The organism is Bradyrhizobium sp. CFUWI, from assembly GCF_056429085.1.
The window spans coordinates 1-54,822 of record NZ_JBWJZE010000013.1 but is presented as its reverse complement, the minus strand read 5'-3'; the positions used below and the strand labels follow the sequence as shown (position 1 = coordinate 54,822).

Sequence of the window (54,822 nt, the reverse complement as noted above, 5' to 3'; positions counted from 1 at the left end):
GCCAAGATTATCGAGCTGCGCCGCAAGGGCGCGCTCGCGCTGCAGCGGACGCGCGCGCTCGAAGGCAATCTGACCCTGGCCGAGGCATCCGCACGTGCCGGTGACGCGAACGACGCCGTCGTCCAGCTGATCCAGTCCTGCGCCAGGGAGGCCGAGCTCTCCGGCGGCGTGCTCGACGACGGCCTTCAGGAACGTGTCGCGCTGCGGCTCGAACGGGTCGAGGCGGCGATGTCACGGCAGATCGCGCGCGGCACCGGCGTGCTCGCAACCATCGGTGCCGTCGCGCCCTTCGTCGGCCTGTTCGGCACGGTCTGGGGTATCATGAACTCCTTCATCGGCATTTCCGAGAGCCACACCACCAGCCTCGCAGTGGTCGCGCCTGGCATCGCGGAGGCGCTGCTCGCCACCGCGCTCGGCCTCGTCGCGGCGATCCCGGCGGTCGTGATCTACAATCATCTCGTCCGCGGCGTCGCCAATTACCGGGCCCTGCTCGGCGACGCCTCGGCTCAGCTCATGCTGCTGGTCAGCCGCCAACGCGACCAAAGGGAATTCCGGTTGACGCGGGCGGCGGAGTAGAGCCATGGCCGCGAAGCTCGGTACGCACTCCGGATCGCCGCGCAAGCGCGGCGACCTTGACGATCTCGACGTTACCCATGAAATCAACGTCACGCCGTTCATCGACGTGATGCTGGTGCTCCTCATCATCTTCATGGTGGCCGCTCCGCTTGCCACCGTCGACATCGGGGTCGATCTGCCGGCCACCGCGGCCGAGCCGGCGCCGCGGCCGGACAAGCCGGTCTTCGTCACCGTCAAGCCGGACCTGTCCGTTGCGGTCGGCGAAGATGTCGTCGCCCGCGAGGCGCTCAGCACCTCGCTCGATGCCGCCACCAAAGGCCGCAAGGACGAGCGCATCTATCTGCGCGCCGACAAGGCCGTCTCCTATGGCGACCTGATGGAGGTGATGAACGCCTTGCGCAATGCCGGCTATCTCAAGGTCGCGCTGGTCGGCCTCGACGGACGCAGCTGATGGCCGCCAACGCCTTTGCCCTGCACGAGCCGCTCGGCGAGCATGAAACGGCGCGCTGGAGCCTCTCGGCGGCAGCGATCGTGATGTTGCATGTGGCTGCCGCGCTGCTTGCGATGAATTGGCAGAGGTCGCAACCGGAGCAGGGCGTCAGCCTGCCGGCGATCATGGTCGATATGGCGCCGCTGACCTCGGCGCCGCAATCGACGCAGGATGACGTCGCACCGGGGCCGGTGATGCAGGAAGCCGACGCCTCGCCGCCGGAGCCAGTGCAGCAGCAGGCCGTCGAGGAGACCATCGCGCCGACGCCGCCGCAGGACAAGCCTGATGTCGTGGCCCCTCCGGAGCAGAAGTTGGAGCCGACGCCGGCCAGGCCGGAGCCTGTGAAGATCGTACCGCACGAAAAACCCGCACCCGCAAAGCCCAAGGTGGTTCGCCGCGAAGCCAGGAAGCCGTCGGAGGCGACGCCCGCGCCGCGCACCAGCGCAGCCCCGCGCGCCGAGCGCGAGGCGCCGATGGCGTCGGTCCAGAGCGCCGGCGCGCTGGCCTCCGTGATCGCATCCTACAATCAACGAGTCCGCGCCCATCTGATGCGCTTTCACTCCTATCCTGCCGGCGGCGGAGGCCAGCGCGGCGTCGCCAGGCTGAGCTTCACCGTCAGCCGCAGCGGGCAGGTCACGTCCAGCCGCCTTGCCGGCTCATCCGGCGTCGCTGCCTTCGACACCCAGGCCACGGCGATGGTCCGCCAGGCCTCGCCGTTTCCGCCGGTGCCGGACGAGATCAAGTCCGGCTCGATGAGCTTTACGATTCCGGTGGAGTTTACGGTGAGGTGAGGATGCTCGCTCACACCCATTCACGGTCTGACGTGTAAAGGGTGCGAGGGGTTGTCTCCGCGACCTCATTGAGAGTGTAGGACTGAAGTTCTGTCCCCGTCATTGCGAGCGCAGCGAAGCAATCCAGACTGTCTCCGCGGAAAGATCCTGGATTGCTTCGCTGCGCTCGCAATGACGGGGATGAGGCCCAACCCTCTCCCCGCAGGTGGGGAGAGGGAGAGGAGAGAACTCGTCCTACTTCGCCTTCAGGAAATCCGCGACTTCGAGCAGCATGAACTCGTTGTCGTCGGCTTTGTTGGGATCGCGGCTGGAGGAGAACGGCAGGTTGTTGTCGTTGCCGACGATGATGTGGCTGTCGTCGACGCGATCGACGTTCTCGATGGTGAAGAACGGGAAGGTGTAAACGCCGTCGTTGAGCGGCTTCCGCGCCTTCTTGTCGGGATCCTTGATCTTCATCAGGTCGATATAGCCGATCTTGCGCACGGGCTTGCCGACATTGGCGTCGGAGAGCTCGATCTTGTAGACGCGCTTGAACTTGGCGAGGTCGGGGAAGCAGTTCTCGCCGCGGGTGCCTTGCGGGCAGGCCTTGTCGGCGGTGCCTTCGCCGTTGTCGCGCTCGATGATGAGGCCGGAGGCCTGATCGATCATGTTGAAGTCGCCGATGGCGTTGCCGTTCTGCTCGAACACATACTGCCAGGAGCGGCCGGTGAACTTCTCCGCGGCGACGTCGAATTCGAGAATGCGGGCGGCTTCCTTGCCGTCGATCTTCTCCCAGTCCTTCTTCTCGGCATCCCACAGCGGTCCTTCGAGCAGGCCATAGAGGAACTTGCCGTCTTTCGACGAGGCGAAGCCCTCATAGCCCTTGGAGCGGCGGAGATTGACGTTGGTGTAGGTCGCGCCCGGCGCACCCGGCGTCGCGACGGCCCAATTGTCCGGCGAGCGCACCGGCTTGCCGTCGGCAACCGTGTCGAACACGCCGAGGATCTTGCCCGACTTGTCAGCCTTCAGGATATAGGGGCCGAACTCGTCGCCGATCCAGAAGGTGTCGCCGACGATCTGGAAGCCTTCGGTGTCGAAATCGGACCCGGTGAGATAGCGCTTCTGGGTATCCTCATGCACGATTCGGAAGGGCACCTTCTTGTCGGGATCGTGCAGGAAGATGGTTTCCTGTCGCTCGATCTTGCCGCTGGCCCAATCCATCTTGTAACGATTCAGATACAGCATCGAGTCCGGCGAGTTGGCGCGCGCGCCCATGCCGTTGTCGGTGATGACCCAGAAGCTGCCGTCGGCCATGGTCTTGATGCCCGAATGCCCCTGGAGCGGCTGGCCCTTGAACGGCAGCGACACGCCGGTGGGACGCTCGTAGGACTTGCCCATCACGGTACCAAGCGCGTCGACCCGCTTGCCGGTGGTATATTTGCCAGGGGTCTTGAGATCGGCGGGGGCGTCAGCCGGCGCGTCGATGAACGACTCGGCCGGCATCACCACGTGGCCGGCGAGCTTGGCCGGGAATTCACCTTCGCTCTGCGCGAGCGCTGTGCTCGCGGTGAGAACGATCGTTGCGACGGTGCTGAGAAAAGTCGCGCGCATGTGCGTCTCCTGTTGGCGGACGCACGCCTTATGCGGACGGCACGTTGCAGTTTTGTGAAGCCGGGCCAAACGCCGCAGGCGCGATCTACTCCTTCACCGCGCCGGTCAGCGACGAGACGTAGTAATCCACGAACAGCGAGTAGAATACCGCAACCGGCAGCGAGCCGAGCAGCGATCCCGCCATCAGTGCGCCCCACTGATAGACGTCGCCGGTGACGAGCTCGGTCAGGATCGCGACGGGCACGGTCTTGTTGGCGCCGCTCTGGATGAAGGCGAGCGCATAGATGAACTCGTTCCAGGACAGCGTGAAGGAGAAGATGCCGGCCGAGATAAGCCCGGGCACCGCGAGCGGCAGCGTGATCCGGCGCAGGATCTGTAGCCGCGTCGCGCCATCGACCAGCGCGCATTCCTCGAGCTCGTAGGGGATCGATTTGAAATAGCCGATCAGGAGCCAGGTGCAGAACGGCACCAGGAAGGTCGGATAGACCAGGATCAGCGCAAGAGGACTGTCGAACAGGCCGAATTGCACCACGACGGTGGCGAGCGGAATGAACAGGATCGACGGCGGCACCAGATAAGCGAGATAGATCCCGAGCCCGACATAGGGGCTGCCGCGGAAGCGCAGTCGTTCGATGGCATAGGCGGCGAGCGTCGATGCGATCAAGGACAGCGTGGTCGAGCCGATCGCGACCAGCATCGTCGTCGTCAACCAGCGCGGATAGGCGGTGTCGAACAAAAGATGCTTGATGTGGGCGAGCGTCGGCGAGGAGATCCAGAACGGATTGTGCGCCTTGTAGTTCATCAGCTCCGCGTTCGGCTTGAACGAGGTGATCGCCATCCAGTAGAACGGGAACAGCAGGATCAGCACGAAGCAGCCGAGCGGCAAATAGATCATCATCAGCCGCCGCAGGCCGGAATCCCACGCCATGGTGTCGGGCGCGGCTTTGGCGTCAGCGACGCCGGTTTGCGCGACGGTATCAATCATTGTCCTCTCCCTGCTGCCATTTGCGGCGCGCCAGGCCGAAATAGGAGAACAGCGTCGCGAACACCAGGAACGGGATCATCGACACCGCGATCGCCGCACCTTCGCCGAGCTCGCCGCCGGCGATGCCGCGCTGGAAGGCCAGCGTCGCCAGCAGATGCGTCGAGTTGCCGGGCCCGCCGCGGGTGATGGCGTAGACCAGCTGGAAGTCGGTGAAGGTGAAGATGATGGAGAAGGTCATGACGATGGCGAGGATCGGCATCATCATCGGGAAGGTGATATAGCGGAAGCGCTGCCAGGCGCTGGCCCCGTCGAGCATCGCGGCCTCGTAGAGCGAAGGCGAGATGGTCTGCAGCCCCGCCAGCAGCGAGATCGCGACGAAGGGAATGCCGCGCCAGATGTTGGCGGCGATCAGCGAGAAGCGGGCCGGCCAGGGCGAGCCGAGGAAGTCGATATTGCTCGACCGCCAGTGCAGCACGTCGACGAGCAGGTAGGAGATGATCGAGAATTGCGGATCGTAGATCCACCAGAACGCCAGCGCCGACAGCACCGTCGGCACGATCCATGGCAGCAGGATGATCGCGCGCAAGAGGCTCTTGAACGGAAAATGGTTGTTGAGCAGCAGCGCGAGCCAGAAGCCGAGTGCGAACTTCCCGAAGGTCGCGATCCCCGTATAGACCACGCTGTAGAACACGGCATTCCACCACAGCGGATCGGTGAGCAGATACTGGAAGTTTTCGAGGCCGACATAGTCACCGCGTCGGCCGATCGTGGTGTCGGTGAAGGCGAGCCAGATGCCGAGGCCGAGCGGATAGGTCAGGAACACCGTGAGCAGCCCGATCGCGGGGGCAAGGCACATCACGATCAGGAACGGCTTGTAGTCGAACAGCCGGACCAGCCAGTTCGGCTGCCGCTGCGCCAGGGCGGAGGAGGAAAGCGTCGTCACGGACATCAGGTCGTTGTCCCGTCTGTGTAAGTTACGCTACCGTCATTGCGAGGAGCTCGCGACGAAATTGCGTAGCAATTTTTGCGCTGTAGCGACGAAGCAATCCAGGCTGTAGCCGCGGGGACGGACTGGATTGCTTCGCTTCGCGCGCAATGGCGGCCGCTACTTCTGCCGCCGAAAGTACCGCTTGCAGCGCTGTTCGGCTTCCGCGGCCGCGACCTCCGGGGTGGCCGCGCCGGTCGCAACCGCCGAGAACATCTGAATCAGCACGTAGTCGGCACTGACTGCACCCGTCGCCGTGGAGATCGGGCCCTTGTAGCCGTCATAATATGTGCTCTTCATCGTGTCCTTGAAGATCGAGACCTTGGGGTCGCCTTTCCAGACGGCTGCGTCGGCATAGGCGGCGAGCGGCTGCGACCAATAGCCGGAATTGGCATTGAGCCAGGGCTCGTACTGATCGTTCTCCAGCATGAATTGCAGGAAGGCCTTCGCCGCGTTGGGGTACTGGCTGTGCTTGAATACCATCGCGTTCAGCGTCAGGCCCGCCATCGGGGAGACCTTGGCCACGCCCTTCGGCAGCAGCTGATGCTCGCTGTCGTCGGCGATCGCCTTGGTCGCCGGATCGTTCTTCAGCGAGAAGTACAGCGAAACGCCATTGGCCGTCAGCGAGATCTCCTGCGAGGAATAGGCCCGATTGTTGCTGACGTCGTTCCATGACGTCGTGCCGGCGATGAAGGTCGGGTAGAGCTGCTTGACCCAGTTCAGCGCCGCAATGGTCTCCTTGCTGTTGATGACGACGTTGCCTTCCTCGTCGAGCAGGGCGCCGTTGTGTGACCATAGCGCCCAGTTTGCGAAGCCGTTGCCGTCGCCCTTGGCGTTGCCGAGCGCGAAGCCGGCCGGCTTGCCGGCCTTGTGCAGCTTCTGGCAAAGATCGACGATTCCAGCATGGTCCTCCGGTACCTTGTCGAAGCCGACCGACTGCAGGATCGACTTGCGGTAGATCAGGGGCCCCGCGGTGGCGCCGAACGGCAAGCCAATCCAGGCGTCGCTCTTGTTCTTCTTGCCGTAGCGCTGCGCCAGCGGCAGCCAGCCGCCATAGCGCTTGCCGAGATAGTCGGCGACGTCGGTCAGCTCGATCAGCTTGTCGATGTAGATGTGGGGGGCATCGGAGAAGCCGATGATGATGTCGGGGCCGGCGCCGGAATTCGACGTCACCGCGGTCTGCTGGTTGATGTCCTCCCAGCCGACGAAGTCGACCTTGACCTCGACGCCGGTCTCCTTGGTGAACTTCGCCGCATTGGCGCGGAACACATCCTCGTCGGCCTGGACGAAACGCACCGGGCGCAGCATGCGCAAGGATGCGCCCTTCTCGATCTCGCGCTTGGGTGCCGGAACGTCGGCAGCCTTGATAGTGGATGTTTGCGCTGCAGCACCAGTGGCGGCGAAGGTTGCAGCGGATAGGCCCAGCGCCAAGGCATCACGACGGGTGATGTCGTTCCTCATCAGTACCTCCCTATATGTTTTCCCTTCCCGGCGTTGACCGCCGGTGAAGGGTCGTTTCGGCCTCGGCGCGTTCTACGCCGCCCGCCTAGCTGTTCGGTCCCCGGTCCATGCTGACGGGCTGCCAGCGACGGAGCGTGGTGTTCTGCAGCACCGACGGATTGACACAGCTTACCGGCCACATGCCCTGCAGCACCAGTGACAATTCGTAGCCCACCCGGCGCTTGCGCGCCTCGTCAAACCGTGCCGAGGCCGAGGCGACGTGGGCGGTCAGGGTCACGTTCTCCATGCCGAGCAGGGGATTGTTGTGCGAGGGCGGTTCCTTCTCCAGCACGTCGAGCGCGGCGTGCGCGATCCAGCCCTCCTGCAGCGCCTTGATCAGGCTCTCCTCGTCCACCGTGGCGCCGCGCCCGGTGTTGATGAAGATCGAGCCTTTCTTCATCTGCCGGAAGTGCTTCTCGGTCAGCATGTGATGCACCTCGGGCCGTGCCGGAGCATGCATCGAGACGAAGTCGGATTGCGACAGCACCTCGTTCAACGTGGCGGGGATCACGCCGTGGTCGTACATCAGCGTTTCCTGGATGAAGGGATCGTAGGCCATCATGCGCAGGCCGAACGGTGCCGCGCGCCTCGCGACTGCACGCGCGACGCGCCCGAACGAGACGAAGCCGAGCGTCTGGCCCATCAGGCGCGGGATCTTGAGCAACGCCGGCCGGCCTTCGGCCCAGCGGCCGTCGCGCACCATGCGGTCCTGCTCGACCAGGCGGCGGAAGCCGGCTAGCAGCAGCATCATGGCGTGGTCGGCGACCTCCTCGATGAAGGTGTCGGGAATGTTGGTCACCGGGATTCCACGGGCGGTGGCGGCCTTGACGTCGACGCTGTCGACGCCGACCGAGCCGAGCGTAATGACCTTGCAATTGTCCAGCGCGTCGATGATCGACTTGGTGATGGGGATGCCCTTGGCATAGATCGCGTCGGCATTCTTCGCGGCGGCGATGAACCCGGCTTCGTCGGCAGGCGCCTCGACGATCTCGGCGTCGATCGGATCGAGCGCCTCCCGCTCAAAGGAATAATCGCTGCCCGCGACGGTGAAGCTCGCACCCTTCGGCGTCACCACCCTGTATTTCGGCATGTCCTGCTCCCGATTTGGTTTCTTGTTGCGACCCGCCTTCGTGGCGAGCCTTTGCGTCTTTTACGCGAAATCGCAGCTTGCGCGTACAATTCCAGGTTGTTGTTGCCAGTTTTCGACGTTCGGTCCGGGCTTCTACGGAGCTCCGTAAGTAACTTGCTAAGGGCTTCCCCCTAAAGCTTGATTCGATTTCGAGCGATCTCGTCGCGTGCCCGTATCCTTTATTGCCGGAGCCATCCCGTGAAATTGAGCAATCTGAAGATCGCCCCGAAGCTCGGCATTCTCGTCGGCGTCACGCTGTTGGGTCTCTGCATCTCCGGCGTCCTCGCCGGCTACCTGATGAAGCAGGAGATGGTGACCGCACGCATCGACCAAGCCAAGGCGATCGTGGAGATGGCGCGCAACTACGCTGCCGCGCTCAAGAAGCGTGTCGACGCCGGCGAGATGACGAAGGACGCGGCGATGGCCGAGCTCCGGCGCTACGGCAACGCGATGACCTATGACAACGGCGCCGGCTACCTGTTCGGCACCTCATACGACGGCATCACCCAGCTCGCACCCGATCCGAAGGTGATCGGCGCGAACCGCATGGACGTCATGACCAACGGCCGCAAGCTGTCCCTCGAGCTGATGGACGGCGTCAAGGCCAACGGTTCGATCCTGCTGCATTATGAATATATGAAGCCCGGTCAGGAGAAGCCGATCCGCAAGATCGGTTACGCGGTCGCGGTGCCCGGTCTCGACATGTATCTCGGCACCGGCGCCTATCTCGACGACATCGATGCCAAGATGGGGCCGGTCTACTGGATGCTCGGCATTGCGATGCTCGGCATCGTCATCGTTGCCGGCGGCGTCGCCTGGCTGATCGGTCGCGGCATCAGCCGCCCGCTGGCGCTGCTCGGCGCGCGCATGAAGGACCTCGCCGACGGCAAGCTCGAGGGCGACATTCCGGGCGTCGGCCGCGGCGACGAGGTCGGCGCGATGGCCTCGACCGTGCAGATCTTCAAGGACAACGCGGTTCGTATCCGTGCCCTTGAGAAGACCGAGGCCGATGCCAAGGAGCGCGCCGCTGCGGAACGTCGCAGCGCGATGGAAGAGATCGCCAACGACTTCGAACGCAGCGTCAACGGCATCGTCCGCTCGGTCTCCTCGGCTGCGGCCGGCATGCAGACGACGGCGCAGTCGATGACCGCGACCGCCAGCGACGCCTCCTCGCGCGCGGCGACGGTCGGCGCTGCCTCGCAAAAGGCCTCCGGCAATGTCGGCACGGTCGCGGCCGCCGCCGAAGAGCTGTCGAGCTCGGTTGCGGAGATCTCGCGCCAGGTGACGCGCTCGACCGAGGTTGCGAGCCGCGCCGTCAGCGACGCCGAGCGCACCAACGCCACGGTGCAGGAGCTCTCCACCGGCGCCGAGAAGATCGGCGAGGTGGTCAAGCTCATTCACTCGATCGCGGCGCAGACCAACCTGCTCGCGCTCAACGCCACCATCGAGGCGGCACGCGCCGGCGAGTCCGGCCGCGGCTTCGCCGTGGTTGCCTCCGAGGTCAAGGCGCTCGCCAACCAGACCGCCAAGGCCACCGAGGAAATCTCGGCCCAGGTTGCGGCGATGCAGACCTCGACCAGCGATGCGGTGGCGGCGATCGGCGGCATCACGCAGACGATCGCGGAGATGAGCGAGATCACCGCGGGCATTTCCGCCTCGATCGAGCAGCAGGGCGAGGCCACCCGCGAGATCGCCCGCAACATCCAGTCGGTCGCGGCCGGATCGAGCGAGATCAACGCCCATATCGGCAGCGTCACCTCGGCCGCGGAAGCGACCGGCACGGCGGCAGGCGACGTGCTCACCAATGCCCGCGAGCTGGACACCCAGTCCGGCGCGCTGCGCAGCGCGGTGGACGGCTTCCTCGCCAAGGTGCGCGCGGCGTAAATTTCTTGCTCTGAATTCGTAGGGTGGGCAAAGACGCGAAGCGTCATGCCCACCTCATTTTTTAGTCGCGGGAACTGGTGGGCACGCTACGCTTTGCCCACCCTACGAGAGCCGTGCCGTGGACCCTACTGCTTCTCGATCTTCGCGTTCGTGATCAGCTTGTCCCACAGCACGAGCTGATCCTTCACGAACGCCCCGAGCTGCTCCGGCGTGCCCGAGAAGGCGTCCATGCCGAGCGTGGCGAGCTTGGCCTTGATCTCCGGATTCTCGATGATCTTCCTGATTTCCGTGTTCAGCCGGGTCACGATCTCCTTCGGCAGGCCGGCCGGCCCGAAATAGCCCTGCCAGGACGAGATGTCGAAGTCGGGCACGCCGGCCTCCTGCATCGAGGGCAGATGCGGCACCAGCGGCGAGCGGTCCTTGGTGGTGACGGCGAGCGCGCGCAGCGCGTTGCCGTTGACGTGCGGCAGGCCGGTCAGGATGTCGACGAACATCATCGAGACGCGCCCGCCCATGACGTCGTTGAGCGCCGGCGGCGAGCTCTTGTAGGGCACGTGCAGGAGGTCGAGCCCGGCATTGTGCGCAAAGGTCGCACCCGAGACGATCGCCGAGGACGATCCCGAGGCGTAGCTCAGCTTGCCCGGATTGGCCTTGCCATAGGCGACGAGCTCGGCGACGGTCTTGGCCGGCACCTCCGGATTGACCACCAGCATGAACGGCAAATCGCCGGTGCGCGCGATCGGCGTGAAGTCCTTGACCGGATCGTAAGTGAGGCTCTTGAGCAGATAGGGATTGGCGGAATGCGTGGTGTTGGTGGTCACCAGCAGCGTGTAGCCGTCGGGGGCGGCCTTCGCGACATAGGTTGCGGCGAGCATGCCGTTGGCGCCCGCCTTGTTCTCGATCACGATGCCGACGCCGAGCGCCTGCGACAGATGCTGCGAGATCAGCCGTGTGGTGGTGTCCGTGCCGCTGCCGGCCGCGAACGGCAGCACCAGCGTGATGTTGCGGCTCGGATAATTGTCGGCCTGGGCCGAGGATGCGGCGGCGAAGCACAATGCGGCCGTAGCCACGGCACGCAAATTTCGAATCAGCCCTGAAATCATCTTGAGACGTTCCCTCTTTTTGGTTGGCGGGGAACCTAGCGTCTCTACGTTGAAATCGGAAGACGGGAGTTTGTCTCATGCCCCGGACGCTGCGCAGCACCAAGTGATGCGCTGCAGAGCTGGAGCCCATGCTGCGGCGAACTGGGTCCCGGGTCTGCGCTTCGCTTGCCCGGGACGCGATAGCGCTCACGTCCGTCACGCGGAATTACTTCACGGCCGAACCTTGGCGCGAGGCGATCACGACGCCGGCGAGCACCAGGGCGTAGCCGATCAGGTGGAACGGCTGCAGCTTTTCGCCGAGCAGCAGAATCGCCATCGCCGAGCCGAATACCGGCACCAGATGGAAGAACGGCGCGGCGCGGTTCGGCCCGATCAGCGCCACGCCGCGGTTGAAGAACAGATAGGCCAGCGTCGACGGAAAGATCAGGATGTAGCCCAGCGTCGCCAGCGTGATCCCGTCGAATTGCAGGACGCGGCCGCTGGCCGCCTCCCAGATCGCCGTCGGCAGCAGCATCGTCGCGCCGCAGCAGGTGGTGAAGGAGAGGAAGGACAGCTGATGGATCTTTGGCCGGCGCGGGATGAAGGCGGAATAGAGCCCGAACGCCACCAGCGACGAGGCGAACATGATGTCGCCCCTGTTGAAGCTGATGCCGGCCAGCGCAGCGAGATCGCCGCGCAGGATGATGATCAGTACGCCGACGAGCGAAATCGCGATGCCGGCGAATTGCGCACCCGTCAGCCGCACGCCGAACAGCACCAGCGACCACAGCGCCACGAACAGCGGACCCGCCGACTGGATCAGCAGCGCGTTCAGCGCCTCCGTGTACTGCATCGCCCAGTACGAGATCGCGTTGTTGAAGGCAAAGCCGACCAGCGACAGGAACAGCATCAAGGGCAGGCTGCTCCGCAACGCAGGCCAGTCCCGCTTCAGATGCGGCCAGGCGAACGGCAACAGGATCAGGAACACACCGTACCAGCGGATCGTGGTCACCGTCAGCGGCGGCACATGCGCCCCGACATGGCGAGCGAGCACGATGTTGCCGGCCCAGAACAGCGAGCTCAGGCTGAGCAGCAGATAAGGCTGGTTGTTGAGCCAACTGGCCGGATTGGAGGCCTTTGGCGCGGGCGAAGCGATCGTCATTGGTTTGCATACGAGCTTGCGCCGGATCGGCGTCGTGGCACAAGTCACGGGGCCGCAATGCTACAATGCAACCATGATCCGGGGAGGTGCCATTGGCGGTTAATATGTTGAACATCGAGGGCCTGGAGCGGCTCGATCCACAGGCGCCGGTGGTGATGCTGAACCTGATGCGTTTCAACGCGCGCTCGCGCGACGGCGACGGATCCGGCTGGGACGCTTATTTGCGCTACAGCGCTATCACGGTGCCGATGATCAAGGCGCGCGGCGGCACTTTGCTCTGGACGGGCGAGGCCAAGGCGGTCGCACTCGGACCGCACGCCGGCAACGACTGGGATTTCGTCGCGCTGGTCTATTATCCGACCGTTGCGGCTTTCCTGGACATGATGACGTCGGAGGCCTACGAGCGCGAGGCCGATCCGCACCGCCTCAACGGCTGCGCCGAGCACGTGATCATTGCAACGAGCGAAGCCTACACCAAGTTCAAGGTGAAGTAGGACTGTCCGTCGCGCGGCACGCGCCTTCCCCTCTCCCACAAGGGGAAAGGGAAGAAACTAGCTCGCCTGCTTCCGTGACGCCACGAACACGCCCGACAGCACCAGCGCAAATCCGATGAAGTGGAACGCTTGCGGATGCTCGCCGAGGAAGACCATCGCCATGATCGAGCCGAACACCGGCACGACGTGGAAGAACGGCGCGGCACGGTTGGCGCCGATCAGCCGCACGCCGCGATTGAAGCAGAGATAGGCGAGCGCCGAGGGGAACACCGCGACGTAGAACAGGGTCAGCAGGTTCGGCCCGTCGAGCTTCATGACCGGGCGTGCGGACAGTTCCCAGATCTCCAGCGGAATGAGACAGGCGGCGCCGCAGCCGAAGGTGAAGGCGAGGAACGAGAGGCCGTGCATCGGCGGCCGCTTCAGCGTCAGCACCGAATAGAGCGCGAAGATCAGGAGCGCAAGGAGGAAGATCAGGTCGCCCTTGTTGAAGTCGATGTTCGACAGCGTGGTGAAATCGCCGTGCAGCAGGATCGTGAGCACGCCGCACATCGACAGCAACACGCCAAACGCCTGCGCCGCGGTGAGGCGGATGCCGAGGATGGCCAGCGACCACAGCGCCACGAGCAGCGGCGCGGCTGACTGCAGCAGCAGCGTGTTGAGGGCCTGGGTATGCTCCAGCGCCCAATATTGCAGGGTGTTGAAGGCGCCGATGCCGGTGATCGAGAGTGTGACCATCAGGCCGAGCTTGCCGCGGATCGCCGGCCAGTCCTGGGCAAGATGCTTCCAGGCGAATGGCAGCACCAGCAGGAAGGCGAAGAACCAGCGCAGGAACGACAGCGTGACCGGCGGGATGTGGCCGGCGGCGAGCCGTCCCACGATGGCGTTGCCGGCCCAGCACAGTGCGGTGATGCTGAGCAGCAGGTAAGGCTGGTTGGCGATCCAGCTGTGACCGGATCGTTCCGCGCTCGTGCTCTGACCGGTGGCGGACATTGTGATGGGTAGGGCCCCGCGTGCACCGAGGCTTCCGGCCCGGCGGGATCCGGGCCGGCTGATCGCCCGGCGCTGTCCAAAGACACGGAAATCGGGGCTGCATCAACAGGGGGCGGACGCATCGCGACCATGCAGCGGCCGAGATCGGTCTCACGCTTTGGTCGAAGCTTGCCGAGCAGCCCTGGAAGGTCTCTGGATTTTCCGGGGATATCAAAGGCTTAAAGTGTCTCTTGAGCCCCGAAAAAGCCTCGTTCTTGCTTGCCTAGAGCGGCTGCTTCCTTTATCCGGTTGGCTGCCTTGCGTGCGAGCGGCTCCCGGCCGTCAGCTTGGCTGGCGCATCTAAAATCTTCGAAGGATTACCCGCGAATGGCCAATGTTGTCGTCGTCGGCGCCCAGTGGGGCGACGAAGGGAAGGGCAAGATCGTCGACTGGTTGTCTGAGCAGGCGGACATCGTCGTTCGCTTCCAGGGCGGCCATAACGCCGGCCACACGCTGGTCATCAACGGCAAGACCTACAAGCTCGCGCTCTTGCCCTCGGGCGTGCTGCGCGAGGGCAAGCTGTCGGTGATCGGCAATGGCGTGGTGTTCGACCCCGCCGCCTTCCTCGACGAGGTCACCAAGCTGCGCTCGCAAGGCGTCGCGGTCTCTCCGGACAATCTGCGGGTGGCCGAGAACGTCACGCTGATCCTGCCGCTGCACCGCGAGCTCGACGCGCACCGCGAATCCGCCAATGCGGCGACCGCGATCGGCACCACCCGCCGCGGCATCGGCCCGGCCTATGAGGACAAGGTCGGCCGCCGCGCCATCCGTCTGATGGACCTCGCCGACCTCGACACGCTCCCGCACAAGATCGACCGGCTGCTGGCCCACCACAATGCGCTCCGCCGTGGCCTCAATCTGCCGGAGTTCGACGGCAAGCAGATCCTGAAGGAATTGAGCGCGCTGGCGCCGCAATTGCTGCCCTACGCCGAGACGGTGTGGCGGCTGCTCGACATCAAGCGCCGCGAAGGCAAGCGCATGCTGTTCGAGGGCGCGCAAGGCGCGCTGCTCGACGTCGACCACGGCACCTACCCGTACGTCACCTCGTCCAACACGGTGGCGGCGCAGGCCGCGACCGGTGCCGGCGTCGGGCCGGGCGCGGTCGGCTACGTGCTCGGCCTGTGCAAGGCCTATACGACCCGCGTCGGCCAGGGCCCGTTCCCGACGGAGCAGGACAACGAGACCGGCCGCAAGATCGGCGAGCGTGGCCGCGAGTTCGGCACCAATACCGGCCGTCCGCGCCGCTGCGGCTGGTTCGACGCCGTGCTGGTCCGCCAGGCGGTCCGGACCTGCGGCATCAACGGCCTCGCGCTGACCAAGCTCGACATCCTCGACGGCTTCGACACGATCGAGGTCTGCACCGGCTACAGGCTCGACGGCAAGGAGATCGACCATTTCCCGGCCGGCGAGGGCGCCCAGGCCCGGGTCGAGCCGATCTATGAGACCATCGAGGGCTGGAAGGAGCCGACCGCGAGTGCGCGGTCCTGGGCCGACCTGCCGGCCCAGGCCATCAAATACGTCCGGCGGATCGAGGAATTGGTGGGGTGCCCGGTCGCACTGCTTTCCACCAGCCCCGAACGCGAAGATACTATCCTCGTGCAAAACCCGTTTGAGGCTTAACGATCTCTTACCAGGACGCGCGTATAATTGAGTAGAAATGGCTGATTACTATCCGCTGATCGCCCGCGCTATTGCCGCCCTGGACCCCAACGCTCCCGGCGAAAGCCGTCGCGCGCTCTATGAGCGGGCGCGCACGGCGCTGATCGCGCAGCTGCGCAGCGTGCAGCCGCCGCTCTCCGAATCCGAGATCACCCGCGAAAGGTTGTCGCTGGAAGAGGCCGTCCGCAAGGTCGAATCGGAGGCGGCCCAGCGCGCCCGCGAGGCCTCGCGCCCCGGTGGCGGCGGGCGCAGCGGCGGCAGCGGGGATGCCTTTCGCCGCGCCAGCACCAGAGCCGCTGAAGGCAACGCGGCTGCGGCCTCGCCGGCTCCGCCGCGGACGCGTCCGGCTCCGCCGCCGCGGGCCGACCGACCGTCCGTTAACCTCGACGACCAGGGCGATGCCCAGCGCCCGCCGCGCGCTCCCCGTTTCGACGCCCCGCGCCAAGCCGGACCGGCCGCGCCGCCGCCGATGCCGGAGCCGCCGGCGGCTGGACGCGATCGCGCTGGCGCCCGCCGTCAGCCAGATCTCGGACCACCGTCGCTGCCGCCGGCACCGGGCGTGCGCGGCTTCCGCGACATCACGGCCGATGCCAATGACCTCGGCGGTGCGGCCGCGCAGGCCAGCCGCGCCGCGCGCCGCACCTACGCCAACGTGCCCTCGCCCTCGCCGGAATTCGACCGGCTCGAGCCCAGCCTGGAAAACCGCGCCGGCGAGCAGGACGCGCCCTACTCCTACGACGAGTCGATCGAGGAGGCCGAGCGCTACGCGCCGCCGCCTTCGCCGCGTCCGCGCATCGCGCCCGAGCGCGAGGCCAAGAAGCGCGTCCGCACCGGCTCGGCCTTCCCGTTCAAGAGCGCGATCGCCGTCGGCATCGTCCTGATCCTGGTCGGTGCCGGCATCCTCTGGGGCAAGCCGCTGCTCCAGATCGCGACCAACCTGTTCAAGTCCTCGCCGACCCAGGTGGTGGAGACGCCGAACACTGCCTCGCAGCCGCAGACCAAGCCGAAGATTCCCGATCGCGTCGGCCAGCCCTCGGCGAGCGACCAGCCGGTCGCGCCGGTGGCGCAGAAGGTCGTGCTCTATGACGAGGATCCGTCCGATCCGAAGGGCAAGCAATATGTCGGCTCGGTGGTGTGGCGGCTGGAGCCGATCAAGGCCTCCGGCAACCAGAAGGCCGACGTCGCCGTGCGAGCCGACATCGAGATTCCCGACCGCAAGTTCAAGATGACGATGTCGTTCCGCCGCAACACCGACTCCTCGCTGCCGGCGAGCCACACGGCGGAGCTGACCTTCATCCTGCCGCCGGATTTTCCGGGCGGCAGCGTCTCCAACGTGCCGGGCATCCTGATGAAGTCGAACGAGCAGGCGCGCGGCACGCCGCTCGCAGGGCTGGCGGTCAAGGTCACCGACGGCTTCTTCCTGGTCGGCCTGTCCAACGTCGATGCCGACCGCTCCCGCAACGTCCAGCTCCTGAAGGAGCGTTCGTGGTTCGACGTGCCGCTGGTCTACGCCAACCAGCGCCGCGCCATCATCGCCATCGAGAAGGGCGCCCCCGGCGAGCGCGCCTTCAACGACGCCTTCGCGCAGTGGGGCGATTAGCAGGCTTTCTATAATCCTTCGTCATTCCGGGGCGCGCGGAGCGCGAGCCCGGAATCCAACGTGCAGCGGGTGATGTCAGCAAATGGGTTCCGGGTTCGGTGCTGCGCACCGCCCCGGAATGACATCCTGGATGGATGATTACTGCGCCGCCGCTTCCCGCTTGCGCGAGGCAACCGCCTCGCGGTCCATCACGGCACGGCAGCCCGGGCTGACCTGCGCCTTGTTCCGGACCATACAGGCCCTGACCCGCGGAATGTCGGGGATTTCACTGGAGCACAGCCGCATCGCATCGCCGGTGCACATCTGCTGTGCTTCGGACGAGAAGGCGATGCCGGGCGAGGTCTGGAGTGCGATGGCTGCGGTTGCGACGGCCAACAGCGAAGCGGTGGTCTTGAGCAGCGAAGCGATGGTCTGATAGCGTGTCATGCAGAATGGATCCCCGAATCCTTAGGCTTGAGCCACTTGGTTCTTGGGGCGCCGCACGCGACTTGATCTGCCGCATGTCACAGCCTTCACGCCGGGAACTTGGCCCGGATGTGGTCGCTCGATTTCTTGATTGTCCGAATCGAAAAGTGCTGCGCCGCCCGAGCGAAGTATGCGCCATTGTCGCGAGCCTGCAATGGTCGGCGCAAAGGAATTCGCAATTGTTGCACGCGAGTCACGTCGCGTGCGATCAGATCAGCCGATCGGCGCTCGCTTGTTCCACATCGCTCGCGCCAAGCGCGGCGGCGTGTTCCTCGACGGCGGTGACGCCTTTGGCGGTGAGCTCGAACAGGTCACCGTCCTTCATCACGTAGCCGTCGGCGATCAATTGGCCCATCTTGCCTTGCCGGTCGTCGGCGAAGGCAACGGATTGGCTGATGTCCCGCAGGATCGAGAGCTGTTCGTCGCGCAACATGGCTACACTCTCCGTTCGCTGGGGATGGTATTCGCCCTCACATGCCGTGGCTCTGAAACACCTTGCTGCACGGCTTCGACAGCTTGGCCCGGTTGGCTTGCAGGCAGCTCTGCACCGCGCCGTCGTTGCCGAGGTCCTTGCGACAGAACCGCGATGCGTCCCGCGAGCAGGCCTGCTGCTCCTGCGGCGTGCCCATATGGCCTTGCGCAAGAGCGGGTGCGTCCGGCAGGCCGGTCAGGGCCGCCAGCGCGATTGTCGCCAGGAGAAATTTGCGGGCCATCGGCGACTCCAGCTGCCAGGGATCATTCAGGTTCTGTCTGAACTCGTCGCCCTCTCACTTGTTCCCCCAAAGGCGGAGCCCGCCCCGCTATTCAAGGTTCCCGCGGCGCTGCTATAACCGCCGGGAAGTGTGAGGGTGTTTGATGAAACGCTATCTGGTGTTTGCGCTGGTTGGCCCGTTCGTTGGCGGGTTTCTGCTGCTGCTGACGACGACCTATCAGTCCGGCTATTGGGCCCAGACCAGTCTCGGCGAGGTCGGCAAGCTGTTCGCGGTGTTCTTCAAGACCCTGCAATACAGCTATCTGTTCGGCTTGCTGCCCGCGCTGATGATCGGTGCGGTCGACGACATCCTGGTCCACATCAGGCGGGTCGGCCCGGGCTTGCGGATGCTGCTGGTCGGCCTGTGCGCCTTCGTGCTGGCCTCGCTCACCTACAGCTCGCGCGGGCCGGATTCCGGCGCGGTGCAATTCATCCTGTACGGCCTCGTCGGCTTTGTGCCGGCGGTGATTTCGTCCTGGCTCGTGCATAGATACGTCAAGGAGCCGCAGGCTGTGGCGGCGCCGACCTGAGTGCGCGACGTTCGGGCGCGGCGCAGAACTTCCGCCGCGCCGGCGCGTTCCCTCGAGACCATGACCATGTCCGACGACGATATTCTCGCTCCGCGCAGGCCCCGTTCGGGGAGCGGCTCGCGCGCGCCCTTTTCGGGCACCGAGGCCCGCGGGCCGATCATCGACCAGGACGGCCGCGAAATCCGCCCCGAAACGCTGGAGCAGGGGTTTCGCGAGTTCCGCGTCGAGTTTGGCAAGGACAATCCGTTCTCGGGGAGCCCTTTCGGCAACCTGACGCGGGAGCAGCGGATCGCGCGGCTGGAGGCGATCGCAAAGCTGCTCGACATCGCTTTCATCCTGCCCGGCACCAACATCCGCTACGGTATCGACGGGCTGATCGGTCTGATCCCCGTGGTCGGCGACATCATCACCACGGCGATCTCGCTGTGGCTGGTGCGCGAGGCCCGCGCGCTAGGCGCGCCCTGGTACGTCACCGCGCGCATGCTCGGCAATGTCGCGCTCGACGGCGTCGTCGGCTTGGTGCCGTTCGCGGGCGACGCTTTCGACGTCATGTTCCGCGCCAACATGCGCAATGTGCGGCTGCTCCGCCGCTGGCTCGACAAGCAGCCGCGGATGTAAGCGAGCTTCTTCCTTTGCCTATCCCCGCAAGCGGGGCGAGGGAGAAGACGGAAGGCCCGGAACGCAAAAAGCGCGACGACCTTTCGGTCATCGCGCTTTCCGCGCACATCGTAAGGCTCAGCGAAAACTTACGCCGCGTCGGCGTCGGTCTCGGCGGCCGGCGCCGGCTTGGGGCGGCGGGGCAGCGGGAAGGCCTCGCTCTCATAGAGCGAGCGGATGCCGTTCTGGTCGAAGCGCGCTTCCTCGACCTGGAGATAGGCGCCGTTCAGCGAATCCGTCGGCAACTGCTCCATCGCGAACTGCACGGCTTCGGCCGCGGTGCCGAACCGGCGATAGGTGAAGCCCGCACGCTTCTTCTTCCGGATCGCGGCGGGGAAGAGTTCGGCGGAGGTGTTGAAGTTGAACGGACGCAATGGACGCATGGTCAAAGACCTCGTGATCTTCTCTGGGGCTTTAAGCGCGTGGGGTTTGGGAGGGCAGGGGCCGCAATCGAGCGGGCCCGCCGCACATGCCATTTTCGCTCCCTAATATAAGCCGATCTGACAAAAATGCGACCCCTGCGATGAGAGATGATGAATCCGCGCATGGCAGCCCCGCAGCTGCAATAAGTATAATAATTTCAATATGTTGAATGGTTTACAGCTTGCCCAGAAGCAGCAGGACGACCAGCACCACCAGCACGACGCCGCCGATCCCCATGCCGGAATGGCCGAGGCCATAGCCGTAACCGCCCAGGCGGCCGGACAGGCCCCCGAGCAGATAAATGATCACCAGGACGATCAGAATGGTCCCGAGCATGGCTTCCTCCCTCGCTGCCGCCAAATGCGATGATCGGCCGCACCGCCAAAGAAGAAAAGCACATCGTGCGGTCGGGTTCCATGAAGGAACTCGACCGCACAGGACGATTATTTGGGCTTCAGCTTCAGCGCCGCGGAATTGATGCAATAGCGCAAGCCGGTCGGCCCGGGGCCGTCGGGGAAGACGTGGCCGAGATGTCCGCTGCATTTCGAGCAGAGCACCTCGGTGCGGATCATGCCGTGGCTGACGTCCCGCTCCTCGTCGATATGGCTCTCGACCGCGGGCTGGGTGAAGCTCGGCCAGCCGCAGCCGGAATCAAACTTGGCGTCCGACGAGAACAGCACGTTGCCGCAGCCGGCGCAGACATAAGTGCCGGCGCGGTGGTCGTGCTCATATTCGCCCGAGAAGGGACGCTCGGTCGCCTTCTCACGCAACACTGCATACTGCATCGGCGACAATTCGCGCCGCCACTGCTCTTCGCTCTTGATGACCTTGTCGTCGGTGGTTTTCGTCTTGGTGTCGGGCATGGGTCTCCCGTTCTTGAGATGATCTTGCGATCAGTTGGTGGCCTTGCTGGCACTCACCAGCGTCGGCTTTTCAATGTAATTATCCGCGAACAGCTTTTTCAGGTTCTCGACCTTGGGCAGGTCGTTATAGGCGATGTAGGGCTGGTTCGGGTGCAGGGTCAGGTAGTCCTGGTGGTAGGCCTCCGCCGGGTAGAACGCCTCCAGCGCGCCGACCTTGGTCACGATTGGCTTGCTGAACACCTTGGCGCTGTTGAGCTGGGCGATATAGGCCTCCGCCACCTTCTTCTGCTCGTCCGAGATGGTGAAGATCGCCGAGCGATATTGCGGGCCGACATCGGGGCCCTGGCGGTTGAGCTGGGTCGGGTCGTGCACCACCGAGAAGTAGATCTGGAGGAGCTTGCCGTAGGAGATCTTCTTCGGGTCGTACTTGATCTCGACGGACTCGGCGTGGCTGGTCCGGCCGCTCGAGACGGTCTGGTAGTCAGCTGTCGCCTTGGTGCCGCCAGCATAGCCGGAGACCGCGTTGATGACGCCGGCGGTGTGCTGGAAGACGCCTTGCACGCCCCAGAAGCAGCCGCCGGCGACGACGGCGGTCTGGATCCCGCTCGCGGGCGCTACATCCATGGCGGGAGCCGGGATCACGACCGCATTCTCCGCTGCCCGGGACGGCATGGCAAAGGCCAGCGTCAGGGCGGCGGTTGCGGCGAGCAGGGAAGCGAGGGTAGGTCGGCGCATGGCGTGTCCTCTTTCGCAAGGTCTGACAGTCTAGGGCGATCAGGGCCGGACGAACAGTTGTCCGGCGGCCTTTTCGCATCATTCGAGGTACGGACGCTGCCGCCGATTGTTACGACGCGACGGACACGAGTCCGTGAAATGAGCCGCACGGGACGGCCCGGCGAGCGCGCGCCTTGGCGAGACCTGGAACTCCGCGCTAGATGAACCCGGGCGATCGATCATCGACTCACGAAGAACTTGCTGGCTGGAGCAGGCCTGACAACATGTTGCGCGTCGTTTCCCTGACCCTCGTCATCCTGGCCGCCGGCGCGTCGAGCGCGGCGGCCGACCCGCAAGCCGACGAGCTCGCCATCTGCCGTGACCGCCAGGCCGAGGCCCAGGCCCGCGCGAGCGCCTGCGACAATCTGCTGAAGGCCGACCAGCTCGGCGGCAAGGACAAGGCGATCGCGCTCTCCGTGCGCGGCAGCACGCTGATCAACAAGCGGGATTACGACCACGCGATCGAGACCCTGTCGATCGCGATCGATCTGGATCCTGACTACGTCGTTGCCCTCAACCTGCGCGGCCTCGCCTATGAGCGCAAGGGCCAGGAAGACCTCGCCATGGCGGACTACAACCTCGCGCTCCAGAAGCGCCCGGCCTATGGCGTTCCCTACAACAACCGGGGCGTCATTCACGCCCGCCGCGGCGCGCTGCAAAGCGCGATCGACGATTTCACCCTGTCGATCAAGTACACGCCGAAATTCCTGCTTGCCTGGACCAATCGTGCCCGCGCGCGCACGCTGCTGAAGGATTTCGACGGTGCGCTCGCCGATTTTGCGGAGGCCGAGAAGATCGATCCGGCCGCACCGCAGATCGCCGGCAACCGCTGCATCACTTACGGCATGATGAGACAATTCGACCAGGCCTTTGCCGACTGCAACCGCCTGATCGAGAAACAGCCGAAGAACGTGTTCGCGATCAACAATCGCGCCGACGTCAGCATGATGAAGGGCGACTTCGACGCCGCCCTGAAGGACTACAACACGGCGATCCAGATCAACCCGAACAACGTCCGCGCCCATTCCGGCCGCGGCCAGATCTACGAGCGCCGGAAGGATCTGGCGCAAGCCCGCGCCGACTATCGCGCCGCGGCCTATTCGCTGACGAAGTTCGACGACACCGAGGTCGCGCGCGCCCGTGCCATCGCGCAGGAGCGGCTCGCCGCGCTCATGCCGCAGTCGCCGGGGAGCGCATCCACCGGCCGCCGCGTGGCGCTGGTGATCGGCAACGGCGCCTACAAGAACGTCCATGCCTTGCCCAATCCGCCGCGCGATTCCAAGCTGATCGCGAGCGTGCTGCGCGAGGTCGGCTTCCAGTCCGTGATCTCCGTCAACGACCTTACCCGCGACAAGTTCTTTGACGCGTTGACGGCCTTCGCGGAGGAAGCGGAGAAGGCCGACTGGGCCGTGGTCTATTACGCCGGCCACGGCTTCGAGATCGGCGGGGTGAACTATCTCGTTCCCGTCGATGCCAAGCTCGCCGCCGACAAGGACGCCGAGACGCAGGCGGTCGCCCTCGAGCAGGTCATCGCCGCGGTCGGTGCCGCGCGAAAAATGCGTCTCGTGGTCCTGGATGCCTGCCGCGACAATCCGTTCGCGCCGACCATGCAGCGCACGCTGTCGCTGAAGCTGGTCGACAAGGGCTTTTCCAACATCGAGCCCGGCGCCGGCTTCATGGTGGTTTACGCCGCCAAGCACGGCGAGACCGCGATGGACGGCGACGGCAGCCCCAACAGCCCGTTCGCCACCGCTCTCGCCCGCGAGATCAAGCAGCCCCGCGTCGAGATCAGAAAACTGTTCGACATCATCCGCGACGACGTCTGGGCCGCGACCAAGCACGGGCAGCAGCCGTTCACCTACGGCTCGCCGCCGGGACGGGAAGACTTCTATTTCGTCGCGGACAAGTGAAGGCCGGCGTTGCCGTGCGCTTTCACATCAGCGAGTTGAACCAGTCGAATGCGGTCGATTGCCCGTTCAGGACGGTGCCGTCGCCATAGAGGCTTGCCAGAAACGTGACGCGATGGCTTGCACCGGCAACCGGTACGCCGGCCGCGAAACGTCCACCCGCGGCAATCGCCGGCTTGACCAGTCGCGGATGCAGCGCCTCGTCGGCCAATCCGTAATAAAACCGGATCGGGGAATCGTAGTCCCAGAAAGTCGCGCCGTTGCGGCCGAGCTGGCGCAGCAACCTGCTGTTGGTGTCCTGGGTGAAACGGTCGAAAAACCCGTCCACCAGGAGGTCTGCAGCCGGCGGAACAGTCTTGGCGGTGTCGCCTGCCAGGCTGTAGTCGGCCCAGTATTTCTCCGCGAACGCCTGGTGTTGCGGCTTGATGGCGGTCTTGAACAGATCGCTCAGCCCGTAATACTGGCGATAGCTTCCGAGCAGCACGACCAGGCAGGGCGTGATCCAGGCCGGCGGCATCGGGTAGGACGTCTCGGTGGACGGAATATAGGAGGTCGGGTTGACCCAATAATGGAAGCTCTCGGCGAGATTGTTGAACGGGCTCTGGGTCGCACTTGCCGTCACCTTGATACCGCGCCGTTGCATCTCCTGCTTGAGCCATTGCGTGTTCAGCGCGCCTTGCGACCAGCCGTTCAGAAACAGCGCGGATTGGCGAAGGCCGAGCGTCTTCAACTCGAGGAGGCCGGCATCGAGCACGTCGAGGCAGCATTGCACCGTGGCGCCTTTCACCGCATAGGCCTCGCCACGACCGTTGCGAAGCGGGCCCTTGCCGATGTAGTCGGCGGCGATGACGGCATAGCCGTTGCCGGCGAAGCGCTGGATGTTGAACAGCGTCTCCAGCGAATCAATGTTGTCGCGAAGCTGGTAGCCTTCGTCGCCAAGTCGCAGCAGGTTCGAAGGAACCTGATCGAACGACAGGATCGTGCCGTGTTGCCAGGACAACACCGGCAATGCCCCGCGCGCGCCGACGGGGAGCGCAACGAGCGCGCTGACCTTCACGCGCTCTCCCGTCTCGGGCACGCGCGTCATGGTGGTGATACGCCGCAGCTCGACGTCGTAGCGCGCTTCATGCTTCCCGGAGAAGTCTTTGGGCAGGACGTCGTGTTCGTTGAACACGGCATAGAACTGCGCCGCCAGCGCGTTGAGGCGTTGCTTCGAGACCCGCACCGGCTTGTCCGGCCGCGCATGCGCGGCACGCGGCGGAGCGGAGTGCGCAAGTCTCGGTGCCGCGATCGATGCGGCGAGCGTGCCGGCCGCGATGCCTGCCGACTTCAGAAACCCGCGACGGCTCGCGCCGAAGGTATCATCGCGCGGATCGAGGTAATCGGGTCTTCCCAAACGTTCAGCCATGCGTGTCCTCCTGCCGACAGCGTGGTGATACATCTCAAAGCCTAGCGCTTGGTGAATGCATCCGGGCAGTGTGGACCACGGCCTCACACCACGATGCTCAGTGCTGCAGGGCGGGCAAAGCGAAGCGTGCCCACGATCCTTTGCTTGCAGAGAGACAGCGTGGGCACGGCGCGTTGCGCCTTTTCCCGCCTACGGGAGCGAACTCTAAACAACGATACTCAGCCGCTTCGCCGCCCGCGTGATTCCAGTGTACAGCCACCTGGCGCGGCTCTCCTGAAACGCAAAGCTCTCGTCGAACAGCACGACGTCGTCCCATTGCGAGCCCTGCGACTTGTGCACGGTGAGCACATAGCCGTAGTCGAACTCGTCGTAGGGCTTGCGCTGCTCCCAGGCGATCTGCTCGACGCCGCCCTCGAAGCAATCGGCGCGCACTGAGACCTTCGTCACCTTGTGGCCGAAATCCTCGTCCGGCGACAGCCGCATCGAGAGAATGCGCGACTTCGAGCGCGAGGTGTTGCGCGACTTCACCCGCCACAGGCCGCCGTTGAACAGGCCCTTCTTGCGGTTGTTGCGCAGGCACACCAGCTTGTCGCCGGCGACCGGAAAGACGTCCTCGATGTTCTGGCGCTGCCGCACCCGCATGTTGTAGGCGCGGCGGGTGTTGTTGCGGCCGACCAGGACCTGGTCGGCGCCCATGACCCTGTCGGGGTCGAGCTCCTTGCGCGAGACCACCTCGCTCTCGCCATAGCGGCCGATGTCGAGCTCGCGGCCTTCGCGCACGTCCATCGACATCCGCACGATCGGATCGTCCTGCGCCTGGCGGTGCACCTCGGTCAGCATTGCATCCGGTGAGGTGTTGGTGAAGAAGCCGCCGCCCTGGATCGGCGGCAGCTGCGCGGGATCGCCCAGCACCAGCAGCGGGCAGTCGAACGACATCAGGTCGCGCCCCAATTCGGCGTCGACCATCGAGCATTCGTCGATCACGATCAGCTTCGCCTTCGAGGCGGGCGCGTCGTCCCACAATTCGAAGCTCGGCTGCTCCTCGCCGGATTCGCGGGCGCGGTAGATCAGCGAGTGGATGGTGGAAGCGTCGTCGCAACCCTTGTTGCGCATGACGAGGGCGGCCTTGCCGGTGAAGGCGGCGAACTTCACATCGCCGTCGACGCCGTCGGCGATGTGCCGGGCCAGCGTCGTCTTGCCGGTCCCGGCGAAGCCGAACAGGCGGAATACCTGCGGCGTGCCGCTACGGCCGGGTTTTGCTTTGAGCCAGTCGCCGACGGCTTTGAGCGCGGCGTCCTGATGCGGAGTGAAAGTTGGCATTGTTGTCTTGAGAAAGGGCGACGCGCGGCGATTCGCAGCCCTCCAAAGTAACCATTCAACCCGTCCATTCAAGGCGGATGCGGCACCGGAGATCGAGGCCGCCAACCCCTCCTGTCGGCTGATTTCTCACCCGCGTGAGCCGGCTTCGTCGGCTCAAACGTGAAGGCCGGGTGAACGCCTTGGTCGATTGGCGCATTTCACGCCACGACGGCCGCGCGGGTTAATCGTCGCTTGCGGGTGACCGCCTGGCTGCTTGATCTAGCGCAATGCGATCTGGACCGCCGGAACCTATGGTCCGAAGCGGTGACAATGGCGTCGACCGAGATGTGCCCGATGGGGCGCATTCTCCTGGACAATTCCTGAACACGGCTCTGCCGCGGGGATTCGGATATGCCGAGGCCAATGTCACGACGCTCACTATTTTCTGCCGTTCTGCCTTTCGCATCCGGCCGCGACGCGCATGCGCCGCGTCTGGAAGAGACGCGTCCCGAACAGGTGGCGACCGTCTCCAGCACCAGCGCCTGCGTCGAACGGCATGGTGTGGTCTGTCGCCGTTGCGTCGAAGCCTGTGAGCATTCCGCCATCCGCATTCTCGCGCGCGAGAAGCTGGGCGCCGTGATCGATGCTGCGGCCTGCACCGGCTGCGGCGATTGCATCCCGGTCTGCCCGGTCGAAGCCATCGCGCTCGCGCAGCGGGACCGCATCGCGCTCGTATCCGAACTTGCAAACCTGGTCGTGCACAATGGCTGAAGCCACCAATATCTGCGGCGTTGCCGTCTATCTCGCACCGGATGCGGAGCGCGATCTGACCGAGCGGATCCTGGCGCTGCCCGGCGTCGAGCTGGAGGCCGCGTCCGGCGGCAACAGGCTTGCGCTGACCGTCATCGATACGTCGGCCTCGCTGGCGATCGACCAGATCGCCGCCATGCATCGCCTGCCCGGCGTCGTCAGCGCCTCGCTGATCTTTCACGCATTCGATACGCACGACGACGAGAGCGCCGCCGAGACCGAGCCGGCCGCGTGCTGCGGCGGCGTCTGCCAGAATTCCGGCGCGCATGCGCGCGCTTCCGCAATCTGAGATTCGTTGAGCCGGAGAGACCGACGATGGTTACGAAACTGACGAACGGGAATGAAGCCACGGCGACGCGCCGCGACGCGCTGAAGGCGGCTGCGGCGGTTGCTGCCGCCTCGACCATCGGCGTGACGCTGCCGGAAGCGGCGAGCGCGCAGGCGGGCAAGACCGACGGCATCCGCTGGGACAAGGGCGTGTGTCGCTTCTGCGGCACCGGTTGCGGCGTGATCGTCGGCACCAAGAACGGCAAGGTCGTGGCGACGCAGGGCGACCCCGATGCGCCGGTCAATCGCGGCCTCAATTGCATCAAGGGCTATTTCCTGTCCAAGATCATGTACGGCGAGGACCGGCTGACCCAGCCGATGCTGCGCATGAAGAACGGCAAGTTCGATAAGAACGGCGAGTTCGCGCCGATTTCCTGGGACGATGCCTTCAAGCTCATGGCCGAGAAATGGAAGGCGGCGCTGAAGGCGGGCGGGCCGTCGACCGTCGGCATGTTCGGCTCAGGACAGTGGACCATCTGGGAAGGCTACGCCGCCGCCAAGCTCTTCAAGGCCGGCTTCCGCAGCAACAACCTCGATCCGAACGCGCGTCACTGCATGGCATCGGCGGTCGCGGGCTTCATGCGCACCTTCGGCATCGACGAGCCGATGGGCTGCTACGACGACATCGAGCAGACCGACGCGTTCGTGCTGTGGGGCTCGAACATGGCGGAGATGCATCCGATCCTGTGGTCGCGCCTCACCGACCGCCGCCTGACGCATGAGGGCTGCGAAGTCCACGTGCTCTCCACCTTCGAGCACCGCTCGTTCGAGCTCGCCGACAATCCGCTGGTATTCACGCCGCAGAGCGATATGGCGATCCTCAACTACATCCAGAACTACATCGTCAATTCCGGCGCGATGAACAAGGACTTCGTCGAGAAGCACGTCGAGTTCGCCTCGACCGTGACCGACATCGGCTACGGCTTGCGGCCGACGCATGCGCTCGAGGTGAAGGCGGTCAACGCCTCGCACAAGGCCGGCAAGGACGGCGCGCTCGATCCGGCCGGCTTCAAGGACAAGATCGGCTTCGAGGAATACAAGAAGCTGCTCGAGCCCTACACGCTCGAATACGCCCACAAGGCATCCGGCGTGCCGAAGGAGAATCTCGAGCGGCTCGCCAGGCTCTACGCCGATCCCAAGAAGAAGATCATCTCCTACTGGACGATGGGCTTCAACCAGCACGCACGCGGCACGTGGGTCAACAACATGATCTACAACGTGCACCTCTTGACGGGTAAGATCTCCGAGCCGGGCAACGGCCCGTTCTCACTGACCGGCCAACCCTCAGCCTGCGGCACCGCCCGCGAGGTCGGCACGTTCTCCCATCGCCTGCCGGCCGACATGGTCGTCACCAACCCGAAGCATCGCGAAGCGACCGAGAAGCTGTGGCAGGTGCCCGAAGGCACCATCCCCGGCAACGTCGGCTACCATGCCGTGCTGCAGAACCGGATGCTGAAGGACGGCAAGCTGAACGCCTATTGGGTCCAGTGCAACAACAACATGCAGACGGCCCCGAACATGAACGAGGAGGGCTATCCCGGTTATCGCAATCCGGCTGCCTTCGTCGTCGTCTCCGATCCCTATCCGACCGTGACGACGCTGGCCGCGGACCTCATCCTGCCGACGGCGATGTGGATGGAGAAGGAGGGCGCCTATGGCAATGCCGAGCGGCGTACCCAGTTCTGGCGCCAGCAGGTCAAGGCGCCCGGCGAGGCGCGCTCGGACCTCTGGCAGCTGATGGAGTTCGCCAAGCACTTCAAGATCGAGGAGGTCTGGCCGGAGGAGTTGATTGCCAAGAAGCCGGAGCTGCGCGGCAAGACCCTGTTCGACGTGCTCTATGCCAACGGCGAGGTGAACAGGTTTGCGATCACCGAATGCCAGAAGGGCTTCGACAATTCCGAGAGCGCGGCGTTCGGCTTCTACGTGCAGAAGGGCCTGTTCGAGGAATATGCGAAGTTCGGCCGCGGCCACGGCCACGATTTGGCGGACTTCGAGCAATATCACCAGGCGCGCGGCCTGCGCTGGCCGGTCGTCAACAACAAGGAGACGCTCTGGCGCTTCCGCGAGGGCTATGATCCCTACGTCAAGCCGGGCGAAGGCGTGTCGTTCTACGGCAAGCCGGACAAGAAGGCGCGCATCATCTTCTGTCCGTTCGAGCCGGCGGCCGAAACGCCCGACAAGGAGTTCGATCTGTGGCTGTGCACCGGCCGCGTGCTGGAGCACTGGCATTCCGGCTCGATGACGCGCCGCGTGCCCGAGCTGCACCGCGCCGTGCCGGCCGCGACGCTATTCATGCATCCGGATGACGCCGCCGAGCGCAAGCTGCTGCGCGGACAACCGGTGAAGATCCAGACCCGCCGCGGCGAGGTGGTGACGCGGGTCGAGACCAAGGGCCGCAACAAGCCGCCGCGCGGCCTCGTCTACTTCCCGTTCTTCGACGAAAGCCAGCTCGCCAACCAGCTCACGCTCGATGCGACCTGTCCGATCTCGAAGGAGACCGACTTCAAGAAGTGCGCCTGCCGCGTGACGTCGGCCTAAACCCCTCGATGGACGAGCCATGTCGGATTCCAGTTCAGGCATCCCGCGCGATCCGCGCCGCCGCAAGGCGCTGCAGGATATGACGCGTTTCGGCGGCGGCGCAGCCGTCGCCGCAACGATGCTGACTGCGTTCGGCGTGTCCTCGCGGGCCAAGCCCGCGCAGGCGCTGCGGCCTCCGGGCGCGCTGCCCGAGAAGGATTTCCTGGCGGCCTGCGTCCGTTGCGGCCTTTGCGTCCGCGACTGCCCCTACGACACATTGAAGCTTGCGGATTGGGCCGACGGCCCCGCTCTGGGCACGCCGTTCTTTCAGGCGCGCAATGTTCCCTGCGAGATGTGCGACACCATTCCCTGCGTCAAGGCCTGCCCGACCGGTGCCCTCCAGCATGCGCTGACCGACATCGCCAAGGCCAAGATGGGCGTCGCGGTGATCACCAGCCGCGAGACCTGCCTCAATCTGCAGGGGCTGCGCTGCGACGTCTGCTATCGGGTCTGTCCGGTCATCGACAAGGCGATCACGCTCGAGGTCTCGCACAATACGCGCACGACCAAGCATGCGATCTTTGAGCCCGTCGTCCACGCCGAGTACTGCACCGGTTGCGGCAAGTGCGAGAAGTCCTGCGTGCTGACCGAGTCCGCGATCAAGGTGCTGCCGATCGAGGTCGCGGCGCTGAAGCAGGACGAACATTACAAGCGCGGCTGGGATGAGAAGAGCAAGGCCGGCGGAGCCCTGATCGATGCGCCGCTCAAGCTGCCGGTGCGCAGACCCGAGGGAGGCGCGCCATGACGGCGAACGTCAGGCCCTATGTCGAAGCGCGGGCGCAGAAGGGGCTTTGGGCCGCCTCGCGGTTTCTGGTGCTGCGCCGGACCAGCCAGCTGCTCTTCCTCGCGCTGTTCCTGTCGGGGCCGCTTCTGGGCGTCTGGATCGCCAAGGGCACGCTGGCTTCGTCCATGACCCTCGGCACGCTGCCTCTGACCGATCCTTTCGTGCTGCTGCAGTCGCTCGCGGCGCGCCATTGGCCCGAGGGTCTGTCGGTGATCGGCGCGGCCATCGTGCTCGCCGCCTATCTCCTGTTCGGCGGCCGGACCTATTGCTCGTGGGTCTGCCCCGTCAATCCGGCGGCCGATCTCGCCGCCTGGCTGCGGCGGCGGCTTAACATCACCTTCACTGCCAAGATCCGCCCGGAGCTCAGGCTCTATTTCGTCGGCGCGGTGCTCGCGGCATCAGTGCTGTCAGGGTCGATCGCCTGGGAGCTGATCAACCCGGTGACGGCGCTGCATCGCGCGCTGGTGTTCGGCCTCTGGTTCGGCGCCGGCGGTACCGCGGCGATCTTCGTGTTCGACCTCCTGGTCGCCAGGCACGGCTGGTGCGGTCATCTCTGTCCGGTCGGCGCGTTCTACGGCCAGATCGGCAGGGTCGCGCTGCTTCGCGTCACCGCCGACAACCGGGCCGCCTGCAACGACTGCATGGACTGCTTCGCAGTCTGTCCGGAGCCGCACGTCATCAGCCCCGCGCTGAGGGGGGAGCGGAGCGGCGCCACGCCTGTGATCACCGCGGGCGACTGCACGGTCTGCGGCGCCTGTATCGACGTCTGCTCCAAGCAGGTCTTCCATCTCGGTCTGCGCGGCCGCAATGCGGTGCGTCCTGACCCCTCCATGACCGCGCCATTGCCAATGGCGCGTGTCGCCTCTTCCCAGCCGGCCGTCCTTGAAAGGGACCTCTCATGACGTTTGTTCGACTGATCCCGTTGATTGCGGCGGCGGCCGTGACCGTCGCGCTTGTCATTCCGTTCGCGGCGCCGGGGCCGCTCGCACAGGAGGCCAGGCAGCACAAGGCGTTGCGCGAAGCTCCGTTGACCGAGATGTCGCCGCCGCCCGAGGTGACCAAGCAGTCGGTGCCGGCGAGCGGCTTCGAGCGCGCCTATCGCCAGCAGCCGCCGCTGATCCCTCACAAGGTCGACGGCTACCAGATCACCACGGAGAACAACGCGTGCATGGGCTGCCACGACTGGCCCGGCAACACGCGCGTGAATGCGCCGAAGATCTCCGAGACGCATTACGTCGACCGCCAGGGCGTGCGGCTCGATAAGGTCGCAGGCACGCGCTATTTCTGCCAGCAATGCCACGTACCGCAGGCCGATGCGAAGCCGCTGGTCGGCAACATCTTCAAGAACGCGACGCAGGCGAAGTGAGGCTGACATGCAGGACACCAGCACTTCTGCCGCCGTCGCAGCCGCGCGGCCGGGCCTCCTGAAACGATTGTGGCGGTGGTTCTTCTCGCCGACCGCGCGCTATGCCTGGGGGCTGATCGTCATCGTCGCATTCGCCGGCGGCGTCTTGTTCTGGGGCGGCTTCAACTGGGCGATGGAGATGACGAACAACGAGCAGTTCTGCATCTCCTGCCACGAGATGAAGGAGAACGTCTATCTCGAATATCGCAACACGGTTCACTATTCCAACCGTACCGGTGTCCGCGCCAGCTGCCCTGACTGCCACGTGCCGAAGGAGTGGAGCCACAAGGTGGTCCGCAAGATCCAGGCCTCGAACGAGGTGCTGCACAAGATCCTCGGCACCATCGACACGCCTGACAAGTTCAACGCGCACCGTATCGACCTCGCCAAGAACGTCTGGCGCGCCATGAAGACCACCGACTCGCGCGAGTGCCGCAACTGCCACAAGTTCGACCACATGGAATATGCGGTGCAGGAGCCGCGCGCCTCCAAGCTGCACCAGACCGCGTTCGCGCAAGGCAAGACCTGCATCGATTGCCATCAGGGCATCGCGCATAAGCTGCCGCCCAAGGCACAGGAGGGATATCGCGACATGCTCGACCATATCGACGAGGTCAGCCCCATGCAGCGGATGATCGACTTCCTGCAGGATGCCGACGTCGCCAAGGCGAAGGCGGCGAGGTGATGGACATGCTTCAGCAATCCCGCGACACCGCGGACAGCGCGGCAAGGCCTTCCGCCGCGCTCAGCGTTGCCCTGGTCTATGACTCGGGCCCCGCCGTGAACCGGTGGGTCGCCGGTCTCGTCGCCGAGCTTCGCCGCTCGGGCAAGAGCCTGGCCGGCCTGATCCAGGAGGACGTGCCCCAGCCGGGACGCACACGCTGCGACATGGTTCTGCACGAGCTCGCCACCGGCCGGTCGATCTCGATCTCGGAGGATCTCGGCGCGGGCGCGACCTCCTGCCGTCTCTCCACGCCGCGCCTGCTCGAAGCGGCGCAATTGGTCGAAGCCCAGCTCGCCGACGCCGAGATCGTCTTTCTCAACAAGTTCGGCAAAGCCGAGGCGGAAGGCGGCGGCCTGCGCGACCTGATTGCCCATTGCATCGAGTCCGGCAGGAGCCTCGTGATCGGCGTTCCCCGCAGCAACATCGAGGCCTGGACCGATTTCTGCGGCGAATACTTCAGGACGGTCGCGGCAACGCCGGAGCCGCACCAGGATGCGATCGCGGCGCTCGCGGCTCTGCTCGGCCAGCGCAAGTTCGGCACCGAGCATCTGCACGTGATCTGAGGCCGCGCTCGGGCTCGCGATCCCTGTTCTTCCACGCCGTGGAATTGACGGCGTGGTGGACAGGATCGCCTCGCTCAATACAATGCCCGCAACAACAAGACAGTAGCGGGAGAGCGACGCCATGAAGTTCGGCATCTTCTACGAGCTGCAATTGCCGCGGCCCTGGGTGGCCGGTGACGAGCTCAGGCTTTATCAGAACGCGCTGACGCAGATGGAGCTCGCCGACAGGCTCGGCTACGACCACGCCTGGGTGGTCGAGCATCACTTCCTCGAGGAATATTCCCACTCGCCCTCGCCGGAATCCTTCCTCGCCGCGGCGAGCCAGCGCACCAGGAATATCCGGCTCGGCCACGGCATCCTCCAGCTCACCACCAACCATCCGGCGCGCATCGCCGAGCGCGTGGCCGTGCTTGATCTGCTCTCGAACGGCCGCTGCGAGTTCGGCATGGGCGAGAGTGCGTCCATCACCGAGCTGACGCCGTTCGGCCGCGACATGGAGACCAAGAAGGAGGTGTTCGAGGAGGCGGTTGCCGCGATCTTTCCGATGTTCAAGGACGCTGGCAGCGAGCATCACGGCAAGTATTTCGACATCCCCCTGCGCAACGTCGTGCCCAAGCCGGTGCAGAAGCCGCATCCGCCGCTGTGGATGGCCTGCTCGCAGCTGCCGACCATCGAGCGCGCCGGCCGCCACGGCTTTGGCGCGCTCGGCTTTCAGTTCGTCAGCGCCGACGCCGCGCACGCCTGGGTGCACGCCTATTACAACGCCATGACCAAGCGGCTGCACAAGCTCGCCGACTACGAGATCAACCCGAACATGGCGTTGGTCTCGTTCTTCATGTGCGCCAAGACCGACGAAGAGGCGCGGGCGCGTGCCGACGGTGCCACCTTCTTCCAGTTCGCGCTGCGCTTCTACGGCGCCGCGCAGAACCGCCAGCGTCCCGCGCCCTACACCGTCAACATGTGGGACGAGTACAACAAGTGGAAGCGCGACAATCCCGAGGCGCAGGAGGCGGCGTTGCGCGGCGGCCTGATCGGCTCGCCGGAGACGATCCGCAGGAAACTGAAACGCTTCCAGTCCTCGCACATCGACCAGGTCATCCTGCTCAACCAGGCCGGCAAGAACAGCCATGAGCATATCTGCGAATCGCTCGAGCTGTTCGGCCGCGAGGTGATGCCGGAGTTCCAGAACGATCCGGCGCAGGCCGAATGGAAACGAGGCGTGATGAGCGGTGAGATCGAGCTGGAAGAGATCGACACCCAGGCCTTCACCGACCGCTACGGCAAGCTCGCCATCAATGTGGCCCCAGTGAAGGCGGCGGCGGGGTAGGGAGCTCTGCATCCGGCATGGGCCCCGGCTCAGCAGCGCATCACTAAGGTGCTGCGCTGCGTCCGGGGCACGAGACTGCCGATCGACACACCCGATCTCGTGTCCCGGACGCGCTGCAGCGCGCAGCGCTGCTGCGCAGAGCCGGGACCTAGAAGCGGCAGATGCAGGCGCCACCGACTTTCGGCGCATTATCGTTGCTGCTATCCTTCCGTAAAACAGCGTCTGACGGAGGAAGCGATGCGGCCCAACGGGATGCCCGGAAACCAAGCGGCTGGCGACGTCACGCCTGCAGTGCTCGCCATCGGTCGCCCCGACTTCCCGGACATCCTGATCGACACGCTGCGCCGCCACGCCGGTGTCGGCCATTGCATGGTGTTCGCGCTGAATCGCGCGGGTGCCGCACACTGCCTGCTCGACGCCGGCAACATTCCGATCGGCGGTGATCTCGGCGCCGCCTATGCCGGCCAGTTCCACGAATCCGACCCCAATCGCGATGCGCTGTTCGCAGGCGAGGGCGGTGGACCGATTATGTTGCCCGCGTTCGCGCCGCGCATGTACGGGACGCGCTACCGAAAGATCTTCTTCCACGATTCCGGCATCGTCGACAAATGCGCCACCGCGATCTGGGCCGGCGACACCTGCTTCTACGTCAACTTCTATCGCATCGCAGCCCAGGGCCGCTTCGCTGCTCCGCAGCGCGAACGGCTTCAGGCGATCGCACCGGCGATCGGCGCGAGCGTCGCCCGCCATTTTCAGGAGAAGGCGGCGCCCGAGCAGTCTCTCGCCGCATTGTTTGCGACCCGCGCGCCGCTCGCCGGCCTAACGCCGCGCGAGCAGGAGGTCTGCCGGCGCATCCTCGCGGGCTTCGGCTCGGAAGCGATCTCGCAGGCGCTCGGCATCAGCCTGCATTCGACGCTGACCTATCGCAAGCGCGCCTATCAGCGGCTCGGCATCTCCTCGCAGAGCGAATTGTTTGCAATCGTGCTGCAGCTGCTGACGCGCAGCCTGAACTGAGGCCAATGCGCGTCGCGGGACGAGCTATTGAAGTTGACGATACGCGGATAACCGAGATCGTGAATCCGGCTCACCCCAGCTAACCAGCTAACCGGAGCAGACTTTCTGAAGAAGCATCCGGCCACAGGATCTATGTTCGCAGCAGGGCCTCAATCTGTTGCGCTGCTCCAAGCAGGGTGCGGTCCTGTCCGCGCGCGGCAATGATCTGGAGGCCGAACGGACATCCGTTCCGATCCGACCCGCACGGAATCGAAATCGCCGGCAGGCGAGCGTGATTGACGAAGGGCGTGAACACCGCGTGCGACCGCGGGCTCGCTGGCTTCCCGCCAATTATGTCCGGGCCGAGCCGTGTCAGTGGCCACGCGACGCATGGAACGGTTGGCGCCAGCAACAGATCGACCTCGCCGAAGAATGCCGCAAACGCGCTGGCGATTGCGGCGCTCGCGCCGAGCGCGAGGGCGATTTCGGCGCCCGACCAGGACAGGCCGCGCTCGATCTGCTTGGCGATATCAGGATCGAAGACAGTTGGGTCGCTGCGGAAGGCGTCGCCATAGAGGGCGGCAAGGCCCGCATGCTGGAGCGGCATGATGGTCTCTTCCGTCGCACCCGCCGGCCAGACCGGATCGCGTTGCATGATCTGCAAGCCTCCGGCGGAGATGTGTTCAACGGCCGAAACCAGTCCGTTCGCGACGACATCGTCGACCGCGACATCGAGTCCGAGGCGCGGCGAGAACGCGATGCGCAAGCCGGCGATATCATCGGCATCCTGCGCGACGTGCGCGGCGTCCGGATCGCGCGGATCGGCACCGGCCATGACCTCGAACGCCAGCGCGACATCGGCAACGTCAGTGGCGATCGGCGCGATCACGGAGAGGCCGAAGAACGGTTCGGCGAAGCCGGGCCCATAGGGGATCGCGCCATAAGACGGCTTGAAGCCGGCGACGCCGACATGGGCGGGCGGCCTGCGGCTGGAGCCGCCCGCATCGGTGCCGATCGCAAGCGGTACGAGCCCGGCTGCGACGGCGACGGCCGGACCGCCGGATGAGCCGCCGGGCGTCAGCGTTGGATCGCGCGGATGGCGTGTGGGCCCGTAAAGCTGCGAGGTCGTGACGCCCTTGCAGGCGAACTCGGATGTTGCGCCGATACCGACGACGACCGCTCCGGCCTTGCGCAGGCGCTCGATCGCGATGGCGTCGCGCGGTACGACGAAATCGGCGAACAGGCGCGAGCCCTGCGTGACACGCCAGCCGCCGACCCAGATGTTGTCCTTGACGACGATGGGCACGCCGGCCAGCGGCATCGTCTCGCCGGCGTGCAGGCGCGCGTCGACCGCCGCCGCGTCGGCCAATGTGCGCAGGGGATCGATCGTGACGACTGCGTTCAACGCCTTGGCTGCCTCGATGCGGGCGAGCGCGGCCTGTGCGGCTTCGACGGCGCTGGTCCGCCCGGCTGCGACATCGGCCGCGATCTCGCGGGCACTATACGCCGGCATTGTCACGGCCTCCCCAGAACAGCGCCACCGTGCCGCAGAGGGCAAGGCACGCCAAGGCAAGGAATGCCGCGCCGAGGCCGGCCACACCATCCAGGATCGACACCAGCGCCGGCGCCGCCAATAGGCCGGCATACGACGCCGTCAGCACCGCGCCGGTGGTTTCGCCGATCCGGTCTTGCGGAGCGAGGCGCGCGATCTCGGCAATGAAGACTCCGTTCCAGCCCGAGGCGGTCAAGCCGAACAGCGCCGCAATCGCGAACTGCCAGCTGCGACTGAGCGATCCGCCGTCGAGGCCGAGCAGCGCGGCGCAGAAGGCCATGCCGACACCGATGACGATGAGCACCGTCCGCGAGGCATCGAGCCGCATCGCCACAAATCCCCAGCCGAGCCGACCGACGAGGCCGCCGGCTTGCGCGCAGGCGAGCGCCATCCCGGCCTCGATATGGCTGAGGCCGAGCTCGCGGGTGCCAAGCGTGACGAACACCGTGTTGAGCGACACCTGCATCGCGCTGAACGGCATCGAGGCCAGCGCCAGCATCGCGATGCGCCGGTCCGCCGTCATCAGCGCCAGCCGCGCGCGGAGATCGAGCTTCGGGGGCGGGACGAGCTTGACGGCGTAGGCCGGTCGCAACCATTCAAACAGAACGATCGCCAGCAGCGCGCAGAGGCCCACCACCGCATAGCACCAGGCTGGCCCGAACGCGATGGCGATCGCGGGCAGGGCCAGCGAGCCGCAGACGGCGCCAATCTGGTTGCCGGTCTGGCGCACCGAGAACACGAAGGTGCGCCGCTCGGCGGTCACGAGCCGCGCCAGCAGCGCCGCGCTTGCCGGTGTCTCTGGCCCCATCGCAAGGCCGAGGCAGATGCCTGCGGCCAGCAGGGCGGCGGTCGATCCAAGCGCGGCCAGCGCCATGGCGACGACGATGGCCGCCGCGCACAGGCTCGCGATCCGCAGCGAGCCGGCCCGCGCGATGAAGCCGCCGCCCCAGAACGAGGCCGGGATGCCGACGGCGAACACAGCGCAGGAGAACATCGAGAGCTGCCAGACCTCGATATGGGCGCGCGGCGCGACCACGCCAGGCGCGAACAAGGCAAGCGCAACGAGGGCCTGCAGCAAGGTCATCGCGCCAAGGGCCGGCAGCAATGCGGGTGCTGGCCGAACGGCCGCGTTTCCGTCTACCATGGCGGCTTGCTCATGGGAGGAACAACGTGGCAGGCGGCATTTCCATTCACGCGGTCGATGTGGCGAGCGGGCGCCCGGCAAAGGGGCTGCGCGTCGAGATATGGCGGATCGATCCGGACTCCGCGCGCATCGCCGACGGGAGGCTCGGCGCCAACGGCGTGCTCGATCATGCCGTCGCGCAAGGCGCGGGCGTGACGGCAGGCGAGTACGAGGTGAGGTTTGATCTCGGCGAGTTCTTCGGCGGCAGCGACGGCTTCCTGACCGTGACGCCGTTCCGCTTTCGCATCGAGAACGTTGACGAGCATTTTCATCTGCCGCTGAAATTCACGCGCTGGGGTTATTCGCTGTTCCGCGGCGCCTGATCAATTGGTCAGCCGCCGCGACAGGCCCGTGACGCGTTCCATGACCGCAACCAGCGCGACCGTCGCGATGATCAGCACGCCCGACAACGCTGCGATTGTGACGTCGAGCTTGCCTTCGAGGTCCTGCCACATCCGGATCGGCAGCATGTCGGTCGCGGCATCGCGCAGAAACAGCGAGACCGGCACGTTGTCGAAGGACGACATGAAGGCGATGAAGGCGCCGGCGATGATGCCCGGCCGGATCAGCGGCAGCACGATGCGCCGGAAGGTGTAGAGGCGGCTGGCGCCAAGCACCGCCGAGCTCTCCAGCAGGGTCGGCTCCAGCTGGGCGAGCGCGGCGACCGTGTTGCGCACGACATAGGGCACGCAGACCACCGTGTGGCCGATCACGAGCGTCAGCGGCGAGACCGGCAGGCCGACCAGCGAGAACAGCATCAGCGCGGCCAAACCAAAAGCCAGCGCCGGCAGCACCAGCGGCGACATGAACAAGGAATCGAGCAGCCGCGCCGACAGCGTCGGCGAGCGCGAGATCGCCAGCGCGGCGGCAACGCCGAGCACGACGGACAGGCCGGTTGCCCACAGCGCGACGATGAGGCTGTTCTTCGCCGCGAAATGCAACTGCCAGGCATCCCAGAGCTCGGCGTACCAGCGCAGCGAATAGCCGGGCGGCGGGAAGCGCAGCGAGAAGCCGCTGGTGAAGGAGACGATCAGGACCACGAGCGAGGGCGAAATGATGATGACCAGAGCGATCAGCGCGATCACCGTCATCACCAGTTCGAAACTGAACGATTCCAGCGTGCGCTTGCGGCCAGCCATCACGCGCCTCCATAGCCGCGCGACAGGCGGCCGAGCGTGGTGAAGACGGAGACGACCGCGAGCACGGCGAGCAGGAAAATGATCGAGATCGCCGATGCAAACGGCCAGTTCTGCAGCGTGGAGGCCTGTTGATAGAGATACATCGGCATGAACAGCATCTGCCCGCCGCCGATCAGCGATTGGGTGATGAAGGCCGTAATCGCGGCGGCATAGGTCAGCGTGCAGCCGGCGATGACGCCGGGCAGCGACAGCGGCAGCACGATCCGGAAGAAGGTGCGCCAGCTTCCGGCGCCGAGCGAGCAGGAGGCATCGTCGAGATTGGGGTCGATCCTGCCGAGCGCGGTGATCAGCGGCAATGTCATCAGCGGCATCTGCACCTGCGCCAGCGCGATCACGACGCCGAACTGGGTGTAGAGCAGTTTCAGGGGCGTATCGATGATCCCAAGGGATTGCAGTGTCGCGTTGATGATGCCCTGCCGGCCCAGGATGACGATCCAGGCGAAGGTACGCACCACGACGCTGGTGAGCAGCGGCAGCAGCACGATCAGGATGATGATGGTCTGGAGTTTTGGTCCGACCCGCTGGTAGAGCCAGGCGATGGGAAAGCCGAGCGCGAGGCAGACGGCCGTCACCTCGGCCCCCAGCAGCAGCGTCGAGCCGAGCACGCTGAGGCTGAAGGGATCGGTGAGAAAGTGCAGGTATTGGCCGAGCCCCCAATGGAGCCCGGCCGTGTCGTTGTGCAGCGAGAGCCAGAGCAGCTGAAGCAGCGGCGCCACGAAGAAGATCAGGAAGAACAGCGCCAGAGGCGCCGCCAATCCCATCCCGTAAGACGTCACGTCGCGTGATGCAGGCGCCGCGCCCATCGCTCAAACCTTCGTGGCTTTAGATCTTGATCTCGCGATTAAAACGTTCGATCCAGGCCGAGCGCTGCTCGTTGATCTTCTTCCAGTCCTGGAATACGAATTTCTGCTTCAGCTCGGCGGTGTCCTTGGCGAGCACGCGCGCGATCTCGCCGCTCATCGCGACCTTGGAATTGGTCGGCACGATCAGGTAGGGCGGCTTCATCAGCGTGGTCTGCACCTCAGCCGTCAGCGCGGCCTCGATCAGCTTGAAGGCGAGCTCGCGGTTCGGCGAGTTCTTGACGATGTGGATCGTGGTCTTGAAGGCGATGGCGCCTTCCTTCGGCGCCACGAACTCGACCGGCACGCCGCGCGCTTTCAGGATCTGGATGGCGTTAAAATTGCCGGGCGAGATGTCGATCTGGCCTTGCTGGAACAGGGTCGCGAGCGCGCCGGGATTGGCGGCGACCGCGGCTAGATTGGGCTTCAGCTCTTCCAGCGCCTTGAAAGCGGGGTCGACATTGGCCTCCGAGCCGCCGCGCATCTTGGCGATCTCGACCAGCCAGCCGGTGCCGAGCGTCGAGTTCAGGTTGGTGATGCCGACGCGGCCCTTGAACTCGGGCTTCCACAGGTCGGCCCAGGAGGTCGGCGGGGTCTTGATCGCTTCGGGATTGTAGGTGAGACCGACGACCTGGAAGAACGGGGCAGGGCCCGTCGGCTCCTGCGCCTCGCTGATCAGGTCCTTGTAATAGGCGCTCTTCTCGACCGGGTAGGGCTCGACCAGATCCTGGCCGATCGCGACGAGCGCAGGACCGGGATCATGCAGCATGACGTCGATCGGCGGGTTGGCCTTGGCGGCATTGACCTTCGCGATCTGGTCGACCGAGAGCATGGGGTCGAGCACGATCGCCGCATCGGCGTTCGCTTTCCGGAAGGCCGGCACCAGCACGGCCTTGTGCGCTTCCTCCCAGCTTCCGGTGAAGGTCGCAAACACCAGCGGGCGAGCCTGGGCAAAACTCAATCCCGGAAACGCCTTCATGGCGCCGAGTGTCAGTGCGGTGGTCATCAGGCTTCGGCGGTTCATGATCATGATCGAACTCCCTCTGGACTGGATCTAAAGCGTTGCGGGAAAGGCGTTGGCGAGCGATGGGGCGAGCGGGGCGAGGCGCACCGCAGCGCCGCTCTCCAGTGCGTGCGTAGCGCCGATGCGCGCCTGGGAAATCTTGACGCCGGAGCCGTCGGCGGTCGTGACCTCGTGCACGACGGTGGCCCCCAGTGGCAGTGACATGCCGACGACGCCGGCAAAGCCGGTCTCGTCGGCGACGAATTGCAGATGCTCGGGCCGGATGCAGACGGTGACGCGGCCGCCCTCCGCGAGGCTGGCCGCCGCCGGCCGTGCGATAATCTCGGCGCCGGCATCGAGCCGCACCTTTGCAGCGGTGCGATCGGCCGAGACCACGACACCGGGCATGCGGTTGGTCGAGCCGACGAAGGTGTTCACGAACAGCGTCTGCGGTCGGTCATAGATGTCGGACGGCGTCCCGAATTGCTCGAGCTTGCCGTGGCTGAGCACGGCGACGCGGTCGGCCATCGACAGCGCCTCCTCCTGGTCGTGGGTCACGATCAGCGTGGTGATGCCGGAGACGCGTTGCAGCCGCTTGATTTCGATCTGCATGTCGAGCCGCAGATTCTTGTCCAGCGCCGCAAAGGGCTCGTCGAGCAGCAGGATCGAGGGCTTGATCGCGAGCGCGCGGGCGAGCGCGACGCGCTGCTGCTGGCCGCCGGAGAGCTGGCGCGGCAGCCGCTCGGCCATCGCCGGCAATTGCACCAGCTCGAGCAGGCGCTGCGCTTCGCGCTGGCGCGTCGCCTTGTCGATGCCGCGGGCGGCGAGGCCGTATCCGACGTTCTCGCTGATCGACAGGTGCGGAAACAGCGCGTAGTTCTGGAACACGATGCCGACTGCGCGCCTGTTCGGCGGCAGCGCATCGACGATGTCGTCGCCGATGATGATACGTCCCTGGCTTTGCGCGATGAAGCCGGCGATGATGCGCAAGAGCGTTGTCTTGCCGCAGCCGGAGGGTCCAAGCAGCGCGATGATCTCGCCACCCTTGATGTCGAGATTGATGTTCTCGACTGCGAGCGCGCCACTCGGGTACCGGTGGGTGACGGCGTCGACGACGAGCGAACGTCCGCCTTGCGCTTCAACCATGGTGTTGCCTCCCGTTGCCCCGGAGGAGAAAGCAAGTCTCGTGCCCGCCGCGCTCGCCTTTCGATGCGAGGTTTGGCATGGTGGTGCGATGACACCCAAGCCATCGATCTGCGACCTCACCGCTGCAAACCTTGCGCGCGCCATTGCGAAGGGCGACCTGTCCTCGTGTGAGGCGGTCGAGGCGCATCTCGGGCGGATCGAGGAACACGATCCGCAATTGGCGGCGTTCGTGACCGTGGATGCCGAGGGCGCCCGCCGCGCCGCGCAAATCTGCGATGCCGCACCCGCGTCGATCGGGCCGCTGCATGGCGTGCCCGTAGCGATCAAGGACCTCACCGACACCGCGGGGCTTGCGACAACGTACGGATCGGTGCTGTTTCGCGATCACGTCCCGGCCGAGGACGATCTCGTGGTGGCGCGGCTGCGGCGCGCCGGCGCGATCATTCTGGGCAAGACCAACACGCCGGAATTCGGCTTCGGTGCGGTCTGCACCAACAGATTGCGTGGGCCGACGCGCAATCCGTTCGATCCCGCGCTGACCTCCGGTGGATCGTCCGGCGGCTCCGCTGTCGCAGTCGCGGCCGGCATGGTGCCGCTGGCCCATGGCACCGATTTCGGCGGCTCGGTGCGCACGCCTGCGAGCTTTTGCGATGTCGCTTCGATCCGGCCGACGCCCGGCCGCATCCCGTCGCCGCGTCGGCCGCTCGGCTGGGACATGCTGGCCAGCCATGGCTTTCTCGCCCGCGGCGTCGACGATCTCGAGCTCGCGTTGTCGGTCTGTGCGGGACCTGATGCTTACGATCCGCTCTCTGCTGGCGTCGGCAATGACGATCGGCCGCTTGCGGGCCGTCCGCGGATCGCAGTCACGCCCGATTTCGGTGTCGCGCCGGTTGCGCGCGATGTTCGTGTGCGCTTCGGCGAAGCTTGCAAGGCGCTCGCGCGGGTTGCCGATGTGGCGGAGGCCTCGCCCGATTGCGGCGGGGCGATCGAGACCTTTCGCACTTTGCGCGCCGCGCATATCGCGAGCAGCTATGGCGAGTTGCTGAGGACCCGGCGTGCCGAGCTCACGCCGACGGTGATCTGGAACATCGAGGCCGGCGCAAACCTGTCCGCGGAGGACTATCTCCACGCAGAGCGCCGCCGCACGGCCATCTATCGCAGCTTTCGCGCATTGTTCGGCCGTGCCGATTTCCTGGTCGCGCCGGCCGCTTCCGTCTTCCCCTGGCCAAACGAGATCAGTGACGTCATGTCCATCGACGGCATGCAGTTGGAGACGCCGATCGACTATCTCGCCGTAACCTTCATCGTGTCGCTGGTCGGTTTCCCGGTCCTGACCTTGCCGGCGCGGCGAGGAGTGAATGAGCTGCCGTTCGGTATCCAGATCATCGCGCCACCGGGAAGCGAATCCCGCTTGTTTGCCTTCGGCCGTATGATCGAGAACGAACTGGGTTTTTCGCATCGCCGGCCGCCTCTCTGATCAGCGATCGCGATGCTCGAGCCGGGCGGCGAGCGCGTCGGCAAGACCAATAGTGGGCTTGGCGGCGGGCCGACGGAACGTGCCCGCGGTTGCCTTGCGCAGCCGTTGTGCCACCAGCGCTTCGGCTTGTTTCACGGCGGCGACGACCTGATCGACGACGGGGACAGGGATCCGGTCGGCGACGCGCTCGGCGAGCCCCGAAAGCGGTGCGCCCGCAAAGATCAGGACATCGGCCCCGTCCTCGATGACGGCACGTTGGGCGAGCTCAACGAGCAGATCCTCTTTCTCGGTGCCGACAGCGGAGATCGCCTTGAATGGCGTATCGAGCATCCGGACGCCGGCGCAGCGCTCGCGCAGCCCGTGGTCGCGGACGCATTCTTCGTACCAGGGGCCAAGCGCCTGGGCGAAGGTGACGATGGCGAAGCAGCGGCCGGCCATGCAAGCGGTCAGCATTGCCGCCTCGGCCATGCCGACCATGGGAATATCGAACGTCTCGCGCGCGGCGAACAGGCCGGGATCGCCGAAGGCTGCGATGATCGCCGCATCGACCTTCCCGTGCTGCTCGGCCAGCATCTCCAGCGCGATGGCGCCACCGATCTGCGCCTCGGTGCGCGTGGAGATATAAGGCACGCCCCGCGAGGCCGTACAGGGGACCAGCTCGGTGCCGGACGCGGCGGCGCGCTGGCCGACCTCCATCATCAACTGGGTGACGGCGGTGCTGGTGTTCGGGTTGAGCAGCAGCAGCTTCATGGTCATGCCGCAGTCAGCTTGGGTTTCGAGAGGGCGAGCGTCTCGAGCAGCGCGGTGCCGGTCTGGCGGACATGGGCGCCGAGCAGGCGTCCCGCGGCCTCGCTGTCGCGCGCCTCGAGGGCGGCGAGGATGCCGGCGTGCTCGTCGACCGAATTGCTCCAGCGCCGGTCGGCGCCGAGCGCGAGGTAACGCGCGCGTTCGGCGCGGGAGATCAGCGTCTCGTGCGCCTCGCGCAGCGGCGTGTTGCGGGCCATGCGGACGATGGCGTTGTGGATCTCGCCATTGATGGCAAAATACTCGTCGAGCTTGCCGTTGCGGTGATGGCCCTCCATGCGGGTCTGAAGTGTTCGCAGGCGAGCGAGATCGCGCTCGGTGGCGCGCTCCGCGGCAAGCTCTGCGGCCAGCCGCTCGATGCCGGCGAGGGCCTCGAACAATTCCGAGATGCCCTCGATTGCGATGTCGGCGATGCGCGGACTGCGGTTGGGGCGGAGCTCGATCAATCCTTCGGCGGCGAGCACCTTCATCGCCTCGCGCAGCGGCGTGCGCGATACGCCAAGCTCCTTCGACAGCTTTGTCTCCTGGGTCTGCGATCCCGGCGGCAGCTCGCCGCGAATGATCATCGTCCGCATCCGCGCGGCGGCGCGCTCGTGCAGGCCCATCCTTTTGAGTTTGGGCGACTTTCGGCCCTTCGGGGTTTCCGACTTCTGCTCCACGCGCGCCTCGTTGCTTCAGTTCATCCTAGCCGTTTTTGGCCCTTTGACTTGCTCAAAATATCGCCGCATCGCGCTGAAAACAATGGCATATCGCGCAAATTGTATGCAGCATGCAAAAACCGGATTGCACTGCGGCGAAGCCCGACCGATGATCCCAGCAAGACGCGCGGGATCTCGCGCCTTCGAAACGGAGTAAGCGATGCGGACGAGTTTGCGACTGGGCCTCGTGGTGATGGCGGCGATGTTCGGCGGAGGCGATTTCGCCATCGCGCAAGCCCCGAAGATCAAGCTCGGCTATGCCAAATGCGCGCACTGCCTGCCGATGTCGCTGATTCCAGGCATGGCGAAGGGCGTCGAGGTCGAGGCCACCGGGTTCAACTCGGGCAATGACGTGCTGACGGCGCTGATCTCGAAGAGCATCGATGTCGCTCAGGTCACTTACCTCCACTACATCACCGCGCTCGACAAGGGTTTTGATGTCGTCGCCGTGTCCGGCCAGATCAATGGCGGCTCGGAATGCCTCTCCTCCGCGAAGCTGAATCTTCCGCCCGACGATTGGGCCACGTTCAAAGCGACGGTTGTCAAGGCGAAGAACGACAGCCAGCCGCTGAAGGTCGCGGCGTCCCGTGGCAACGCGCAGGACATCCACATGCGCGGCGCGTTCCTGAAGCAGGGCGTCGATCCCAACAAGGACATCCAGTTCATCAACATCCCCAACCCGTCCGATCATCTCGCCGCCTTGCAGCGCGGCGAGGTCGACATGATCTGCTCGGTCGAGCCGTTCGCCTCGCAGATCCGTCTTGCCGGTGCCGGCAAGCATTTTGTGCTGCCCTACGACCAGGCTGCCGGCAACCTGACCAATCTGATCGTGACCCGCTCGGATGTGATCGCGAGCCAGCGCGCCGGCGTGCAGGGCGTCGTCACCGCCGTGGTCGAGCTCGACAACAAGCTGATCGCCGACAAGGCGCCGTGGATCGAGGTCATCAACAAGCTCACCGGCCTCGACAAGAACGTGGCGACCGAAGCGCTGAAGAATGCCTCGCCAGATCCCGCGATCCATCGTTCACAGACGCTCGCGATCGCCGCGATGATGCGTGATCTCAAGTACATCTCGAAGGACGTCGCCGCGGAAGCGGAGAAGAACATGGACTATTCGTTTCTGGAAAAGGCCACGGGAAAGGCCAAGAATGACCTCGGTTACTGACGTCTCGCCCGCGAGGCCAGCGTTCCGGCTGACGCGGGCGTTCCAGGGGCTCGAACGCCTGGTCGTCCCCGCGCTGCTGATTGCGGGCTGGGAGGCGTTTGCCCGTAGTGGCATGCTTCCGCCCGCGCTGCTGCCGGCGCCGAGTGCGGTGCTGCATGCGCTCGGCGACTGGGTGTTCGGCTTCGACGAGACCACGCAGACCTATTCCGGCCACTGGCTGCGCGACGCGCTCGCCAGCGCTCTTCGTGTCTTCGGCGGTTTTGCGCTGGCAAGCCTGCTCGGAATCCTCGCCGGGGTCGCGATCGGCTGGTCGCGCCTGTTCGAGAAGACGCTTGAGCCGACGCTGCAGATGCTGCGTCCGATCCCGCCGGTGTCCTGGATTCCGCTCGCCATCATCTGGTTCGGCATTGCCGACAAGCCGGCGATCTTCCTGGTCTTTCTCGGCGCCTTCTTTCCGGTGCTGATGAACAGCATTCACGGGGTGAAGACCGTGGACCATAATCTGGTCCGCGCAGGCGCGATGATGGGCGCCAACGGACGGCAGATGCTGACCGACATCGTGCTGCCGGCCGCGCTGCCTTCGATCTTCGCAGGGCTACGCATCGCGGTCGGGTCGGCCTGGATGCTGACGGTCACCGCGGAGATGGTCGCGGTGAAGAGCGGCCTCGGCTACGTTTTGTGGGATTCCTATTACTTCCTGCGCTACGACATCGTGTTGGCTGCCATGATCTCGATCGGGCTGCTCGGCTATCTCTCCGACCTCGGCCTCAAGGCGATCATGGCCCGCACACTGCGCTGGCAGCAGACAACCACGGTGCAGGGCAGGGCGGGCTGATGGCGGCAATCGAGCTTCGCAACATCGTCAAGGTGTTCTCCGACAAGCGGCGCGGCCGCGACCTGCTGACGCTGGACAACATCAATCTCGACATCGAAACCAATGATTTCGTCTGCCTGCTTGGCCCGTCCGGCTGCGGCAAGTCGACCCTCCTGAACATCATCGCCGGCTTCGAGCAGGCAACGTCAGGGCGGACACTGGTCGGCGGCAAGCAAGTGGAGCAACCCGGCTCGGACCGCGGCGTGGTATTCCAGCAGCCGACCCTGATGCCGTGGCTGACGGCGATCGACAACATCGCCTTCCATCTCAAGCTCAAGGGCGTCGCCAAGGCCGAACGGCACCACCGTGCGATGGAGTTCATCGATCTCGTCGGCCTCCGCGGTTTCGAGCATCATCATCCGTCCGAGATGTCCGGCGGCATGAACCAGCGTGTCGGCATCGCGCGCGCCCTGCTGATGAACCCGAGCGTCATCCTGATGGACGAGCCGTTCGCGGCGCTGGACGCCCAGACCAAGCTGGAGATGCAGGAAGAGCTGGTGGCGATCTGGCAGAAGCGTCGCTGCACTATCGTCTTTGTCACCCACAGCGTCGACGAGGCGCTGGTGCTCGGCAACAAGATCGTGGTGATGACGAAGCGTCCGGGCCGGATTCGCGACGCTGTGAACTTCGACCTGCCGCGCCCGCGCGATATCACCAGCCCCGAGTTCAACGACGCCAAGCGCCGCATCCTGTCGCTGATCCGCGAGGAGTCGACGCGCCTGGCGCAGGCGTCGTAAGATCTCGGCATGCGCAAGCGTCTCGGCATGATCACGCCGTCCTCCAATTCGGTGCTCGAGCCCGTCACCAGCGCCATGCTGGCCGGCGCTCCTGACGTTACTGCGCATTTTTCGCGCTTCCGCGTGACGGAGATTGCACTCGACGCGGCCGCGTTGAGTCAGTTCGACGCCTCGGTGATGCTGCCCGCGGCGGATCTACTGGCGGACGCCAAGGTCGATGCCATCGCCTGGAACGGCACCTCCGCGAGCTGGCTTGGCATCGGCAGGGACAGGAGCCTTTGCGAGGCGATTACGGAACGCACTGGCGTGCCCGCGACGACCTCGACGCTCGCCTGCATCGAGGCCGGCCGCGCACTCGGCGCCAGGCGCGTTGGTCTCGTCTCGCCCTATACGGATGATGTGCAGCGGCGGATCGGCGATGTCTGGGCGGAGGAGGGCATCCCCCCGCATGCCGAGCGGCATCTCGGCCTGCGCGACAATTTTTCCTTCGGCGAGGTCGCGCCTGCGACGATCGCCGGCATGATCCGCGCCGTGGCGGCGGAGGGGGCCGACGCGATCGTCATCCTTTGCACCAATCTCGACGGCGCGGCGCTGGCGGCCACGCTGGAGCGGGAGCTGGACATCGCCGTGCTCGACTCGGTCGCGGTAACGCTGTGGCGGACCCTTGAGCTTGCCGGCGGCGACATCAGGGCTCTTGCAGGGTGGGGCCGAATATTCAAGACATCAGCGGTCATCAAGTGATGGAGACTCCTGTGACACAGCTCGATCTCGCCATTCGCGGCGGCACCATCGTGACCGCCAGCGACGAGTTTCGCGCCGATATCGGCATTCGCGACGGCCGTATCGTCGGCATTGCCGATCGCATCGAGGGCGCGGCCCGCGAGATCGACGCGACCGGCCTGCTCGCGCTGCCGGGCGGGATCGACAGCCACGTTCACATCTCGCAACCCTCGGGCCCCGATGTGGTGATGGCCGACGATTTTGCCTCGGCAACGCGCGCGGCCGCCGCTGGCGGTAACACCATGGTGCTACCCTTCGCGCTCCAGGAGAAGGGGACTTCGCTCCGCACCTGCGTCGAGAGCTACCGCAAGCTCGCCGAGGGCGAGTGCTACATCGACACGGCGTTTCATCTCATCATCTCCGACCCGACCGCGGTCGTGCTCGGGCAGGAACTGCCGGCCCTGGTCAAGGACGGCTACACCTCGTTCAAGGTGTTCATGACCTATGACGACCTCGTGCTCAGCGACAAGCAGCTGCTCGAGGTGTTCGAGGTGGCGCGCCGCGAGGAGGCGCTGGTCATGGTCCATTGCGAGGGCTACGACGCGATCCGCTTCCTTACCAACAGACTGGAGCGCGAAGGCCACATCGCGCCCTATTATCACGGCACCTCGCGACCGCAGGCGGTCGAGCGCGAGGCGACGCACCGCGCCATCAGCCATGCCGAGGTGATCGGCGTTCCCATCATGATCGTCCACGTCTCCGGGCGCGAGGCGATGGAGCAGGTGCGCTGGGCGCAGCAGCGCGGACTGCCGGTTCATGCGGAGACCTGTCCGCAATACATCACGCTGACGGCCGATGACATGAAGGGCCTCAACATGGACATCACGGGCGCGAAATATGTCTGCTCGCCGCCGCCGCGCGATGCCGAGAGCCAGCAGGCGATCTGGGAGGGCATCACGACGGGCGTGTTCCAGACTTTCTCATCCGATCATTGCCCGTTCCGCTATGACGATCCCAAGGGCAAGCTGACGCCGAATGCACGCACTTCGTTCCGCTGGGTGCCGAACGGCATCCCCGGCGTCGAGACGCGGCTGCCGATCCTGTTCTCGGAGGGCGTCTCGAAAGGACGTATCAGCCTGCAAAAATTCGTCGAGCTGACCGCGACCAACCATGCGCGAATCTACGGCCTCTATCCACGCAAGGGCTCGATCGGCGTCGGCTTTGACGCGGATGTCGTGCTGTGGGATCCGAAGCTGACCAAGAAGATTCAACAAGCCGACCTGCACCACGGGGCGGACTATACGCCGTGGGAGGGTTTTGACGTTACCGGCTGGCCCGTCACGACGATCGCGCGGGGGCGGGTGGTGTACGAGCAGGGCAAGATCGTCGGCGACAAGGGCGCGGGCGAGGTGCTGAGCCGGGGCAAGTCAAGCCTGGTGTGACGCGACAACTCGCGGAGCGGCCGCGCGTCCTTCAGCAACGCAGCTTCACGGCCCGACCATGGCTCAGAGCGCCGGGTCGTCGCTTCCGGTAGGTGAGCCGACCACGGTGATGCGAGCTCCCAGGGGCAGCCTTTGACCTAACTCCGACTCCACCGAACGATTGCGTTGATCTATGCGGCGCGATCCTTGTCGGACTGCTTCTCGACTGCGGTGGCGGTTTCTTCGAACCCCTTTTCGTAATTGCCCGCAAACCTTTCGATGCTGTCGGCCCACATTCTCAGCATTGAGACCTGAAAGTGCATAATTGGCTTCAAGGCAATCATACCGATTTCTGTCGCTGCGGTTGTGCGCTTTTGGGCGTCGCGTGCGAGACGGTCTGAGTTAGTGGTGTTGTCTGCCATGGCTTGCTCCTTCTCCGGTGATTAACCCCAAAGCTAGGTGCCAGGTTGTGCACCACGTGATGCTGACCGTTCGGCCAAAGCCTGATCTGCCGCGAGTCTAGCGCGTCGATCGTCATGCAGTTCGTCCAGCTTTTTCAGGTAAGCGACCGCTGCTATTTGCAAGAGGTCGAAATCATATTCGCCGGTATCGCGAAGATTGGTGATGTAGCGAAAGAGGGCGGAACGCCTGTTATCGTCTTCACTGATGCCACTATTGAGCAGCAAGTAGTTCCGCCAAGCGAACGCACATGCGCCTTCTATGGCCTGAGAAGTCATGGGCACCTCCCGAGGTCAGAGAAAGACTGATAAGTCGATTCGTTCCGCGATTTCCCAGATGTAATGTTGTTCCGTAAGTGCACCGCGAGATGTTTCGCGAAGTGTCAGTGCTGCAATCGGCACGCACGCGAGGACTCGGCGCTGTCGGCAGAAGAAACACGGTCCACTAAGGATCGGACCTGCATCTTAGTCATCACCCGCGGCGGTGTGCACCTCATCGTGCACTCTGATATGCCAAGCGGTGATCTCCTTTGTTAGTTCACCGCGAATAACAAAGGCCCTGTCGCGCCCGCCGAACATACCCGCCTGCATGGGAAAGGTTAGGCCGTGTATCCGACCAAAGGCGCACCGCTGTCCTAATTTGAAATTGTTGGCCGCGTCCAGGGAGCCCTGCCATGGAGGCTTCATTCACGTGAGAATAACCGCCTATACCGGCAACTTCCGAGAAGGACATAAAGAGGACAAGCGGACCCCATTCGAAAGCCTCCTAGCCGCAAGAAGAAGCCAGAGACGTCCCGCAACGCCGCGTGGAGCTAGTTTCGCCAGGAATTTGTCTGGCCTTCACGAGGCGGCGACCGCTCTCGACGTGAGACGGCCCACCCACGCGAGATGCTCGTCCAGGATCATTTGAATGGCTCCCCTTGAAAGGTGCCCGCGAGCATCCAGATAACATCCAGACATCATCCAGTCGGATGGTGAATGGATGTTCCGCTATGCCCGCTAACGTTCACGAACTGCGACCCAAGGTCCCCGACACAGAAAAGATCACGATCAACCTTGGCTATGTCGACCTCGGTCATGTCGATCTCATGGTGCAGGAAGGGTTCTATTCGAACCGGACTGATTTCATCCGGACAGCAATCCGCAACCAGCTCGAGCGACACATAGAGGTGGTCAGACAGTCCACGGCCCGGAAGAACCTGGACCTCGGGCTCCGCAACTACACTCGCGAGGATCTCGAAGCGGCGCGGCGCGCCGGCGAGATGCTGCAGATCAATGTTTTGGGCTTGGCCACCATCGCCCAGGACGTCACCCCGGAGTTGGCTCGCGCCACAATCGCGTCGGTCTCGGTGCTGGGGGCGCTTCACGCCACTCCCGCGGTCAAGGCCGCTCTCGCCGACAGGACAAGGTGAATGATGCTGAATCAAGACATAGTCCGCGAAGCAACCCGCCTCACGCGTGCCGGCCAACTGGTCGAAGCCACCGCGCTGTTGCAGCGCATGCTCCAGGGCGGTAGAGCTCCAAGACCGGACTCGCGCAGCGCCACTCAGGATCAGCTCCCGCGGTGCGATCCGCTTACCATCGACGCCACGGCCAACGTTGTCGACGAGCGGGAAGCCCCGCAGATTGCGCCGGCCCGCTCTGGTCAGGGACGCAGACGCTCCTTGCTGCTCGATGGCATGCGGGATGTTTCCGGGCTCCGCATGCGAAGTCCGATCACACGCGCTCCTTTGTCCCCATCGGACATCGTGCCCGAGGGCACACGGTTTATGGCCGGTAAGTTCAGTAACGCCGCGGGAAGCCGGACCTACAAGCTGTTCATCCCAAGCCGCTATCAGGGACAACGGCTTCCCCTGATCGTCATGCTTCACGGCTGCACCCAGTCGCCGGACGATTTCGCGGCCGGCACCCGGATGAACTTCCTGGCGGAAGAGCAGAATTGCTTCGTGGCCTATCCTGAGCAGCCGAGCGGAGCCAACCAGTCGAAGTGCTGGAACTGGTTTCGCACGAGCGACCAGCGCCGCGGCGGGGGCGAGCCCTCGATAATCGCCGGCATTACCCGCCAGATCATGCGCGACCATGTGATCGATCCGAAGCGCGTATACGTCGCGGGGCTGTCGGCCGGCGGGGCCGCCGCCGCCATCATGGGCGCAACGTATAGCGACCTGTATGCGGCCGTCGGTATTCATTCAGGCCTCGCGTGCGGAGCCGCGAGCGATCTTCCCTCCGCGTTCGTCGCCATGCGGCAGGGGGGCGGCTCCATGGCAATCGCGGACACTTCTGTGCCGACTATCGTTTTCCATGGCGATCGCGACACAACGGTGAATCCAAAGAATGGCGATCAGATTATCGAGCAGTCCGCCAGGGCAACGAGCCTGACGACGAAGGTGCTTCGCGGACGCGTACCCCACGGCCATGCCTATACTCGCACCGTCCTGATCGACGGGGCCGGTCGGGCGATTTCCGAACACTGGAACATCAATGGCGCCGGACACGCGTGGTCAGGCGGCAGCCCCGCCGGATCCTACACTGATCCGCAAGGGCCGGATGCGACCAGGGAAATGCTGCGCTTCTTCCTCGAACATCCGCTCGGTGGGTAGTCTGGCTTCACACGGCGCTCACGTCGTCCTCGAGCACATCGCCGAGTTTCCGGATCAATTTGGCGTCGCCGAAGCCGGTCTCTATCCGCCAGCGCGGGCGCGGCGGCGGCTAAAGCATTCAAGGAGGGTCGCCCAGTTAAGCGTTTGTTGGTTGGAGTTGCTACCTAAAATCATGGTCGACATCGTAGAACGTGCGATTGATCTCAGTTCATGCGGGACCAACAGCACGGACTTGGAACCCCACGTCACCAAGCCTGTTGTCCTTTCAGGAATGACCGTTGTGGTCGCACCCCCATTTTCTTGGAGCGTCAGATGAGCAAACGCAAACCAGCGGCAGCGCCAAAACGCGCCCGCAATCCGAAAATGGCAGCGCGGGCCCAACGGAACAAGCAGGCCATTGTTAAAAGCCCGAAAGAGAATTTACTTCACTCTGCTGCGGCAGACTCGATCGAACCGCCTCCTGAGCTTCATGATGATCCTAAACACGAGGTTTCTGTCATTGAGCGTCGGGCCGATGCCTTAGTAGACGACCTCAGTCAGAGAATGACGGATAGCGATCCAACGAAAGGCTTTGCTCCAGCGACGGCAGACATGCAGGCGTATCAAACGAAGCTTCTTGAGATAGCCGGGGCCAACGCGCAATTTGCTTTTGAATTCGGCCTGAGACTTGCGACGATCAGGTCACCAACTGAATTTTTCGGCGTCATTACGGAGTTTACAAGCAGACGGGTCGATATGTTCGCCGAGCATTCGAAAGAACTGGCGGCATATTCGTTCTGGAGCATCAAGCCGCCTCGAGAGCTCACGGCTCTCCTGGGACGATAACTGCAAGCCGTCAGGATGGACGAAAATGCACCTCACGCCCGCGCAGCGACCGTCTGGCGCGCGCGCATTTGGACGGGTGTTGGCTCTCCGGCCCAAGCAGTTGAGGGCGGCCGCTGAGGAAAGCGCTTCTTATTCCAGGGGCAGCGCAGTTGCAGCTTCAGTATCAGGGCCTCCTGTATCTCGTTAGAATCCGGCGTGAAGGTTTATCCGGTCATCGACCGATCAGTCGCGGCGCGGCACGTGGCGTTTGCCCGGCTCCATCTGGTCGAGGATGTCGGTCACATGGTACCCGAAACCGGCGCTATTGACCCCCAGCCGACCTCAGTGGAGCGAGCCGTCACTACGAAAGATTGCTGCGGGAATGTGAGCCGGCCGTTTGCCAGAATAGCGGGATCGAGGCGAGTAGCGGCGTCGTGTGCGATGGCGGCAATCTTGCGTTCACGCCCGGGACCATCGTGGTCCTTCAAGAGTGCAGCCATCGGGGTCGCCGTGAGTTGGAAGCGGACGTAATCCAGCGCCGAGGGAAAGCTAATTTGCTTGGATACGGTCGCAACATTGACATCATCAAAGCCAGCCTG

General features: G+C 64.9%; 57 protein-coding genes and 1 pseudogene (1 of these 58 only partly in view). 30 read left to right on the top strand and 28 right to left on the bottom strand.

Translation table 11 applies throughout. From position 1 onward, the window contains the following. The 3 genes in view from exbB to AC066S_RS26005 are tightly spaced (at most 4 nt apart) and all read left to right on the top strand, a layout consistent with a single transcriptional unit that may run on beyond the window. Window positions 1-576, top strand: partial view of a tonB-system energizer ExbB gene (gene exbB, locus AC066S_RS26015; protein WP_126258837.1) — the 3' portion only. 201 nt of this gene lie to the left of the window's left edge; the window shows 576 of its 777 coding nt (coding positions 202-777); its start codon lies beyond the left edge, outside the window; the stop codon is at window positions 574-576. A 4-nt stretch (window positions 577-580) separates the two neighbouring features. Next, window positions 581-1,027: a TonB system transport protein ExbD gene (gene exbD / locus AC066S_RS26010; RefSeq protein ID WP_126258838.1), complete on the top strand. Its 447-nt coding sequence runs from the start codon at window positions 581-583 to the stop codon at window positions 1,025-1,027. Continuing rightward, window positions 1,027-1,857, top strand: a complete 831-nt coding sequence (locus AC066S_RS26005) for an energy transducer TonB (protein ID WP_126258839.1) — start codon at window positions 1,027-1,029, stop codon at window positions 1,855-1,857. The genes exbD and AC066S_RS26005 overlap by 1 nt, the downstream gene beginning before the upstream one ends. Before the next feature lie 234 nt (window positions 1,858-2,091). On the opposite strand, the gene AC066S_RS26000 is transcribed toward AC066S_RS26005, so the two are convergent. From AC066S_RS26000 to AC066S_RS25980, 5 genes are all read right to left on the bottom strand, one after another. Then, on the bottom strand, window positions 2,092-3,447 hold the full coding sequence (locus AC066S_RS26000) for an esterase-like activity of phytase family protein (RefSeq protein ID WP_478270964.1): 1,356 nt from the start codon (window positions 3,445-3,447) through the stop codon (window positions 2,092-2,094). Window positions 3,448-3,532: 85 nt separating this feature from the next. Then, entirely contained in the window at window positions 3,533-4,432 is a 900-nt protein-coding gene (locus AC066S_RS25995) for a carbohydrate ABC transporter permease (protein WP_126258841.1), read from the bottom strand. Further along, on the bottom strand, window positions 4,425-5,381 hold the full coding sequence (locus tag AC066S_RS25990; protein WP_126258842.1) for a carbohydrate ABC transporter permease: 957 nt from the start codon (window positions 5,379-5,381) through the stop codon (window positions 4,425-4,427). Before AC066S_RS25990 ends, AC066S_RS25995 begins: the two co-directional genes overlap by 8 nt. Before the next feature lie 156 nt (window positions 5,382-5,537). Next, window positions 5,538-6,878, bottom strand: a complete 1,341-nt coding sequence (locus tag AC066S_RS25985; RefSeq protein WP_126258843.1) for an ABC transporter substrate-binding protein — start codon at window positions 6,876-6,878, stop codon at window positions 5,538-5,540. 85 nt (window positions 6,879-6,963) lie between these two features. Further along, on the bottom strand, window positions 6,964-8,007 hold the full coding sequence (locus AC066S_RS25980) for a C-terminal binding protein (RefSeq protein WP_135170791.1): 1,044 nt from the start codon (window positions 8,005-8,007) through the stop codon (window positions 6,964-6,966). A 237-nt stretch (window positions 8,008-8,244) separates the two neighbouring features. On the opposite strand from AC066S_RS25980, the gene AC066S_RS25975 reads away from it, so the two are divergent. Next, window positions 8,245-9,930, top strand: coding sequence for a methyl-accepting chemotaxis protein (locus tag AC066S_RS25975; RefSeq protein WP_478270963.1), 1,686 nt, complete (start codon window positions 8,245-8,247; stop codon window positions 9,928-9,930). 125 nt (window positions 9,931-10,055) lie between these two features. Here AC066S_RS25975 and AC066S_RS25970 read toward each other — a convergent pair whose 3' ends face one another. Both AC066S_RS25970 and AC066S_RS25965 read right to left on the bottom strand, forming a co-directional pair. Next, on the bottom strand, window positions 10,056-11,033 hold the full coding sequence (locus tag AC066S_RS25970) for a Bug family tripartite tricarboxylate transporter substrate binding protein (RefSeq protein WP_478270962.1): 978 nt from the start codon (window positions 11,031-11,033) through the stop codon (window positions 10,056-10,058). A 205-nt stretch (window positions 11,034-11,238) separates the two neighbouring features. Beyond that, complete coding sequence (locus AC066S_RS25965) at window positions 11,239-12,174, bottom strand: DMT family transporter (protein WP_478270961.1); 936 nt, start codon at window positions 12,172-12,174, stop codon at window positions 11,239-11,241. A gap of 104 nt (window positions 12,175-12,278) precedes the next feature. Between AC066S_RS25965 and AC066S_RS25960 the strand changes: the two genes are divergently transcribed. Next, window positions 12,279-12,668, top strand: coding sequence for a DUF1330 domain-containing protein (locus tag AC066S_RS25960; RefSeq protein WP_478270960.1), 390 nt, complete (start codon window positions 12,279-12,281; stop codon window positions 12,666-12,668). A 57-nt stretch (window positions 12,669-12,725) separates the two neighbouring features. On the opposite strand, the gene AC066S_RS25955 is transcribed toward AC066S_RS25960, so the two are convergent. Beyond that, window positions 12,726-13,658: a DMT family transporter gene (locus AC066S_RS25955; protein WP_478270959.1), complete on the bottom strand. Its 933-nt coding sequence runs from the start codon at window positions 13,656-13,658 to the stop codon at window positions 12,726-12,728. 366 nt (window positions 13,659-14,024) lie between these two features. Between AC066S_RS25955 and AC066S_RS25950 the strand changes: the two genes are divergently transcribed. Together AC066S_RS25950 and AC066S_RS25945 are read left to right on the top strand one after the other, a co-directional pair. Next, window positions 14,025-15,317 (top strand): adenylosuccinate synthase, encoded by a 1,293-nt coding sequence (locus AC066S_RS25950; RefSeq protein ID WP_126258850.1) that lies wholly within the window; start codon window positions 14,025-14,027, stop codon window positions 15,315-15,317. A 37-nt stretch (window positions 15,318-15,354) separates the two neighbouring features. Further along, window positions 15,355-16,956 (top strand): hypothetical protein, encoded by a 1,602-nt coding sequence (locus AC066S_RS25945; RefSeq protein WP_478270958.1) that lies wholly within the window; start codon window positions 15,355-15,357, stop codon window positions 16,954-16,956. Between the two features lie 138 nt (window positions 16,957-17,094). Here the strand turns inward: AC066S_RS25945 and AC066S_RS25940 are convergent, their stop codons facing one another. The 3 genes from AC066S_RS25940 to AC066S_RS25930 form a co-directional block, all read right to left on the bottom strand. Beyond that, window positions 17,095-17,382, bottom strand: a complete 288-nt coding sequence (locus AC066S_RS25940) for a hypothetical protein (RefSeq protein ID WP_164718752.1) — start codon at window positions 17,380-17,382, stop codon at window positions 17,095-17,097. Window positions 17,383-17,629: 247 nt separating this feature from the next. After that, window positions 17,630-17,854, bottom strand: coding sequence for a hypothetical protein (locus tag AC066S_RS25935; RefSeq protein WP_478270957.1), 225 nt, complete (start codon window positions 17,852-17,854; stop codon window positions 17,630-17,632). Window positions 17,855-17,891: 37 nt separating this feature from the next. Then, window positions 17,892-18,134, bottom strand: a complete 243-nt coding sequence (locus AC066S_RS25930) for a hypothetical protein (RefSeq protein ID WP_167772198.1) — start codon at window positions 18,132-18,134, stop codon at window positions 17,892-17,894. 142 nt (window positions 18,135-18,276) lie between these two features. Here AC066S_RS25930 and AC066S_RS25925 point away from each other — a divergent pair, with 142 nt between their 5' ends. Together AC066S_RS25925 and AC066S_RS25920 are read left to right on the top strand one after the other, a co-directional pair. Continuing rightward, window positions 18,277-18,702, top strand: a complete 426-nt coding sequence (locus AC066S_RS25925; protein WP_126258854.1) for a DUF5413 family protein — start codon at window positions 18,277-18,279, stop codon at window positions 18,700-18,702. Window positions 18,703-18,762: 60 nt separating this feature from the next. Further along, window positions 18,763-19,320 carry a DUF4112 domain-containing protein gene (locus tag AC066S_RS25920; protein WP_126259018.1) on the top strand — a complete coding sequence of 186 codons (558 nt, stop codon included), beginning with the start codon at window positions 18,763-18,765 and terminating at the stop codon, window positions 19,318-19,320. Window positions 19,321-19,448: 128 nt separating this feature from the next. Here the strand turns inward: AC066S_RS25920 and AC066S_RS25915 are convergent, their stop codons facing one another. The 4 genes from AC066S_RS25915 to msrA form a co-directional block, all read right to left on the bottom strand. Then, window positions 19,449-19,742: a hypothetical protein gene (locus AC066S_RS25915; RefSeq protein WP_027560969.1), complete on the bottom strand. Its 294-nt coding sequence runs from the start codon at window positions 19,740-19,742 to the stop codon at window positions 19,449-19,451. A 214-nt stretch (window positions 19,743-19,956) separates the two neighbouring features. Continuing rightward, a complete protein-coding gene (locus tag AC066S_RS25910; RefSeq protein ID WP_126258855.1) occupies window positions 19,957-20,118 on the bottom strand; it encodes a DUF3309 family protein in 162 nt (53 codons plus the stop codon). A gap of 107 nt (window positions 20,119-20,225) precedes the next feature. Beyond that, window positions 20,226-20,645, bottom strand: coding sequence for a peptide-methionine (R)-S-oxide reductase MsrB (gene msrB, locus AC066S_RS25905; protein WP_135170798.1), 420 nt, complete (start codon window positions 20,643-20,645; stop codon window positions 20,226-20,228). 30 nt (window positions 20,646-20,675) lie between these two features. Further along, entirely contained in the window at window positions 20,676-21,380 is a 705-nt protein-coding gene (msrA, locus tag AC066S_RS25900; protein WP_126258857.1) for a peptide-methionine (S)-S-oxide reductase MsrA, read from the bottom strand. A 263-nt stretch (window positions 21,381-21,643) separates the two neighbouring features. Between msrA and AC066S_RS25895 the strand changes: the two genes are divergently transcribed. Beyond that, window positions 21,644-23,329, top strand: a complete 1,686-nt coding sequence (locus tag AC066S_RS25895) for a tetratricopeptide repeat protein (RefSeq protein ID WP_478270956.1) — start codon at window positions 21,644-21,646, stop codon at window positions 23,327-23,329. A 22-nt stretch (window positions 23,330-23,351) separates the two neighbouring features. Here AC066S_RS25895 and AC066S_RS25890 read toward each other — a convergent pair whose 3' ends face one another. Together AC066S_RS25890 and AC066S_RS25885 are read right to left on the bottom strand one after the other, a co-directional pair. Then, on the bottom strand, window positions 23,352-24,734 hold the full coding sequence (locus AC066S_RS25890) for a twin-arginine translocation signal domain-containing protein (RefSeq protein WP_478270955.1): 1,383 nt from the start codon (window positions 24,732-24,734) through the stop codon (window positions 23,352-23,354). A gap of 204 nt (window positions 24,735-24,938) precedes the next feature. Continuing rightward, entirely contained in the window at window positions 24,939-26,054 is a 1,116-nt protein-coding gene (locus AC066S_RS25885) for an ATP-dependent DNA helicase (RefSeq protein ID WP_126258858.1), read from the bottom strand. Window positions 26,055-26,456: 402 nt separating this feature from the next. Between AC066S_RS25885 and AC066S_RS25880 the strand changes: the two genes are divergently transcribed. The 10 genes from AC066S_RS25880 to AC066S_RS25835 all read left to right on the top strand — a co-directional run bounded on the left by AC066S_RS25880 (window position 26,457) and on the right by AC066S_RS25835 (window position 35,564). Next, window positions 26,457-26,804: a 4Fe-4S dicluster domain-containing protein gene (locus AC066S_RS25880; protein WP_164718754.1), complete on the top strand. Its 348-nt coding sequence runs from the start codon at window positions 26,457-26,459 to the stop codon at window positions 26,802-26,804. After that, window positions 26,797-27,132: a chaperone NapD gene (locus AC066S_RS25875; RefSeq protein ID WP_164718755.1), complete on the top strand. Its 336-nt coding sequence runs from the start codon at window positions 26,797-26,799 to the stop codon at window positions 27,130-27,132. Before AC066S_RS25880 ends, AC066S_RS25875 begins: the two co-directional genes overlap by 8 nt. A gap of 26 nt (window positions 27,133-27,158) precedes the next feature. Next, window positions 27,159-29,708 carry a nitrate reductase catalytic subunit NapA gene (napA, locus tag AC066S_RS25870; protein ID WP_478270954.1) on the top strand — a complete coding sequence of 850 codons (2,550 nt, stop codon included), beginning with the start codon at window positions 27,159-27,161 and terminating at the stop codon, window positions 29,706-29,708. Window positions 29,709-29,727: 19 nt separating this feature from the next. Beyond that, window positions 29,728-30,492 carry a ferredoxin-type protein NapG gene (gene napG / locus AC066S_RS25865; RefSeq protein WP_478270953.1) on the top strand — a complete coding sequence of 255 codons (765 nt, stop codon included), beginning with the start codon at window positions 29,728-29,730 and terminating at the stop codon, window positions 30,490-30,492. Continuing rightward, the gene (napH, locus tag AC066S_RS25860; RefSeq protein WP_478270952.1) at window positions 30,489-31,433 is read left to right on the top strand and encodes a quinol dehydrogenase ferredoxin subunit NapH; all 945 of its coding nucleotides are present in this window, start codon (window positions 30,489-30,491) and stop codon (window positions 31,431-31,433) included. Before napG ends, napH begins: the two co-directional genes overlap by 4 nt. After that, window positions 31,430-31,897: a nitrate reductase cytochrome c-type subunit gene (locus AC066S_RS25855; protein ID WP_126258864.1), complete on the top strand. Its 468-nt coding sequence runs from the start codon at window positions 31,430-31,432 to the stop codon at window positions 31,895-31,897. Before napH ends, AC066S_RS25855 begins: the two co-directional genes overlap by 4 nt. Before the next feature lie 7 nt (window positions 31,898-31,904). Next, entirely contained in the window at window positions 31,905-32,621 is a 717-nt protein-coding gene (locus tag AC066S_RS25850) for a NapC/NirT family cytochrome c (protein ID WP_478270951.1), read from the top strand. A 5-nt stretch (window positions 32,622-32,626) separates the two neighbouring features. Further along, a complete protein-coding gene (locus tag AC066S_RS25845) occupies window positions 32,627-33,223 on the top strand; it encodes a DUF2478 domain-containing protein (RefSeq protein ID WP_478270950.1) in 597 nt (198 codons plus the stop codon). 121 nt (window positions 33,224-33,344) lie between these two features. Further along, window positions 33,345-34,550 (top strand): LLM class flavin-dependent oxidoreductase, encoded by a 1,206-nt coding sequence (locus AC066S_RS25840; protein WP_478270949.1) that lies wholly within the window; start codon window positions 33,345-33,347, stop codon window positions 34,548-34,550. 237 nt (window positions 34,551-34,787) lie between these two features. Further along, window positions 34,788-35,564: a helix-turn-helix transcriptional regulator gene (locus AC066S_RS25835; protein WP_478270948.1), complete on the top strand. Its 777-nt coding sequence runs from the start codon at window positions 34,788-34,790 to the stop codon at window positions 35,562-35,564. A 130-nt stretch (window positions 35,565-35,694) separates the two neighbouring features. On the opposite strand, the gene AC066S_RS25830 is transcribed toward AC066S_RS25835, so the two are convergent. Next, window positions 35,695-37,056, bottom strand: a complete 1,362-nt coding sequence (locus AC066S_RS25830; protein ID WP_478270947.1) for an amidase — start codon at window positions 37,054-37,056, stop codon at window positions 35,695-35,697. Then, entirely contained in the window at window positions 37,043-38,239 is a 1,197-nt protein-coding gene (locus AC066S_RS25825) for an MFS transporter (RefSeq protein ID WP_478270946.1), read from the bottom strand. The genes AC066S_RS25830 and AC066S_RS25825 overlap by 14 nt, the downstream gene beginning before the upstream one ends. Window positions 38,240-38,265: 26 nt before the next feature. Between AC066S_RS25825 and AC066S_RS25820 the strand changes: the two genes are divergently transcribed. Further along, the gene (locus tag AC066S_RS25820; RefSeq protein WP_478270945.1) at window positions 38,266-38,601 is read left to right on the top strand and encodes a hydroxyisourate hydrolase; all 336 of its coding nucleotides are present in this window, start codon (window positions 38,266-38,268) and stop codon (window positions 38,599-38,601) included. On the opposite strand, the gene AC066S_RS25815 is transcribed toward AC066S_RS25820, so the two are convergent. Genes AC066S_RS25815 through AC066S_RS25800 form a run of 4 tightly spaced genes read right to left on the bottom strand, consistent with a single transcriptional unit; the run spans window position 38,602 to window position 42,465 of the window. Next, a complete protein-coding gene (locus AC066S_RS25815) occupies window positions 38,602-39,417 on the bottom strand; it encodes an ABC transporter permease (RefSeq protein ID WP_164718759.1) in 816 nt (271 codons plus the stop codon). Beyond that, window positions 39,417-40,280 (bottom strand): ABC transporter permease, encoded by an 864-nt coding sequence (locus tag AC066S_RS25810; protein WP_135165492.1) that lies wholly within the window; start codon window positions 40,278-40,280, stop codon window positions 39,417-39,419. Before AC066S_RS25810 ends, AC066S_RS25815 begins: the two co-directional genes overlap by 1 nt. Before the next feature lie 19 nt (window positions 40,281-40,299). Then, window positions 40,300-41,346 (bottom strand): ABC transporter substrate-binding protein, encoded by a 1,047-nt coding sequence (locus AC066S_RS25805; RefSeq protein ID WP_135165491.1) that lies wholly within the window; start codon window positions 41,344-41,346, stop codon window positions 40,300-40,302. Window positions 41,347-41,370: 24 nt separating this feature from the next. Then, on the bottom strand, window positions 41,371-42,465 hold the full coding sequence (locus AC066S_RS25800) for an ABC transporter ATP-binding protein (protein ID WP_478270944.1): 1,095 nt from the start codon (window positions 42,463-42,465) through the stop codon (window positions 41,371-41,373). Between the two features lie 88 nt (window positions 42,466-42,553). On the opposite strand from AC066S_RS25800, the gene AC066S_RS25795 reads away from it, so the two are divergent. Further along, on the top strand, window positions 42,554-43,942 hold the full coding sequence (locus tag AC066S_RS25795) for an amidase (RefSeq protein WP_478270943.1): 1,389 nt from the start codon (window positions 42,554-42,556) through the stop codon (window positions 43,940-43,942). Here AC066S_RS25795 and AC066S_RS25790 read toward each other — a convergent pair whose 3' ends face one another. Both AC066S_RS25790 and AC066S_RS25785 read right to left on the bottom strand, forming a co-directional pair. Further along, window positions 43,943-44,692: an aspartate/glutamate racemase family protein gene (locus AC066S_RS25790; RefSeq protein ID WP_478270942.1), complete on the bottom strand. Its 750-nt coding sequence runs from the start codon at window positions 44,690-44,692 to the stop codon at window positions 43,943-43,945. It abuts the gene before it with no gap. A gap of 2 nt (window positions 44,693-44,694) precedes the next feature. Further along, window positions 44,695-45,405, bottom strand: coding sequence for a GntR family transcriptional regulator (locus tag AC066S_RS25785; protein ID WP_135170816.1), 711 nt, complete (start codon window positions 45,403-45,405; stop codon window positions 44,695-44,697). Window positions 45,406-45,604: 199 nt separating this feature from the next. Between AC066S_RS25785 and AC066S_RS25780 the strand changes: the two genes are divergently transcribed. Genes AC066S_RS25780 through hydA form a run of 5 tightly spaced genes read left to right on the top strand, consistent with a single transcriptional unit; the run spans window position 45,605 to window position 50,382 of the window. Next, window positions 45,605-46,609 carry an ABC transporter substrate-binding protein gene (locus AC066S_RS25780; protein WP_478270941.1) on the top strand — a complete coding sequence of 335 codons (1,005 nt, stop codon included), beginning with the start codon at window positions 45,605-45,607 and terminating at the stop codon, window positions 46,607-46,609. Further along, the gene (locus AC066S_RS25775) at window positions 46,593-47,444 is read left to right on the top strand and encodes an ABC transporter permease (RefSeq protein WP_135170818.1); all 852 of its coding nucleotides are present in this window, start codon (window positions 46,593-46,595) and stop codon (window positions 47,442-47,444) included. Before AC066S_RS25780 ends, AC066S_RS25775 begins: the two co-directional genes overlap by 17 nt. Next, a complete protein-coding gene (locus AC066S_RS25770; protein WP_478270940.1) occupies window positions 47,444-48,220 on the top strand; it encodes an ABC transporter ATP-binding protein in 777 nt (258 codons plus the stop codon). Before AC066S_RS25775 ends, AC066S_RS25770 begins: the two co-directional genes overlap by 1 nt. A 9-nt stretch (window positions 48,221-48,229) precedes the next feature. Next, a complete protein-coding gene (locus tag AC066S_RS25765) occupies window positions 48,230-48,961 on the top strand; it encodes a maleate cis-trans isomerase family protein (RefSeq protein WP_126258881.1) in 732 nt (243 codons plus the stop codon). Continuing rightward, window positions 48,961-50,382, top strand: coding sequence for a dihydropyrimidinase (gene hydA, locus AC066S_RS25760; RefSeq protein WP_205680508.1), 1,422 nt, complete (start codon window positions 48,961-48,963; stop codon window positions 50,380-50,382). Before AC066S_RS25765 ends, hydA begins: the two co-directional genes overlap by 1 nt. 170 nt (window positions 50,383-50,552) lie before the next feature. Here the strand turns inward: hydA and AC066S_RS25755 are convergent, their stop codons facing one another. Continuing rightward, window positions 50,553-50,783: a hypothetical protein gene (locus AC066S_RS25755; RefSeq protein WP_126258883.1), complete on the bottom strand. Its 231-nt coding sequence runs from the start codon at window positions 50,781-50,783 to the stop codon at window positions 50,553-50,555. A 33-nt stretch (window positions 50,784-50,816) separates the two neighbouring features. Beyond that, window positions 50,817-51,098 (bottom strand): hypothetical protein, encoded by a 282-nt coding sequence (locus AC066S_RS25750; protein WP_126258884.1) that lies wholly within the window; start codon window positions 51,096-51,098, stop codon window positions 50,817-50,819. A 713-nt stretch (window positions 51,099-51,811) separates the two neighbouring features. On the opposite strand from AC066S_RS25750, the gene AC066S_RS25745 reads away from it, so the two are divergent. From AC066S_RS25745 to AC066S_RS25735, 3 genes are all read left to right on the top strand, one after another. Next, complete coding sequence (locus AC066S_RS25745; RefSeq protein WP_478270939.1) at window positions 51,812-52,231, top strand: CopG family transcriptional regulator; 420 nt, start codon at window positions 51,812-51,814, stop codon at window positions 52,229-52,231. A 3-nt stretch (window positions 52,232-52,234) separates the two neighbouring features. Further along, window positions 52,235-53,419 (top strand): extracellular catalytic domain type 1 short-chain-length polyhydroxyalkanoate depolymerase, encoded by a 1,185-nt coding sequence (locus AC066S_RS25740; protein ID WP_478271024.1) that lies wholly within the window; start codon window positions 52,235-52,237, stop codon window positions 53,417-53,419. 312 nt (window positions 53,420-53,731) lie between these two features. Continuing rightward, window positions 53,732-54,244 (top strand): Phasin protein, encoded by a 513-nt coding sequence (locus AC066S_RS25735; protein WP_167767691.1) that lies wholly within the window; start codon window positions 53,732-53,734, stop codon window positions 54,242-54,244. Window positions 54,245-54,522: 278 nt separating this feature from the next. On the opposite strand, the pseudogene AC066S_RS25730 reads toward AC066S_RS25735, so the two are convergent. Continuing rightward, window positions 54,523-54,822, bottom strand: a pseudogene (locus tag AC066S_RS25730) (hypothetical protein); the annotation flags it as partial.

Bases quoted from the DNA above. Each gene is read 5' to 3' on its own strand.
- msrA (WP_126258857.1), bottom strand. From the start codon at position 21,380: ATGCGCCGACCTACCCTCGCTTCCCTGCTCGCCGCAACCGCCGCCCTG.
- AC066S_RS25815 (WP_164718759.1), bottom strand. From the start codon at position 39,417: ATGGCTGGCCGCAAGCGCACGCTGGAATCGTTCAGTTTCGAACTGGTG.
- AC066S_RS25955 (WP_478270959.1), bottom strand. From the start codon at position 13,658: ATGTCCGCCACCGGTCAGAGCACGAGCGCGGAACGATCCGGTCACAGC.
- AC066S_RS25895 (WP_478270956.1), top strand. From the start codon at position 21,644: ATGTTGCGCGTCGTTTCCCTGACCCTCGTCATCCTGGCCGCCGGCGCG.
- AC066S_RS25915 (WP_027560969.1), bottom strand. From the start codon at position 19,742: ATGCGTCCATTGCGTCCGTTCAACTTCAACACCTCCGCCGAACTCTTC.
- msrB (WP_135170798.1), bottom strand. From the start codon at position 20,645: ATGCCCGACACCAAGACGAAAACCACCGACGACAAGGTCATCAAGAGC.
- AC066S_RS25885 (WP_126258858.1), bottom strand. From the start codon at position 26,054: ATGCCAACTTTCACTCCGCATCAGGACGCCGCGCTCAAAGCCGTCGGC.
- exbD (WP_126258838.1), top strand. From the start codon at position 581: ATGGCCGCGAAGCTCGGTACGCACTCCGGATCGCCGCGCAAGCGCGGC.
- AC066S_RS25845 (WP_478270950.1), top strand. From the start codon at position 32,627: ATGCTTCAGCAATCCCGCGACACCGCGGACAGCGCGGCAAGGCCTTCC.
- AC066S_RS25945 (WP_478270958.1), top strand. From the start codon at position 15,355: ATGGCTGATTACTATCCGCTGATCGCCCGCGCTATTGCCGCCCTGGAC.
- AC066S_RS25920 (WP_126259018.1), top strand. From the start codon at position 18,763: ATGACCATGTCCGACGACGATATTCTCGCTCCGCGCAGGCCCCGTTCG.
- napH (WP_478270952.1), top strand. From the start codon at position 30,489: ATGACGGCGAACGTCAGGCCCTATGTCGAAGCGCGGGCGCAGAAGGGG.
- AC066S_RS25775 (WP_135170818.1), top strand. From the start codon at position 46,593: ATGACCTCGGTTACTGACGTCTCGCCCGCGAGGCCAGCGTTCCGGCTG.
- AC066S_RS25740 (WP_478271024.1), top strand. From the start codon at position 52,235: ATGCTGAATCAAGACATAGTCCGCGAAGCAACCCGCCTCACGCGTGCC.
- AC066S_RS25795 (WP_478270943.1), top strand. From the start codon at position 42,554: ATGACACCCAAGCCATCGATCTGCGACCTCACCGCTGCAAACCTTGCG.
- AC066S_RS25840 (WP_478270949.1), top strand. From the start codon at position 33,345: ATGAAGTTCGGCATCTTCTACGAGCTGCAATTGCCGCGGCCCTGGGTG.
- AC066S_RS25880 (WP_164718754.1), top strand. From the start codon at position 26,457: ATGTCACGACGCTCACTATTTTCTGCCGTTCTGCCTTTCGCATCCGGC.
- AC066S_RS25805 (WP_135165491.1), bottom strand. From the start codon at position 41,346: ATGATCATGAACCGCCGAAGCCTGATGACCACCGCACTGACACTCGGC.
- AC066S_RS25750 (WP_126258884.1), bottom strand. From the start codon at position 51,098: ATGACTTCTCAGGCCATAGAAGGCGCATGTGCGTTCGCTTGGCGGAAC.
- AC066S_RS25970 (WP_478270962.1), bottom strand. From the start codon at position 11,033: ATGATTTCAGGGCTGATTCGAAATTTGCGTGCCGTGGCTACGGCCGCA.
- AC066S_RS25755 (WP_126258883.1), bottom strand. From the start codon at position 50,783: ATGGCAGACAACACCACTAACTCAGACCGTCTCGCACGCGACGCCCAA.
- AC066S_RS25835 (WP_478270948.1), top strand. From the start codon at position 34,788: ATGCGGCCCAACGGGATGCCCGGAAACCAAGCGGCTGGCGACGTCACG.
- AC066S_RS25735 (WP_167767691.1), top strand. From the start codon at position 53,732: ATGAGCAAACGCAAACCAGCGGCAGCGCCAAAACGCGCCCGCAATCCG.
- AC066S_RS26005 (WP_126258839.1), top strand. From the start codon at position 1,027: ATGGCCGCCAACGCCTTTGCCCTGCACGAGCCGCTCGGCGAGCATGAA.
- AC066S_RS25765 (WP_126258881.1), top strand. From the start codon at position 48,230: ATGCGCAAGCGTCTCGGCATGATCACGCCGTCCTCCAATTCGGTGCTC.
- AC066S_RS25995 (WP_126258841.1), bottom strand. From the start codon at position 4,432: ATGATTGATACCGTCGCGCAAACCGGCGTCGCTGACGCCAAAGCCGCG.
- AC066S_RS25960 (WP_478270960.1), top strand. From the start codon at position 12,279: ATGTTGAACATCGAGGGCCTGGAGCGGCTCGATCCACAGGCGCCGGTG.
- AC066S_RS25810 (WP_135165492.1), bottom strand. From the start codon at position 40,280: ATGGGCGCGGCGCCTGCATCACGCGACGTGACGTCTTACGGGATGGGA.
- AC066S_RS25910 (WP_126258855.1), bottom strand. From the start codon at position 20,118: ATGCTCGGGACCATTCTGATCGTCCTGGTGATCATTTATCTGCTCGGG.
- AC066S_RS25800 (WP_478270944.1), bottom strand. From the start codon at position 42,465: ATGGTTGAAGCGCAAGGCGGACGTTCGCTCGTCGTCGACGCCGTCACC.
- AC066S_RS25890 (WP_478270955.1), bottom strand. From the start codon at position 24,734: ATGGCTGAACGTTTGGGAAGACCCGATTACCTCGATCCGCGCGATGAT.
- AC066S_RS25790 (WP_478270942.1), bottom strand. From the start codon at position 44,692: ATGAAGCTGCTGCTGCTCAACCCGAACACCAGCACCGCCGTCACCCAG.
- AC066S_RS25745 (WP_478270939.1), top strand. From the start codon at position 51,812: ATGCCCGCTAACGTTCACGAACTGCGACCCAAGGTCCCCGACACAGAA.
- napA (WP_478270954.1), top strand. From the start codon at position 27,159: ATGGTTACGAAACTGACGAACGGGAATGAAGCCACGGCGACGCGCCGC.
- AC066S_RS25965 (WP_478270961.1), bottom strand. From the start codon at position 12,174: ATGACGATCGCTTCGCCCGCGCCAAAGGCCTCCAATCCGGCCAGTTGG.
- AC066S_RS25925 (WP_126258854.1), top strand. From the start codon at position 18,277: ATGAAACGCTATCTGGTGTTTGCGCTGGTTGGCCCGTTCGTTGGCGGG.
- AC066S_RS25980 (WP_135170791.1), bottom strand. From the start codon at position 8,007: ATGCCGAAATACAGGGTGGTGACGCCGAAGGGTGCGAGCTTCACCGTC.
- AC066S_RS25770 (WP_478270940.1), top strand. From the start codon at position 47,444: ATGGCGGCAATCGAGCTTCGCAACATCGTCAAGGTGTTCTCCGACAAG.
- AC066S_RS25940 (WP_164718752.1), bottom strand. From the start codon at position 17,382: ATGACACGCTATCAGACCATCGCTTCGCTGCTCAAGACCACCGCTTCG.
- AC066S_RS25780 (WP_478270941.1), top strand. From the start codon at position 45,605: ATGCGGACGAGTTTGCGACTGGGCCTCGTGGTGATGGCGGCGATGTTC.
- hydA (WP_205680508.1), top strand. From the start codon at position 48,961: ATGGAGACTCCTGTGACACAGCTCGATCTCGCCATTCGCGGCGGCACC.
- AC066S_RS25985 (WP_126258843.1), bottom strand. From the start codon at position 6,878: ATGAGGAACGACATCACCCGTCGTGATGCCTTGGCGCTGGGCCTATCC.
- AC066S_RS25825 (WP_478270946.1), bottom strand. From the start codon at position 38,239: ATGGTAGACGGAAACGCGGCCGTTCGGCCAGCACCCGCATTGCTGCCG.
- AC066S_RS25990 (WP_126258842.1), bottom strand. From the start codon at position 5,381: ATGTCCGTGACGACGCTTTCCTCCTCCGCCCTGGCGCAGCGGCAGCCG.
- AC066S_RS25875 (WP_164718755.1), top strand. From the start codon at position 26,797: ATGGCTGAAGCCACCAATATCTGCGGCGTTGCCGTCTATCTCGCACCG.
- napG (WP_478270953.1), top strand. From the start codon at position 29,728: ATGTCGGATTCCAGTTCAGGCATCCCGCGCGATCCGCGCCGCCGCAAG.
- AC066S_RS25935 (WP_478270957.1), bottom strand. From the start codon at position 17,854: ATGTTGCGCGACGAACAGCTCTCGATCCTGCGGGACATCAGCCAATCC.
- AC066S_RS25950 (WP_126258850.1), top strand. From the start codon at position 14,025: ATGGCCAATGTTGTCGTCGTCGGCGCCCAGTGGGGCGACGAAGGGAAG.
- AC066S_RS26000 (WP_478270964.1), bottom strand. From the start codon at position 3,447: ATGCGCGCGACTTTTCTCAGCACCGTCGCAACGATCGTTCTCACCGCG.
- AC066S_RS25830 (WP_478270947.1), bottom strand. From the start codon at position 37,056: ATGCCGGCGTATAGTGCCCGCGAGATCGCGGCCGATGTCGCAGCCGGG.
- AC066S_RS25930 (WP_167772198.1), bottom strand. From the start codon at position 18,134: ATGGCCCGCAAATTTCTCCTGGCGACAATCGCGCTGGCGGCCCTGACC.
- AC066S_RS25850 (WP_478270951.1), top strand. From the start codon at position 31,905: ATGCAGGACACCAGCACTTCTGCCGCCGTCGCAGCCGCGCGGCCGGGC.
- AC066S_RS25855 (WP_126258864.1), top strand. From the start codon at position 31,430: ATGACGTTTGTTCGACTGATCCCGTTGATTGCGGCGGCGGCCGTGACC.